Here is a 57,671-nt window from a genome sequence, read left to right as displayed (position 1 = left end):
AAAGATTTAAAGTATGTTGATATCAAATTACTGAATCAAAATAGTCAGCCAACAGGTCAGTATTTGCGCTATACACGTGGAAAGTCAGCTTATCAATATCAAGGTGTAGTGAATTAAAGAGGGCAAGCTAAAATGCTTACCCACGTGATGTCTAGTGTGTATAGGTGGTAATAATCACATCAACTGGATGTTCTGCACCATCAAGACTCTGGATATCATGTTTTCGAATTTTCACAATTGGCCAAGTCACCAATTTACAGTTTTCACGCTGTAAAGCATGGTAGTAGAAATCGGACTTAAAGAATTTGAGTTTATTGGCAGCAGTATTAGGCTTAAGTTGGTGTCTGAGCCACGGGTCAGCAACTTGGGTTTCTAAAAAACGTAAAGCCAATAGGCATTTAATACGGGTACTAAATAATCGGCGGTTTTTAATGACTAATGGATGCTGGATTAAGCGCTGAACCCCGCGTTCTGTTTTGGGTAAAATGAAGTGAGGTTTATTTTGAAAAACACGAACAGATTGTGCCACCTGACAGATTGACTCAAGTCCACTTACCGTGTGCTGATTGGTGCCAATAATCGCAACACGTTGTTGGTTAAAATCATGCTGTTTAATGTCTGATGATGCAATCAGTTGACCTCTGAAATGCTGAAAATATTCGGGATGGTTTTGAAATAAACCCGATAGGCTATCTGTTGGATGTAAATTAACCATGCTCGATCCTTAATTGTTTTTTTAGTTTTTCCTTAATCTTTTATTTTTAGTGTTTTTGCTCTAAAAAGGCAAAATGATTAACTGTCTGAGCAGTCACGTTAACTTTAGTCTAAGGAGATAACATATTTTGATTATGCTTTTAAGGATGGACAGAGATGGAAAGGGGTCGTATTCATTTTGCCCAATGAATGTCGATAGAACAGTCATTGGGCAAATAGGTTCACGTCCGCTTAGCTATTTTTGATCTGCATTAAACGTTCAAAGTTTTCTAAACGTTTCTCTGTATCATAGATGTCACAAGTGAAAATAAATTCATCGACATCATATTCTAAAAGAAGTTGTTTCAAGCCTTCTTTTACGGTGCCATTTGAACCAATTTGTGCCATAGCATAGAAACTGTCTACGGACATTTTTTCCGCAGCTGACCAAAGGCCGTCCATGCTTTCAATAGGTGCTTTTAACTTTAAGCTTTGACCGCGCATTAGACCTAAAACACGTTGATAGGCACTTGTTGCCAAGAACTCCGCTTCAGCATCAGTTTCAGCAACGACCGTAGGGACACCCATCGACACATAAGGTTTCGATAAGTATTCAGAAGGTTCAAAGTTTTCACGATAGAGCTGAATCGCTTGTTTCAGCATGCGCGGTGCAAAGTGTGATGCGAATGAGTAGGGAAGACCGAGTTTTGCTGCGAGTTGTGCGCTAAATAAACTTGAACCGAGTAACCATACGGGCACATGAGTCCCTTGTCCTGGCGTTGCAACAATACGTTGATTCGGTTCAGCATCTTTAAAGTAATGCAGAATTTCTAAGACATCTTGTGGGAATTGTTCTTCAGTTTCTTGACGACCACGACGTAATGCGCGCATGGTGACTTGGTCTGTACCGGGTGCGCGACCTAAACCTAACTCAACACGATGCGGGTAGAGTGTAGCAAGTGTACCGAATTGTTCTGCTACCACAAGTGGCGCATGGTTTGGGAGCATAATGCCACCTGAGCCGACTTTTAAAGTTGAGGTATTCGCGAGTAAATAGCCGAGTAGCACCGCAGTAGCAGAGCTGGCAATACCATCCATATTATGATGTTCTGCAAGCCAAAGTCGGCTATAGCCTAAACGTTCAGCTTGTTGGGCCAATTTTAAGCTATGCTGTAGGGTGAGTTGTACAGTTTGATCTTCGCGGACAGGAGCTAATTCTAAAATAGAAAATTGAGTTTCGGACAATGTGCGCATTCGGCTTCTCAAATTTGCGGTGTATATCGAAATAATACGATATAAGCAGGGTTTTGTATATCGTTTTTATTCGATGTGTTCTGTCTGCACGATAAATCAGCCGCTAATATGTTGAATTGCAACAGTGATAAATTTAATACAACCATTAAAAATGAATGAGAAGATCATATTCAAATTGTGCTGCTGATCGGTTGTACTTTAGCTTTTTGAGACAGCGATTATTTCTTAAATAAAAAAACACCCGAAGGTGCTTTTTTATTTGGAAATTTTTATAGATGACTTAACGTTTACCGTTTTTGTACCAGCCTAAGTGACGACCATTGTCACCACGGTAGTCGCGATCATTGTATTTATAGTTATTGTAGCGGTAACCACGGTTGTTATCACGACGGTCATAACGATCATTATATCGACGGTCATCTTCATCATCGTAACGGCGGTCTTCTGAGACTTTTTTACCGAGAACGGCACCACCTGCTGAACCTAAGCCCGCACCAATATAACCACCATTGGTGCCACCCATGTTTTTACCTACTGTATAACCACCTGCACCGCCAAGTGCTGCACCAATGATTGCGCCATTACGGTCACGTTTGTTGGCTGAAGCGGCTGCACCTGCACCACCGCCAATGGCAGAACCAATCATAGCACCAGTTTGTCCACCCATTTGGTTACCAATTGCGGCACCGACTACACCACCAAGCGCAGAAGTCAGTGCTGTATTCGTACTATTGCCTGCGTATGTAGTCGTCATTGTTAATGCAGAAGTTGCAATTACAGTACTCATTAAAATTGATTTGATTTTCATTTTTAGACTCCTAAGAGTATGTTCATTTCGTCTTGATTTCACTTTAGCGAAACATATAGGAAGAATAATGAAGAGAAACTTTATCAAAATTGTTGCTTTGGTAAATGCTATGTAACGACTCTTCGTATTTTCTACCAGTTTAGCTCTGTGGAATTACGTCTTGATCTGTGCCATAAAAAAGCACCCGAAGGTGCTTTCTATGACATCTTTACAATGCTGTAAATTAATGGTGTTTACGGTGTTTCTTTTTCCATTTTTTTCCATGGTAAGAGCTGGTTTGTTTGTCTTTTGAGATTTTATTCCCTAGTGCTGCACCACCTGCTGCACCTAATGCCGAACCGACATAACCACCGTTGGTACCACCCATGCTTTTACCTACGGTATAACCCGCACCACCACCGATGGCACCGCCAATAGCAGATTCTGTACGATTACGTTTGTCACTTGCAACAGCTGCACCACCTGCGCCACCCAGTGCTGCACCAATGGTTGCACCAGTGTTACCGCCCATGTTTTTCCCAATTGCAGTCCCTGCAACACTACCTAAAGCACTTGCAGCAGCAACGCGGGTTGTATTATCTGCATACGCAGTTGCAGTAAACATGGATGCTGTCGCTAATGTTGCTGACATTAAGAGTGTATTTAGTTTCATGTGTTTCTCCATGTCCAACATTGGTTGAACTGTCGTATTTATTTCGATGGCGCTAATGTAACAAAAAGATTCTAGTTAATTGTGAAGAGTTGAAACCAAATTGAAACCCGTTGGTTTCTTGTTTGTATCAGTTTTATTACAAATGTGAATAATGCGAATGAAATTTATCCAGACTCGTGCAAATGTGGATAAACCTAGGAGTGATGTAATTCACACTCTGCGTCATAGACGAATGAAGTGCTATTAAAAGTAGTTGGAGTGGGTGTAGATCATTATTTTAATTTTTAACGTCAATGGCTGAACCTATTTTCAAAAATATACAAATTCGATTTAGCTTATATGGAGTAAAAATCAGTCCATATTGAATAAAGATGTTCTTTGGGCGATAGAGTCGTTAAACTAAGCGCAAATTTTTTGGTGCTGTGAAACTGTATTGCAGCCTTTATATTGAGATATTTTCCTAATGAAAGAATCGTTACGTTTACGATTAGATCAACTTTCTGACCGTCACGAAGAATTAACAGCATTACTTGCAGATGTAGAAGTGATTTCAGATAACAAGCGTTTCCGCCAACTGTCACGTGAACATAGTGATTTGACTGAAATTACAGAAGTTTGGACCAAGTACAAACAAGCAGAAGCAGACATTGAAACGGCTGAAGCGATGTTGTCAGATCCTGACTTTAAGGAAATGGCTGTTGAAGAAATTAAAGAAAATAAAGCCATTATTGAGTCTCTAGAAGCTGATTTAAATATTTTAATGATTCCGAAAGATCCAAATGATGCCAATTCTGCCTATTTGGAAATTCGAGCGGGTACAGGCGGTGATGAAGCCGCTATCTTCTCGGGTGACTTATACCGCATGTACACCAAGTACGCTGAATCACAAGGCTGGCGTATTGAGGTGTTGTCTGAAAATGAAGGCGAACACGGTGGTTATAAAGAAATCATTTGCTTGGTGAATGGTGAGGGCGTTTACGGCCGCTTGAAGTTTGAAAGTGGCGCGCACCGTGTACAACGCGTACCTGCAACGGAGTCTCAAGGACGCGTGCATACTTCGGCGTGTACCGTTGCGATTTTGCCTGAAATTGATGTCGATACAACGGTCGAGATTAATGCATCAGACTTACGTATTGATACCTACCGTGCCTCAGGTGCGGGTGGTCAGCACATCAACAAAACCGATTCGGCTGTGCGTATTACCCATATTCCAACAGGAACGGTGGTGGAATGTCAGGAAGAGCGTTCACAGCATAAAAACAAAGCTAAAGCCATGGCTTTACTTGCTTCACGTTTGGAAAATGCAAAACGTGCAGCAGCTGATGCAGCAACGTCTGAAATGCGCCGTGACTTGGTCGGCTCGGGTGATCGTTCAGAGCGTATCCGTACCTATAACTATCCGCAAGGTCGTATGACCGATCACCGTATTAACTTAACTTTATACAAGTTAGATGCGGTTATGGAAGGTGATTTAACTGAACTATTAGATAGCTTACACCGCGAATACCAAGCAGATCAGCTTGCGATGCTTGCACAGCAGAATGGTGGATAATGAATATTGCCCAAGCTTTGGCTTTACGTGGTGAAGCTGAGAGTTACGAACGTCAAGAAAATGCATGGTTACTGGAACACATTACCAAAATTGATTCTTTTGATTTGGTTATGAAAAAAGACCAAGTGCTGACCGATGAGCAAGAGCAAGCCTATGTTGCTGCCTTGGCACGAATCGAAGCAGGAGAGCCTTTGGCTTATGTGACAGGTTCACAGCCATTTTGGACGCTGGATCTGATTGTCACTCCTGATACCTTAGTGCCACGTCCAGATACCGAGGTACTGGTTGAAACTGTACTACGTTTAGACTTACCTGAAGATGCGCGCATCGTCGACTTAGGTACAGGGACGGGTGCGGTTGCGCTTTCATTGGCCAGTGAACGGGACACGTGGGACATCACGGCGACCGATATTTATAAGCCGACTTTAGCGGTTGCCCAGCAAAATGCAGAAAAGCATGACTTAAATGATGTGACTTTTGTGTGTGGTAGTTGGTTTGCACCGCTGAATCGAAAGTTTTTTGATGTGATTGTATCGAATCCGCCATATATTGATGCTGATGATACACACATGCAAGACTTAGCAACTGAACCTGAACGTGCCTTGGTTGCTGCGGATCATGGTTTGGCTGATTTAAAAGTCATTATCCAGCAAGGCAAAAAGCATTTAACCCTCGATGGCTGGGTGGTGCTTGAACATGGTTATGATCAAGCTGACGCTGTACAGAAAATCTTTAAAGAAGCGGGCTATAAGCAAGTCCGTACGGTAAAAGATTATGGTGGGAATGACCGCGTCACTTTAGGGCAGTGGACACAATAATTTCATTGTTCCCTTCAAAATAAAAGCGCAATTGATGCGCTTTTATTTTTTCTACCTTATGTTCCAAATACGTCACGCCAACGCAGTAGCCAAGTCTCGATGGCTTTCATGATGCCATCGCTGAATTTTCCAAGTACGGCTAAAAGAATAATTGCTAAGATCACAATATCGGGACGCGAAGTTTCTCGTCCATCACTCAGTAAGTAACCAATGCCTTGTGTCGCTGCAATCAGTTCTGCGGCAATCATAAACATCCATGCCAAACTTAAACTGTTGCGTAGTCCCGTTAAAATTCCCGGAGATGCCGCAGGTAAAATAATCTGTTGCACTTGCTGCCAGTATTTCAGTCGATAGACTTGCGCGACTTCGATGAGTTTTCGGTCAACACCTTTAATCGCTGCGACCGTGTTGGTATAGGTCGGAAAAAATGCGCCAATCGCAATCAGGGTGATTTTTGATGCTTCATCTATTCCCAACCACAGTAAAAGTAGAGGAATCCACGCTAAGCTTGGGATGGATTTAATCGCTGAAAAACTGGGTTCTAAAAATGCTTCAACCTGTTTGTTGAGTCCGACCAAAATCGCACAAATTAATGCCAGAACACTGCCAATAAAAAAGCCTAAGAATACCCGCCATGTACTGGTCCAGACATGCATCCATAAATCTGCCTGCCATAAATCTAGAAAGGTTTGCCATAAACTACTGGGTGCAGGCAATAAATAAGGTTCAATAAAACCTGCACGGACCAGATATTCACAAGCAATCAGTAAGAGCACTGGAAGGGTGATCGCTTTGAGAGCACGCTTCAATTTCAACTGAAATGAGGAACCCTTTTTCACTTCAATAGGGGTGAAAGAGCTCGCGACTGACTTGGTCATTATTTGCTTACAACCTTTTGTGCATATTGTGGCTTAAACAACTGAGTCACGACTTGATTGACATTGGTGCCTTTACGGACTAAGTCTTCTTCATTCAAAATACTGCCAGACTTTTGTAATGCGGCAATCTGTTTGGCTGACGGAATGTTTTGATCAAAGTTGGTACGGCTTAATTGTAATTTTGCGACATTCAACGGAAGTTTGGACTCGCGTGCCAATAACTCCGCCAGTTTCTCTGGATTAGCTTTGGCCCACTTACGTGCTTGTTCATAGGCTTTAATCACCGCTTCAATGGCTTCGGGGCTTTGCTGAGTAAAAGACTCTTTGACACTGAGCACGCTATAACTATTAAACCCAATATTTCGATACAGTAGTTTTGCGCCAGATTGCACTTGTGCCGAAGCCATCAGTGGATCTAGGCCTGCCCAAGCATCGACTTGACCACGTTCTAAAGCTGTTTTGCCATCTGGATGTTGTAAATGGACCAGTTGCACGTCGCGTTTATTTAGACCCACTGTATCCAATGCTTGTAGGGTAAACAGAAATGGATCTGTACCTTTAGTTGCTGCAATTTTCTTTCCTTTTAAGTCTTTTAAACTTTTAATCTGGGAGTTTTTAGCAACCACCAAAGCGGTCCATTCAGGTTGGCTCTGGATATAAACGGTATTAATTGGACTGCCGTTGGCACGACTGAGCACGGCTGCAAGCCCTGCGGTTGAAGCAAAATCGACACTGCCGCTATTTAAATATTCCAGAGAACGGTTACTGCCTTGGCTAAACACCCATTTAATTTCAGTCTTAGGTAAGGCTTTTTCTAACAATTTCTGCTCTTTCACCACAAGACTGGTTGGCGCGTAATAGGCATAATCGAGTTTGAGTGTGTTTGGAATAGCGGCATGGGCATAAGAGCCGATCAGACCTAAAATCAGTGAAGTGCTCAGTAGTTTAAAGTTTTTCATGTTGCATCATTTAAATAAGTTCATTTGTGGGTTCTTTTAACCTGATGGATGCGAAAAATAAAAAAAGAAAAATGGATAACAAAATATTAAATTGAAATAAACGGGTAGTCTTAGTTTAACTATCTGAATTTTAATAACTTGATTGAGCTATGTGCAGTTTTTGGAGTATAGAATAACTTCCAAAAAGCATAGAATAATTTCTTCTTATATGAAGATTGCATAACTAAATCATTCATTTTGAATGTAAAAAAGCGACTGTAAAAGTCGCTTTTTTTTGAGGGATTGCAAGCTTACATAGGATAGTCTTGTAAGCTGTCAGACACTTCAACTTGCTCTAAAGCATCAGTTTCAAGTGCAAGGCAAAGCGTCACAATTTTCTTTAGATCGGCTAGATATTGTTCATCTTTAAACGATGCACCTAACTGCAGGGCTTGAATACGGTCAGCGCTAATATCCAACGCTTGAGCAGCTTCAATCGCATCAACTTCATTAAAAAATGCAGTAACAGCATGATTTAATTCGAGGTCTGATGCATTGAGAATGCCTTGATCCAGTTGCTCTTCAAATTGTGGGGTAGGAGACTGCAAAGCTTGAGTAAAGTTTTGCACCAGACGTTGATCGAGAACATCAATCATTTTAAGCATGTCATAACCTTTAAAAGAAATAAGGTGATTAAACAGGGGGGAGTACAGCCAGAAATAAGCATTAAAGAATGCTTTAAAATTGGTTGAAAAATAATCCATTTTGGAATTTTTTGCAAATAGATTCCGATAAATGAAAGATGGATTTGTTAAGTGAATGAAAAGCTTAAATTTATTAAATTGAGTGCCTGTGTGCATTTCATACGACTGTTGCAAGGGGCTCGGATAGATCAAAAAGAAGCGTTCAGTGCGGAATATCGTGGAGTTTCAATTAAAAATTTATTTGAATTGTTTTTAAGTTATTGAAATAAATTAATTATATTTTGGATTCTCTGGAATGTTCTTTATTTTAAGATTACTGATTCAAACGTAGACATATTGTGGAATTACAATTTATAAATACAAGCTAAAGCAAGTTGAGGTACATCACCTTGCTTTAGTTGTCTGTGTTTGGGGTAGAGAATGATGAACGTTTACGCCACTAGTTAAAGTGCTTTTGCCTCAGTTGTTCTAGGCGGAGTTGATACTGCTGTTGCCATGCACTTTCAGCTAAATTTTGTTTTTGCTGGTTCATTTCTTGGTTTAGAGCAGTAAGCTCAGATTGGTAACTGGCGATCTGTTGTTGCTGACGAGCGACTTGTTGTTCGCGTTCAGCCATTTGCGCCGCTTCTTTGCCTGAAAAGTAGCTGTTACGAATGTGTTGGGTAATTTCTTGTTGCTGTATTGGGTCGGTGACGCCAATTAAAGCCAATTTAAGGGCTTTATCATAACCACCACTTTGACCATCAATGTTTTTGCTCGAGTTTTTATATTGTTGCTGTAATTGCGCAAGTTCACTCAGACGTTGTTGTAGTGTCATTTGCGGTGCTCGTCCCAAGAGTTCACCATAAGCAAACTGATAGCTGGCAAATTCTTTTTCTTCAGCAAAGCCGAGTTGTGTTTCTTGCTTACCTAAAGTCTGCTCACGTAAGTTCCAAATTTCCTGATAACGCTGTTGTGGTGTCATTTGTGTGGACATGGTTTTAGCTTGCATTTCTTTTTCGTACAGTGGTAGGCGTTCTATCAATCGTTTTAAGGTCTGGGCAAACTGCTGATCTGGATATTCGGCCAATACCTGTTTTAATAATGCCTGACAGTTGGTATCGGGGCAGTTTTGTTGTAACTGGTTTAATAATTGTGTGATATTGCCCGGATTTTTTTGAAAGTGTTGAATAATTTGTTGGATGGATTCTTGTTGCTGTTGTTGCTGCATTTTTGACTCGTCGTTGTTTGCAGCAGCAAGCTTCTCTTGCAAACTGCTGGGTTGAGCAGTCTCTGTAAGGGACGGTGAGGATGCCTGAGTTTGACCCGATGTGGCATAGGATGGGCCAAGGCCCAACCATATCACCACACCGATCACCAATACACTCAGCACCAAAGCGATAAGCCGTAAGCGCTTCATTATTCTTCCTTATGGGTTGTATTGGAATTGGCCCATGACAGGGAAGTGGTCAGATAAGTCCCAAGTCATAAACAAGGTATCGGTAGCCGAGCGAAGAATACGGACATTATTACGTGCTTGTATAGGCTGACGGTGGTTATTGGATGACACCACATAGTCTAAATACTCTACGGTAGAGCCGCCCGTGAGTCCTGCACCCGCGAGTTTATTCACCCGTGGATCGAAGGTTGATTCGGTATATCCTGTGCTGACTGGTACCGTACCATTCAAGTTAATTTGCATTTGTGCATAATCTTGCGGCCACAGTAGCTTGTTGACATTAAAGTCACCGCCCATAAGAACTGCATCAAATGACGGGATATTTTGCTTATCGACCAAAGCGCGGATTTGCTTAAATTGTTGCTGGCGCATATCACGTGCCGCGTCGGTATCAAACGATGCGGTATGCGTGGAGGTCACATGGTAGGCTTTGCCATTCTTGAGAATTTCAGCATAAATCACGCCTTTATCGGCAAAACAGTCAATCCCTGTACAGCTCGGGTAAATAAAATGATCCGTTTTTACGATAGGATGACGACTGGCAACCAATATACCGCTGTCATAAATGTTGTAGCCTGAACCGATTGGAATATAGGTTTGGTACGGATATTCCTGAGCTAATTTGGCCAACATGGCGGTACGACCAGAAGCAAAGGTCTCTTGGAATAAAATCGCGTCGTAGCCTTTTAGGTTTTGTGGTAGTTGTTCTAAGCGTTCATCAATTTTACTTGCCACCAAAGGAAGGGCATAAATATTGTAGGTTAAAACTTTAAACTCATCGGCACTGCTGGCAACAGGTTCTGGCACGGTATTTTGATGGATGGTGTAGTGGAAGTCGTCATAACCACCAGTGTATTCAGCTTTAAAAGCAGTCTGCGCCGTTTTTCCTGCATAATTGGTGTTGAAACGCTGAATGTTACGGTCGTTGAACCATGGTGCAGAGAAATCACTGCCAGATGCAGAATGTTTAATATCGCTGCCAGACCAAGTGCCAGTCATAGATTGTTTCAGGGTGACGCTTGAACCACCGCCTGTAATCACGGTATCAAAATTATAGGTTTGGCCTGACTTTAGCCCAGTATAACGGTTATAACGCAGTACACGTTTGGTTTCATAAGGGGCAATTTGAGTGGCTTCTTGAGCCCATTGACTCCCTTGCGTTAAGGTGCGTGTACCATGATGATTAATATTGACGGAGACTGTTTCAGGGGTGGTATTGGTCACATAAACGTATGAGTCGGCTATCACTGGCTGACTGCACACTAATAATGATAACCATCCGATATTTTTCATTAAGTTTTTATTTAATTGGCTACTCATGTTTTCCCTCCATGATGTTTTTATTCAACATTGTGTCAAGAACAATATGACGAGATCACTATGGCAGTTAATTTTTTGAAGTCAGTGACAAAGTGCGACAGCACCCTGATTTTCCGATGAATGAGCATCAAAAATTCAATTTAATGTATAAGCTCTGTTGACATTTCATTTGGCAAATTAAAACCCAAGTCAGAACAATAGAATGTTAAGGTTTTACTTGAACGAGAGAATTTTATTGGCTAGTGATTTGTGATGTAGAAAGAGCAAGAGCATCTCGTAGTTGCTTATACCAATCGACCTGAGTTAAGCGTCCTTATTTTGACGATAAGCACCGGGACTGACCCCAGTCCACTTTTTAAAAGCACGGTGGAACGCACTCGGATCATGAAAATTGAGTTCAGTGCTAATGTCTTGTAATGATACTTGGCTGTTACTGAGCAGCTCAATCGCCATATCACGGCGTATATCATTTTTCAGTTGCTGATAACTGAAACCTTCGCTTTTCAGTCGCCGCTGAATAGTCGCCTCAGACATATTGAAATGATGGGCAATTTCAGACAGTTCAAGCCATTGTATAGGCGGCTCTTGCATTAAGTAGCGACGAATTTGGGCACTGGTTGAATGTGGATTTTTATAACGGGTCAGTAAAATATGTGGAGTTTGCTGAATAAATTGATACCACGATTTACTGTCCTGTTTTATTGGCATTTTTAAATAATTGGCATCGAACTGAATATAGTTTTCAGCCATTTGATACTGGATATTTTCACAAAAACGAACTTTGTAGTCGATGTCATCTGTAGGTGCATCACATTTGAGTTGAATTTGATTCAAAATCACCCGTTGACCCACTAGCCAACACATAAGCGCATGAATCAGCATGATATAAGTCGCGTAACTAAACATGCGTTTGGGCTGTTGTCGTTCATAAATCACAATATAGGCATAATGCTCTTGCACCATGAGTTGACTGCTAAAGTCATCTAGCACCAGATTCATAAACTGCAAAATATGTTGAATGGCTTGGTCCAGCTGGGTGGTGTGTAATAGTGATTTAGACAAAAACTGAAAACTGCCACGGCGCATAGCATGACGATCCATCCCAAAAAACTCATCATTCATGACATTGGACAGTTCAGTCCAGAGCTGTGCATATTGATTGACTGAGACTCGTGCCTTTGTCGCACTTAACAGTTCGTTATTGATGCCTGCATTTTTCAAAATATCAGCAACTGCATATCCCTGCTTTTCAGCTTCAAACAATGCTTCGTGTACCAAAGCAATTGAAATGGAATCTTTCTGGGTGTTTGCATGTTCCGATGCAGTCATAGTGGCTTCCATATTTTTATTGTGCATTTTGAGCATTGTCCAAAACCATCATGGAAGATGCAATATTTGGAAATTGTACTTAAAGGGTTCTGTGTTTACATTTCTTCTTAAGTCGTAGCATTCAATCATACAAGGAAAAATAAATGAAGATTCAAGGGAAGGTTTTTGTCGTTACAGGTGGTGCATCGGGTTTAGGTGCGGCAACAGCACGTCATTTGATTGAACAAGGTGCGAAAGTCATTTTGGTAGATATGAACCAAGCTTTAGGTGAAGAGCTACAGCGTGAGTTGGGTGAAAATGCTCAGTTTAAAAGCCTTGATGTTACTGATGAGCACGCCGTGCAAAGTTTCTTCCAAGAAGTCGAGGCGGAATATGCACAATTGAATGGTTTGGTGAACTGTGCGGGTGTAGCGCCTTCAGCCAAAGTGTTGGGTCGTGAGGGTATTCATGAGCTGGCTTTATTCCAAAAAGTATTAAACATCAATGTCTCAGGTACTTTTAATATGCTGCGTTTTGCTGCGCAGTTAATCGCGCAATATGAACCTCAAGCTGGTGAAGAAGAACGTGGCGTGATTGTGAATACAGCTTCAGTTGCAGCCTATGACGGCCAAATTGGCCAGACCGCTTATGCAGCATCGAAAGGCGCGGTTGTCTCAATGACTTTGCCGCTGGCACGCGAGCTAGCACGTGAAAAAATTCGAGTGATGACCATTGCTCCAGGCATTATGGAAACGCCAATGTTGAAGGCGATGCCGCAAAATATACAAGATGCGCTAGGTGAAATGGTGCCATTTCCGAAGCGTTTGGCAAAACCGCAGGAGTTTGCTCAGCTGGTAGGCCATATTTTTGAAAATAGTTATTTGAATGGTGAAGTGATTCGTTTAGATGGCGCGATTCGTATGCAACCTAAATAATTCATTTTGATTTGTGATCTTTGAGTTGATAAGTAAAGGCTTCTTATAACCTTCGGTTCGACCTACTTTTCTTTTGGGAAAAGTAGGCAAAACCATCTCCATTCGCAAAACCTGTTTTATTAAATTTACAGACTACTTTCTCGCAGAAACATTATCTTTTGAAAGGCTTTCAGGTTACGAATGGGTCGCCGTGTATCAAATATTTATTAAATTTAATAACCTGAACAGAGAAGGGACGACACTCCATGCTTTTAAATGAAGAACAAAAAATGGTTCAGGATATGCTTCGTAGTTATTCGCAAGAAAAACTGAAGCCAACCGCAGCTGCACGTGACAAAACTGCACAGTTTCCTGCGCAAGAACTCAAAGAGCTGGGTGAGTTAGGTGCTTTGGGTATGACTGTTTCACCTGAGTGGGGTGGTGCAGGCTTGGATTATATTTCACTGGTGGTGGCACTTGAGGAAATTGCAGCAGGTGATGGTGCGATTTCGACCATTGTCAGTGTACAAAATTCACTGCCGTGTGGGATTACCCAGCGTTATGGCACTGATGCGCAAAAGCAGAAATATTTAAGCAAGCTTGCCACAGGTGAGTGGCTGGGATGTTTTTGTCTCACTGAACCACAAGCAGGCTCAGATGCAGGAGCATTGGAGTGTAAAGCCGTTCGTGAGGGCGATGAATGGGTGCTGAATGGAACCAAGCAATTCATTACCACAGGTAAGCATGCCCAAGTCGCTTTAGTTTTTGCAGTCACAGACAAGGCTGCGGGTAAGAAAGGAATTTCTTGCTTTTTAGTCCCAACCGATAGCGAAGGCTATATTGTCTCTCGTATAGAGGAAAAGATGGGGCAGCACTGTTCGGATACGGCAACCATCGTTTTGGAGAACTGCCGCATTCCGGCTGATCATTTGCTAGGTGCGGAAGGTGAGGGCTATAAAATTGCGCTTTCAAATTTGGAGTCTGGGCGTATTGGTATTGCCGCGCAATCAGTCGGTATGGCGCGCGCAGCTTTGGATGCTGCGGTTGAATATGCCAATGACCGCAAAGCCTTCGGTGTTGAAATTGTACAACATCAGGCAGTTGCTTTTCGTTTAGCCGATATGGCGACGCAAATTGAAGCGGCACGCCAGTTAATTTTTCATGCAGCTGCTTTGAAGGACGCAGGATTGCCGTGTTTAAAAGAAGCGTCTATGGCCAAACTGTTTGCCTCAACCATGGCGGAGCGTGTTTGTTCTGATGCGATTCAAATTCATGGTGGTTATGGCTATGTCTCAGATTTTCCAGTTGAGCGAATTTATCGGGATGTTCGTGTGAGCCAGATTTATGAAGGAGCATCTGATATTCAACGTCTGGTCATTGCACGTGAAGTCACCAAGGTTTAAGACGACTCAGTTTTAGACCTTGGTCGATGTTCAAAGCTTGCACTTTCATTGAGGGATTTGGAAATTGTAGGTGCATTTAAAACATGGTTATCTAGGTGTAGCCGTTAGTTACAGGTATTAAGTCGAGTAGCTGAGCTGCTCTGGGTATTCAAACAATATAGGACTGACAATGAGGTCAGTTCAACGCTTAAAATGATAAAGAACATGGACGGCCAAAGTGGATTTGGCCTTAAAAAATGGATAATACGAGGTTGTCGTGATGAAGACATTAGAACAAGCCCACCAAGAATTTAACTATGAGCAACTGATTCAAGAACAATTGGTCGGTCAACCCAATGCAATGAATGCTTATATTGAGTGTTGTCAGCGTTATGTCGGGCAGCAAAAAATAGCACTCATTTGGGAAGGAAAAAATGGAGAGTCTGAGCAATGGAGTTTTGAACAGCTCGATGTGGCCTCAGCACAGTTGGCAAATTATTTTAAAAATATTGGCATTCAAGTAGGTGACTGTATCGCAGGGCTGTTACCCCGTACCCCTGAACTATTGATTACGATTTTAGCAACATGGCGGATCGGTGCGATTTACCAGCCTCTGTTTACCGCTTTTGAGTCGAAGGCGATTGAGCATCGAGTTTTAACTGCGAATACTAAATTGATTGTGACCAATGCAGAACAACGCCCAAAATTAAATCACGTTGAAGTCAAACATATCCTGACTGTAAATGCGGGAACAAACTTAGCTAGTAACGAAGCTGATTTTTGGCAAGAGGTCAAACAACAGTCCGATCAATGTGAAGCTGTTTTGTGTAGCTTTAATGATGATTTCCTGATGATGTTTACCTCTGGCACCACAGGTTTGGCGAAATCGGTACCTGTCCCTTTAAAAGCAGTTTTGGCTTTTAAGGGTTATATGCAACATGCGGTCGATTTAAGAGAAGACGATTCATTCTGGAATTTAGCCGATCCGGGCTGGGCTTATGGGTTGTACTATGGAATCACAGGCCCGCTCAGCTTGGGGCATAGCATCATTATGGATGAGCGTGCATTTAGCGTGGATCATGCGGTTGAGGTTATTAAAAAGTATCGTGTCAGTAACTTAACGGGGTCGCCTACAGCTTTTCGAATGTTCTTCGGTTTCAAAGAAAAGTTTGATCCTTCCATTAAAACTCACTTACGTGCCGTCAGTAGTGCAGGTGAGCCTTTGACCCCAGAAGTGATTCATTGGTTCAATAATGATCTGAACGTCAACATTTATGACCAGTATGGACAAACTGAGTTGGGCATGGTGATTGCCAACCATCATGCACTGGAGCATGAGAAAAAAGTCGGGTCGGCAGGCTTTGCCAATCCTGGACACCGCTTTGCTGTACTGGATGCGAACCACCAAGAAGTGAAGCGCGGAGAGATTGGAACGTTGGCGATAGACTTTAGCCAGTCACCACTGACATGGTTTAAGGGCTATGGTGGCAATAATCGAAAGTCCTTTGTGGGACAGTATTATTTAACGGGTGATACGGTCAAACTGAATGAAATTGGCGGTGTCGATTTTGTTGGACGTGCTGACGATGTCATTACAACGTCAGGCTATCGAGTTGGGCCTTTTGATGTCGAAAGTACTTTGCTTGAGTGTGTAGAGGTTTTAGAGTCGGCTGTGATTGGTAAGCCTGACCCAGAACGCACTGAAGTGGTGAAAGCTTTTGTGGTGCTGAAACCTCAGTACCAAGCCTCTAAAGAATTGGATAGCAAACTCCAAGCCTATGTGCGTTCACGTTTATCTAAACATGCGTATCCGAAAGAGATTGAGTTTGTTGAAAGCTTGCCGAAAACGTCGAGTGGCAAAATTCAACGTAATTTACTGAAACAGCAAGAAGTGGCAAAGATACAAACCATACAAGTTGCAATTTAATTTAAAAATAAAAGGGTCTTAGTGGTAAGTCGAATTCGCAGTAATTGTTGATCTAACCGATTGAAAAAAATTATCTTGGCGGAGTTTTATCGAATTTTCATCCAATTTTGTCATTAGCCTGCTGCTCGCCCTACTTTTGTTTCGGCAAAAGTAGGCAAAACCATTGTCACCTGCAAAACCTGTTCTTTTCTTGGATTTATTAAAAGATATCGAAGAAACATTATCTTGCTTAGACCATGCAGGTTGCAGATGACATTTTCGCGTATCATATTTTTTGTTGAACTCTAATTAGAATTAAAGCCAGTCAGTTCTAAATGGGCTGGCTTTTCTTTGATCCATTTATAGTGACCTGTGGGAACACTGCTCTAAACATAGTTAGATGTATAAATAGCCTAAGTAAATTTAACTAGGCAACTACTATGATTCAATATCCGTAACTTAAAAATGAAAAGATGAGCCATTTAAAGCACATCGCATTTATTGAATTTGTGCATAGCCAATCTTAGTTTCATGGTTATAATTCGACATCAATATTTTCTTTAGCAAAAGGCTGAATCATGGACGAGTTAGATGAAAGTCTAGAACTCAGTAATGCTGAAATGCATCTCTATAGCCGCCAAATTTTATTGGACGGATGGGATATAGAGGCACAAGAAAAACTCAAGTTGGCCAACGTCCTTATCGTGGGTTGTGGAGGCATCGGTTGTTTGACTGCGGAGTTACTGGCACGTGCTGGCGTAGGGCAAATCACTCTGATTGATGCAGATACGATCGAAGTAAGCAATCTGCAAAGACAGATTGCCTATGTAGAAAACAATGTCGGTTTCTATAAAGCAGAGGTTTTGGCCCAGCGTTTAAAGCAGATCAATCCCTATATCCAAGTCCATGCGCATACTGTAAAGCTTGATACATCTAATGCAGCTCGCTTAATTGTTGGTCAAGACCTAGTTCTTGATGGTTGTGATAATTTTACGACGCGGTATTTGGTCAATCAGCAGTGTAAAGCGGCCAATATTCCACTCATCAGTGCATCGGCCATTGGTTTTCAAGGGCAACTGTTTATGGTGGAAGGCGAGTCTGCTTGTTATGAATGTCTGTTCCCGAAAGAAGAACATGCGAATGAAAGCCTACGCTGTGCAGATTCGGGCGTTTTAGCTACCACCCCTAACGTGATGGCTAGTCTTCAAGCGCATCATGCACTTTTATACTTGGGTTTAAATGTCTCCGCACTCAAACAACGCCTGTTGCTTTGGGATGGCTTAAGTATGAAACAACGTTTGCTTGCTTTCGAAAAAGATACAGATTGTCCAGTTTGTCAGGCAAGATAAGCCTGCAATTTTTTCATTCTTTGATACACTCAATACAATTTATTTTTGACCGATATTATGAAAAACAATATCTTTTTAGATGGACTGCGCTCTGTTGCCCGTGTTGGGGAAACAGCAGTCATTGCAGCGCGTGCAGGTATTAAGTACGCAACTGAAAAACCAAGTAATGCCAAACTGATGCGTGAAACCTTTGAGTCTTTGGGTTCAACCTATATCAAGCTGGGTCAGTTTATTGCCAGTACACCTTCACTTTTTCCACGTGAATACGTTGAAGAATTCCAAGGCTGTTTAGACCAAACCCCATCTTTACCGTTTAGTTATGTACAAGGGGTTTTGGCGTCTGAGTTTGAAGGTCGAAATCTGTCTGAGATTTTTGCATCAATTGATGAAACACCGTTAGCTTCGGCATCTATTGCCCAAGTCCATGCCGCAAAACTGGTAACGGGCGAAGATGTAGTGATTAAAGTGCAAAAGCCAGGTGTAGAAACAATTCTCTATACTGACTTAAATGTGCTGCACTGGGCAACCAAGGTCTTGGAAAAAGCGGTGCCTAAAGTCAAATTTGCATCTCTTGCAGACATTGTGGAAGAAATTAAAACCCGCATGGTTCGTGAAGTCGATTTTATTGAAGAAGCCAGTAATCTGGATGACTTTGTGAATTATCTCAATATCACACAAAACCATAAAGCCATGGCACCGAAGGTCTATCACCAATATTCGACTCGCCGTGTGCTGACCATGCAACGGTTATATGGTGTACCATTAACCGATTTTAATGTGGTGAAACAGCGTTGCAAAGATCCATCACAAGTCCTGATTACTGCCATGAATACATGGTTTGGTAGTCTGATGATGTGTAATAGCTTCCATGCTGACTTACACGCTGGAAACTTGATGTTGCTTGATGATGGTCGTGTCGGTTTTATTGACTTTGGAATTGTGGGCCAGTTGAAACCTGAAGTCTGGACAGCTTGTATCGCCTTTATGGATGCCTTACAAAAAACCGATTATGCACTCATGGCGGAAAACATGCTGAAAATGGGCATGACCGCAGTGCAGATTGATACGCAAGTGTTGGCCGCAGATCTTGAGCGTTTATTTAGTGGTGTGCTGTTGGCAGATCCGCAAGAATTGCTGAGTTCAAACCCAGCAGATTTGAATGACATTATGATGGATATGGTCGCAGTGGGCGAGCGTCACGGCATTCGCTTCCCACGTGATTTTGCCTTGTTATTTAAACAGATGCTGTATTTCGATCGTTTCATGCGCATCCTTGCACCGTATACCGACATCTATGCTGACCAGCGTTTGCAAATGGTGCAAACTATCGACCCAAATGTGTTGTTAAAAAACTAAATTCTTTTGAAGCACATTCTCCAAAAAATCCCTTTCAGTCCTTCTTTTGAAAAGAGGGACTGAAAAACGCTTTCCTGTTAAACGGATGAGAAACATGGTTTCGTAATGCAGGAATTAAAAGTCAAAATCGGTTAAAGGTAATAATGTGGACGCAATTATCATTGAAGGCTTAAAAGTTGAAACAGTGATTGGCTGTTTTAACTGGGAACGTCAGATTATTCAGCCTTTAATGTTGGATATGATTATTCAAACAGATTTGGAGCAAGCATCAAACTCAGATGACTTAGACCATACCTTAAATTATGCTGAAATTTGTGAAATCGCGGCAAAGGTTATTCAAGAAGCCAAGCCTGAACTGATTGAACATGCGGCAAAGTTGGTCATCAACGCACTTTTTTCTACCTTTCATGCGATTGAATCAATTAATATTACCATCCGTAAGCCTGCCATTATCGCGCAAGCAAATTCTGTAGGAATTCGTCTTGAACGCCACCGAAACGATTTTCGCCTTAGCTCTGGCGAGTAATAATAACCCTCAGCAACATTTTTTATATGCCTCTGATGAGTTATCTAAAATTGGGCAGCTGCAATTTTCGAACATTTATTTAATTCCATGTCGTGATGGTGTCGGAGCAGATTATTGGAATGCAGCGTGTTTGCTGAAATCAACTTTGTCTGCTTCTGAGATTTCAGTCCTGCTGAAAAAAATGGAAAATGCCTCTGGACGAATTCGTCCATCGCATCAAATTGCTTTGGATGTTGATTTGATTGCATGGGGTGACAACCTAGAGCATATGCAATTTAATCCTAAGAAACTGCCTTTGGCTTTAGATGTTAAAATTCCAATGTTTGATGTGTGGAAGGATGCTGCCTTTCAACATGCAGAGCATACATTTCCAACGGTCAGTTGTTTAGAAACCAATTAACATATTGAAGTGTGATTGCATTTATAACTGCTTTAAGATGTATATAAAAATACAATTCAAAGCGAGTTATTTCATGAAAATACAAATTTTGAGTGCGCTTTTTTTAGCAATGCTTGTAGCGGGTTGTCAATCAAATCCATCAAACATGGTTGAAGCGGAATCAGATCTGACTTCAGTAGTGACAAGTACAGTTGGGAATGAAGTCTCAGCATCGAAATCTGCTGAAAATAAAGCGCTAGAGCAGGCGGTGCATGCCTATACGCAAGATCAGTCAAATTATCAAACTAATACTTTTGATTTGAATCAGGATGGTCTGGCTGATGCAGTGGTACTGCTGGATGGTTCAGAATGGTGTGGTTCTGGTGGATGTACTTTATTGGTCTTTAAAGGACTTGCTAATGGACGCTTCCAACCACATAGCAAAATGACCGTATCATCTACCCCAATTTATGCTTTAAGTACACAGACGCAAGGTTGGCATGATTTGTCGGTTTACACACGTGGTTTAGGACAGGTCATACTCAAGTTCAACGGAAAAAGTTATCCATCCAACCCTTCATTGGCAACTAAATATACAGCGAATTTGAAACAAGTAAGCAATACCTTATTGTTGCCGATCGTTGTGGAATAACTCAGCACTAAGTCAATAAAAAAGCAGTGGTGATTCCACTGCTTTTTTATTTAAACCCTTGTTGTTTAAATAAAATAACTGGTCTTGGTCATGAGTTTTGATATAGCCGTCATGGTGATTTTGACAGGAATAGGTAAATCGACACCGCCAGCATTTAGTGCTGTATCACGGTGATGTAATTCATCTTCATTCATTTGTACAAGGATATTGCGTGAACGATCATCTTGAGCAGGGAGTTGGCTGATGTGGTGTTGTAAATGCAGACTGACTTGGCGCTCCGTTTCTGCAACAAAACCTAAGCTATATTTATCGCCTGCAATGCCTGCGATTGCGCCCATACCAAAAGACAAACCATACCAAATTGGATTGAGCAGACTGGTATGGCTATCCAGTTCTTTTAAGCGGTCTTCACACCATGCGAGATGGTCTTGTTCTTCAATCGCGGCTTGTTCCATTTCACGGCGTACATTTGGCAGTTTTGCAGTTAAGGCCTGACCATGATAGAGCGCTTGAGCACAGACTTCGCCACTATGGTTGACTCGCATTAAACCAGCAACATGACGCGCTTCACTGACGGCCAGTTGGGTTTCTACCGCCTTACCTGGGTTCTCGCGTTGAGCAGACGTTGTGCCAGGAACTAAGCTGCGCAGGGCTTGATCAAAAGAATTGATAAATTTATCTATGCCAGTGTAATGACGCATAACTTTAGTCCTCTAACTCAGGTTGTACAGTTTTTAGCATAGGTTTAAGTCGATATAACAACCATACTGTAAAAACTGCACTCAATATAGCGGTAATGCTGAAAAGTATTTTAATATCAATCTTTAAAACACTTAAAATGATAATCGAAAATACAGCAGATGACACCATAAACACCGCATTTAAAATGTTGTTTGCGGCAACAACACGTGCACGGTGTGACCGCGGAGAATACGCTTGCATCATGGCATACAAGGGTACGATATAAAAACCACCACTGATGCCAAGCAAAGTCACTGCGAGCATGACATGATAGTAAACCATACCGTGGTTGAACATATCGCTAACATTGAGCATTGCCCCTGTGCGTTCTGGGACATAAGCGAGACTCAAGGCCAAATAAAAGGCAAATAGAGTCAGTCCAATAGCACCCACAGGCACCATTTTTATATTTACTTCTGAACCACCAATCTTACGGCATAACAGCGAACCGACCCCAATGCCGACAGAGAAAAAGGTCAAGAGTAGACTTACGACATTTTCTGAAGCGTGTAAATTTTGCAAGGTCAACTGCGGAATTTGAGTGAGGTAGGTCGCCCCATAAAACCAATACCATGAATTCCCCAGTAAAACCATAAAAATGAGGGGCAGGCTTTTGGCATATTGAAGTGTTTGAAAACTCGTTCTAAAGAAATTCCAGTCAATCTTTAAATCGGGTGCGCTGACTTTTTGTTTTAAAATATAGCGGCTAGAGAAATAACCCAAAATAGCAATCGTAACCACAGTCAGGCTAATCCAAAACAAATTGCCATTTGACGCTGAAATGACCGCACCACCTAAAATCATGCCCACCAATATGGCAATAGATGTACCTGATTGGAACAATGCGTTGCCAGACATGAGTTCATTTGGCTTGAGAATCTCAGGTAAAATGGCGTATTTGATTGGGCCAAAGAAGGTGGAGTGTGTGCCCATCATAAATAAAGCCAACAACAGCAACCATAGATTTCCCAATAAGAATCCTGCTGAGCCAATCAGCATAATCACAATTTCTAAAATTTTAATGCTGCGAATCAACTGTGAGCGTTCAAATTTGTCAGCAATTTGTCCTGCTGTTGCGGAGAAAATAAAGTAAGGTAGGATAAATAAAAGTGCAGCTAGATTATTGAGTGTACTTACACTGGCTGCTTGTTGATTAATCCATCCATAAGTAATGACTAAAAGCAAAGCTTGTTTATAAACATTGTCGTTTAATGCACCAAAGAATTGGGTAATAAACATGGGAAGAAAGCGACGGGTACTTAATAGATGTTCATTGTTTTTCATGCTTTTTGCACTGCATTAAGTTTTATTAAGAAATGTGACTAATTGCTCAATCGTTCAATAAAATCATGTAAGATATTTAAAACCTGAAATTGGGTAAAATAATCAATAGATTTCAGTTCTTTTGGGTCATTTCATTAGAGCAAATCCATAAAGATTAAATAAATTTAGAGTTTTCTATGCTTGCCAAAACAAATTTTAAAAAGTCGACTCTTTCATTGAGTATGAATTCTTTCATACCGTGGCATCATAACAATAAATATTTATGCCTGAGTATCTTTTTAACGCTTTTGTCACAAGCAAGTTTTGCAGAAACGCCCGTTGCCATTGAGCCAAGCAGTGTGCAAGTGGATACGCAAACGAATGCGCAAATGACTGAGGAAATTAAAAAAGAAGCGATTCTTCAGGGTATGAGCAGTACCGAGGAATTACAGAAAGTTAAAAATATGGCGGTTGAACCTACTGTTCTAGACAGTATGCAAATGTTGCAACAGCAACAAACCGCTTTAAAAAACTTAGCTGAATTTGCACCGATTCAATTTGAAGACCTTGAGGATTTGCCTGATGTTCAAGTAGATCAGAATATGGCAAATGATATTTATCAGGTAGCAGAGCAAGCCAAAGCAGAAGCACAGGCCTACCGCAGTGGTCAAAAGAAAGAGCTTGTCGTGGCAGATGCGACACAGCAGGAAATGGCTGAGATTAATCAAGCACCTGTTAATGTCGACGATTTGATGCGAAATATTCAAGCAGATAGTCAAATTTCGGTAGAGGCAAATACAGCGGGAAATACCTTAGATTTTGACATGAGCACCGAAGAGAAAATCGCCAAAGAACCGAACTTCTTTAAACGCATGCTCTATAAGATTCGACCACCAAAAGAAATGGATAGCGCCAAAGTTCCACGGATCAGTGCTGATGTTGAAATTATCAATGCAAAATATGAGGGCGAGATATCGAATAAAGCTTATCAGGCAGCATTGGTTAATTTAAAAGACAATATTAAGGGTAAGCTCTCGAGTTTTACCCAAGAATCTTTTGATGATTTTCCATCGGCACTACCGCAACTCCGTACACTGTCCAACCAAGCGGCGCAAGCGGTTGGTTTTTATAATGCTGAGTTTAAGTTTGAAAAAACCAGTAGTAGTCGTGTCCGTGTTCAAGTCACACCGAATACACCCGTTCGTATCGAAGAGCAAAACATTGAATTTAGTGGTGCAGGTGCAAATTTACCGCAGTTTCAAGTGATACGGGTTTTGCCTGAACAAGATGTAGGCGATGTATTAAATCATGGCTTATATGAGTCAACTAAAGGACGAGTCAATGAGGCTGCAAGTAATAACGGTTTCTTTGATAGTTATTGGCGCTTACACGATGTGAAAGTGGAACAGCCACAAAATACAGCAGATATTAACCTGCGTTTTGAGACAGGTAGTCGTTATAAGCTAGGTGACGTAGAGTTTGTAATGAGTGATCCGGATAAGCCGCTACCAATTGATCTAGATGTTTTACAAAGTCTAGTGACATGGGAGCCCGGAGCGGATTATACCTTTTGGCGTGTAAATGGTTTGGCTAATAATTTGACCAACTCACGCTACTTTAACTATAGTTTGGTAGATGCTGTTCGACCAGATCCAGTTGAAATGCCAAGCGAATTACCTCCTGATTTGCAGAAATTGGTCGATGAACAGCAACTTTCACGTCAAGATGTTTTGGCTCAGGAAAAACAACAGATTGTGTCAAACCGTGAAGTGACCCAGTCTGTCGTAAGCGAAACTCAGTTTGCAGGTGTGAATGATGTAGAACAAAATCAAGCACAAGCGGCACTAAAAACTGCACAAGAATTAAAACAAAGCGAAGAAGAACGCCTAAAACTTGAAGCGCGAGAAACAAAGGTCATCCCCGTTAAAGTCACATTAAATGCCGATCAATTGAATAGCGCTGAATTAGGTGCTGGTTATGGTAGTGATACAGGTGCTCGTTTACGTGCGCAATATCGTCGTGCCATTGTTAACAATCGTGGACACTCTTTTGATGCGAACTTAGAACTTTCACAAATCCGTCAGTCTATTGATGGTCGATATAACATCCCCTACAAGCATCCATTGAATGACTATGTGAGCCTTGTGGGAGGGTATGAGCGTGAAGAACAAGATGATGTTGGACAGGGCGTAAGTTTACAAACTGAATCAGCAGTTATTGGTGCAGACCGTGTTATTAAAAATCCGATGGGAAATTGGCAACATACCTATGGTGTGCGTTATCGTTTAGATCGTTTAACCCAAAAAGGGGTTGCAGATGAAGACGATATTCCAGATGCCTTTATTGCAAATGATGACCCTGAGCAAGAGTCACTGCTATTTGGTTATGAAATTTCCAGAATTGATAGCGATAAACGTGTCAATCCAAGTAAGGGCATTAAACAAACTTATAAGCTTGAACTAGGCAGTGAAAGCCTACTCTCAGATGCAGACATGGCAATTGCGAATGCAGGATGGCGTTTTATTTATTCATTGGGTGAAAATGATAATCACCAATTCGTAGGACGTGGAGATCTCGGTTATATCTTTACTCAAGACTTTAGTAAAGTACCATATAACTTACGTTACTTTACGGGCGGCGACCAAGGTATTCGTGGTTTTGATTATAAGAGTTTATCTCCAACTGTGGACGGATTCAAAGTAGGTGGTCAAGCCTTAGCTGTGGGGTCAATGGAATACAACTATCAATTTAAGGAAGGCTGGCGTGCAGCTATTTTTAGTGACTTTGGTAATGCGTATGATAAAGATTTTAGCAATGACACCGAGTACAGTGTTGGTTTAGGCATTCGTTGGGCATCACCGATTGGTCCAATTCGTATTGATGTAGCATCAGGGATTTCAGATGACAGTCATCCTATCCGTCTACATTTCTTTATCGGTTCATTATTATAAAATTTAGCATTTTTTGGGAAGATTATGGCTGAAGTAGAGCAGCAGCAAGAACCAACACCTACGCCGTTAAAACAACAGCGGCGCATTTTTAGAAGTGTCATTTTGACGCTGATGTTGACACTCATCTTGTTGGTGATATCACTTGCAGTCATGTTTTCTACAGATAGAGGCAGTAAGTTTTTACTCGACCAAGTATTAGAACGTCAAAAGATTATTAACTATGAATATGAAAGCGGTAATCTATGGAAAGGTATTATTCTTAAAAATGTAGTGGTCACATTAAAGCCTGTTGATGTCAAAATTGATCGTGCCGATGTCAGTTTAGGGTGGCGTGCTATATTAGATAAAGAAATTCATTTACGCAAAGCTGATGTTCGTAACCTTAGAATTATCACCAAAGGTGAGCCAAGCGATGAACCATTTAAGTTTAATGAAATTAAACTTCCTTTTGTACTGCGCTTAGATACAGCTGATGTTGATCATTTAAATATTAAAACTGCGACAGGTGCGCACGTTGATTTTTATGATGTGCATTTAAATGATGCCTTATGGTCGGGTACAGAGCTTGAGTTTGAAAAGTCAAGTATGAATATGGGTTATTTGGCTGTACGTAATGCAACTGGAAAAATGAAATTTTCAGGAAAATATCCGCTTGAAGCGACAGCAATTGCAAACATCCCTTCCTTAAATAACAGTTTAAACGTACATGATATTGCCGTTCATGCCAAAGGTAGTTTAGATACCATTCAAGCGGGTGTTGCGACCCGAACGCCTGACTTACTAACAGGTTGGGCGATTATACATCCCGTACGTAAACATGTGCCGATGCAAGGACAGCTCAAATTTAATCATTACCATGTGCCACTGCTCAGCGATTACAAATTGTATGCTGAAAAAGGTGTTGCTAAATTTGCAGGTGATATTCAGCGGTTGGATATCGACTTAAACACAGATTTGAGTGGTAAAGACATTCCTAAAGGCCAATACACTGCTTTGATGCATACCGATTTGGTTCATCAACTTGACATTGATAACCTAAATGCGCAGTTGATGAAAGGTTCTGTTAATGTCGGTGGTGTGGTGAGTTGGAAAGACCATATTACTTGGAATTTACAAGGTCGTTTGGATAAACTAAATCCTAAAGATGATGTATTGCCTCAAGTTATTTCTGATTTTTTACCGCCCAGCTTAGATGCCAAAATTTCCTCGAAGGGGACACTTGAAAAAGGCCTGCATTTAACTGCAAATCTTGACTTTGATCGTTATGAATCATGGCATCTTGCGCTAGACAAAAATCCAGAGAAAAATAATAAAGTCCAGCCAATGTTGATGGATGTCTTTTGGAAAAATATTGATCGCGCCGTACCTTATGTTGGCTGGTTAAGTAGTGCTTCAGGTGATGTAAAACTGGCTTTAGTTGAAGGTCAGCAAGATATTCATGTTGCGACTGTTGTGAGTAAACATGAAAAAGCGACCTTACCTGCGGGTCATTACCTTGCACAGTTAAATCTTAAAAATAATAACTTAAATGTTCCAAGTTTTAGCTATGTTGCAGGCCAAGGAAGTTTAACGGGTAATGCATTTGTTGAGCTTCCAAGTGATAAACGTCAATTAAAATGGAAAGCCGTTTTAAACGCAAAAGACTTTAATCCGCAAACTGTTACAGAAGCAGCACCGATTAATCTATTGAATGGCAAACTTCAGGCTAGTGGGTATGCCAAACCAAATCAACAGATTATTCAATTACAAGGTATTGATCTGACTGGAAAAATGGTTAGCAACAATGAAACGGTTCACTTAACTGGTCAGTCAACCGCCGCATTATTATTTAATGATGAAAAAGCAGGTGGTGGCTTTAAAGGTTATGCTGTGAACTATGACGGGGCTTTAAAAGCCAGTCAACTTGAGGCCAGTCAAGGTACATTAAACCTAAGATTATCAGGAACACCTGAGTTTATTAAAATAACTGAACTGAAGCATAAAGGAGTTGCAGGTCAAATTAATGCCAGTGGTTTGGTGCACTTTATTCACGGCATCACTTGGGATGTAAATGCAGCATTCATTCGTTTCAAACCACAGTATTTTGCATCGAGTGTCCAAGGTGAACTGTCAGGTGTCGTGAAGACGAAAGGTACATGGTCGGATGCTTTAAAACGAATTAACATCGAAAGTTTAAATCTAGCGGGTATGCTGAATAACAAACCTGTACGTGGTACAGGTAACTTGGCTTTGGTATTAAATTCTAATCAAAAAGGCTTTTTACCTCAGCAGTTTGAAGCGAATAACTTGCTGTTGTCTTATGCTAAAAACCAACTTCAAGCGACTGGTAATGCGCAAAATTTAAGACTGAATATTAATGCACCTGCGCTGTATGAAATTTATGCAGGCTTGCGTGGTCGCGCATACGGATATTTAAATGTTCAGTCCCAACCCCGATTAAGAGCAACAGCAAACTTAGCGGTGGATAATTTTGGCTTTAAAGATCTAATTGATATGCGTAAATTGCGTATTATTGGACAGTTGCCGACATCAGAAACGACACCGTCACTTATGACGGCAAAAATGGAAAGTTTGCGTAGTGGTAATCGTGAAATTCAACAAGGTGAAATTTCACTTGCAGGAACACGTAAAGCACATTTATTAAAAGTTACTGCGAAAAATGAAAAGTCTAAATTTTATGTGCAACTTGCTGGTGGCTTTAATAGTCAAAATGATTGGTTAGGGCAAATTCAAAAGGGTGATTTTGACTCTGTGCGCGCGCGTTTGGTTCAGCGTCAAAATGCCTCAGTCGTTTATAGTCGCTCTAATACAGATTTGTTGATTGGTGCGCATTGTTGGATGAGTCAGCAAAGCCAACTTTGTTTTGATCAGCCAATTCGAGTGAGCAAAACGCGTGGTAATGTTTCATTTTTAACACAAAACTTAGACTTAAATGATTTTGCTGCATTTATGCCTGAAGGTCTAGCGATTACAGGTAAGTTAAATGGGCATGCAAAAGCGGTTTGGGCACAAGGAGCTAAACCGAAAATTGATGCTCGTTTAGTCACTCGTGATGGGGTGATTGGCTTAGCTGCAGATGATCCACAAGACTTAGGTTCAACGCTAAAATATGAACAAGTGGCTTTGGTTGCAAAAAGTGTGGCAGAAGGTCTACAAATCCGATTGGATGTCAAAACACCTGAAATTGGCGTGGGATATGCCAATGTGGTTATTGATCCATACCGTGACAACATGCCTATGCGTGGTGAAATCGCATTTGATCAAGTACAGCTCAAAGTTTTTAAGCCATTCATAGCCGATGTGCGTTCTATGGGGGGGACACTTTCTTATGCAGGTAAAATCAATGGTACTTTGAAAGCTCCATTACTGACGGGGGATGTCCGTTTAAAAGATGGGTCAATTAGCATGATTTCACTACCAGTGAACTTGACCAATATCCAGCTTTATTCAGCAATTCGTCAAGACCAAGCAACAATCAACGGTGCGTTTAATAGTGGGCGTGGGGTTGGCAAATTAACAGGAACTGTGGACTGGAAGAATGATCCGCGTATTCAGTTACAGCTGAATGGTGAGAATTTACTTATTCGTCAAGCGCCTTTAATTACGGCATTGGTAACACCTAAAATTACACTTGATGTTTTACCATTAAGTAAGAAACTCACTTTAAATGGTGAAATTCAAGTTCCCCGCGCTTTAATTTCAATGCCAGAGGCATCTGTACCTGTGGTGAATGTATCTTCTGATGTTCGTATAGTTAAAGAGGGGCAAAATCAGTTAGCAATCTTAAACAGCTCGAAGCCTTGGGACATCCGTGCTGATGTCATGGTTGGCTTAGGTAATCAGGTCATTTTCCAAGGCTTTAACAGTCGCATTCCATTATTAGGACGTTTGTATTTGTCACAGCGTGGTGCAGAAACTGCTATGCGTGCCAATGGCGCAATTGGGGTTAGTCAACGGGTTAAAATTGAAGCCTATGGTCAAAGTTTAGATTTAAACCGTGCAATTGCGCGTTTCAATGGCGCTCTAAGTAACCCAACTTTAGATATTGATGCAAACAAAGCCGTACAGGGCAGTACGGTTGGAGTGCGCGTAACAGGTACGGCAACTTCCCCGAATATTCAAGTGTATAACGATGCTGGTTTGTCTGAGCAAGAAGCTTTAAATGCATTACTTACTGGACGAATTAATGAAGGTTCTAGTAGCTTAAGCCAAACTGAAGGCTTCAAATCGGATGTTAATAATACTATTGCTGCAGCAGGAATTAGTTTAGGTTTGGGAGGAACACGCGCATTTACCAATCAGCTTGGGCGTACTTTTGGATTAAGTGGTTTGGCTTTAGATGCGCAAGGGACTGGCGATGATACTCAAGTGAGTCTGACGGGTTATATCACTCCTGATTTGTATATTCGTTATGGTGTGGGGGTGTTTACTCCTGTGAATAAATTGACTTTACGCTATCAAATGAATAAGCGAATGTACTTAGAGGCGAGTCAATCAGTAGAGCGTGCAATAGACTTGTTCTATAACTGGAAGTTTTAATAAGTGAAATCTTAATATTTATATAAGATATTGTTTATTATTATTTATTTCTGTTTTTAATCTGCATTGGGTTGTCTTGTGTAGATTATATGTAGACTGTTGAGTAATTTCGGACTTAAAATGCAAGTGTCGAATTTGTATTTAAGTCTGAAATGAAACTCAACAAATCTAATGTTGATGCTATTGCATTGACTGAAAAAGGGCAAGTGATCTACCGCGACTCTGATCTGATTGGTTTTGCTGTTCGGGCAACAGTCAAAAGTAAGTCTTATATCGTCGAGCGCCGTCACGAAGGAAAATTGTTCCGTGTGACTATTGGCAAGACAAATGAAATAACACCAGTTGAAGCTCGAAAGAAAGCTCAAAGTATTTTGTCTGATATATCCAATGGTGTTTATGAGAAAAAGAAAGATGCACTTTCAGGTGAGATGACAGTAGAGCAAGCTTTCAGCCTATACCTAAAACAAAGAAAATTAAAACAGCTATCCATCAATACATACAACCATTGCCTAGATACATTCTTATCAGATTGGAAGCCCAAACCAATATTTGAAATCACCAAAAAGGAAGTGTTTGATCGGTTTATCAAGCTTACTGAATACAGTCCAACGCAAGCCAACCTTACACTAAAGATGTTTGGTTCAATTTGGCGCTTTGCTCAAGTTCATTGTTCGAGTGATGAGAATCCGATTCTTAAACATAACCCAGTCGATGTAATCCCTGCTAAGCGAGGATGGAATAAGGCTAAGGTTAGAACTCGACATTTAGACGAGAGTAATATTCACACTTACTACAACGCTGTCCTTAACTATTTCACAGAGCGTTCTTTATATGATGATGCCTCAAAGAATGCAGTACGCGACCTTGTGTTATTTATAATGTATACCGGTTGTCGACGGAATGAAGCCCAAACATTGAAATGGGAGAATGTGGATATGGAGAAAGGCTTGTTTGTGTTTAAAGATCCAAAAAATGGAGATGATCACCTACTACCGATGGGGGATCATTTGTTTGAGATCATTAAACAGCGCTATGAATTAAAGTGTAATGAGTATGTCTTTCCCGGTTCCAAGATGACATCTGGTGCAAAACACATATCGGGCGCGCAAGGTATGTTAAGGACAATAGGTGATCAGACTGGAATTGAAATTTCACTGCATGATCTAAGACGAACATTTGCAACTATTTGCAATAACTTGGATTATGGGCCCTATACAATCAAGAGACTTCTCAATCATAGATCAGGGGCAAGGAATGATGTAACAGGGGGCTATGTTCAGGTTTCTATAAAAAAATTACGGCTTGCAATGAATGATATTGAAGCCGTCTATCAAGGGAAGCTCAACTGCTTCGATTAGGAGGCGAGTTGAGCCGTATTCATAATGGTCTGATTTTCCTGATACTTCAAAACATCTGACTTCTTATAAACCACGCTTCGACCAATTTTGCTATATGGGATACCTCCACCAGTACAGCGTAAACGCTGAAGTGTGTGTGTAGAGCATGTTAGATAGATTGCAATATCCTCCTGAGGAAAGAGTTGCTGTTCACTTGCAGATAGAAAGCGCTGTAAACGGTCGTCTTTATCTTTTTGGGTCATTTGATCAAGCTTAATTTTCATAGTGCCTCCTTCTTAATATCAATTAACTCAAACGGCAATTTGGTGTCCAAGCCTGTGCATTCATCCTTATATCCAAAACCCACAAGGATGTGATAAAGGGCAGAGGCTTGCTCCGCCGTGAATGTTTTGGTTGTGCCCGACTGGCCTATGACGAGTGGTGCAAACTCTTCGGCAAGCTCTTGGGCGATGTGTTGGAGATTAGTCAAGCTGCACCTCCAAATAGGTCATGATGTTGAGCAGCTGGATTAATCCAAAGACATTCAGTACGAACATCGGTACCGCGACCAGCAGAAATTCTTGCTTTAGTATCGACACGCTTCCAGCTTTTTAAGGTGTCATCGTAAAGTTCACTCGGATAGCCTGATAGCATCACCATACCTTCTAGATCGAGCAATGTTTTTAATAAAGCTAGATGATCCTTATCGTCCATCTCATGACGGTATATTCTTCCAGTCTTAGCCCCTGAATACCGAGTGTCATGTACATAAGGTGGATCCACATAATGTAGTGTCGTAGAAGCATCATGGTCTTTCAAAACCTGAACAGCAGGGCGGTTTTCAATGAGTACTGAGCTTAAACGCTGACCTATTAGCTGCAGATGCTCAGGATACGTTGCCCATAATGATTGGGCTGTACCATATTGGCGTTTAGTATCAATACGAAAACCTGTAATTCCTTTTGTTGCTCCTGCGGAACCAAAACCCATTTGCGCACGAATAATTACCCGTCTTGCACGTTCAACTTCAGTTGTGGCCACACTCCAAGCATCTTCAAATTCTTCTCGACTGTATGGAGTTAGTACTAGTTGCTCAATTAGTTGATCACGTAATTCAGCATCTCGGAGAACTCTAAATAAATTAACGATGTCGCCGTCAAGGTCGTTATAGACTTCGGCATAAGCTCTTGGCTTTTGAAGTAAAACACCTGCAGCACCACCGAAAACTTCTGTATAGCAAGTATGGTTGGGCATTTGTGCAATTACCCAATGAGCTAAACGAAATTTACCGCCGTGATATCGGATTAAAGGGTGGTTAAGCTCAGTCATGACTTTGCTCCTGTGCATCTTTTATTTCTTCAATGCGATAGTACGTAGTGCAAGCACATCGAGGACAAACCAAATCATTTACCGAGCTTAAAGAAGCTTGAAACCATCATGATGTATACGCAGAACCCTGAAATCTTAAAGGTGTGGGCGCATCAGATGGGATATGCATTAGTACCAGTGGATTGCGACTCAAGCAAACATCATGAGCTTTCAATCTTTGAAGCAATGATGCAGCACAACATTAAGAGCGGAAAAGCAAACCGCGTTGTGTATGAGGCTTACGAGGATGGGGTAATTACACCAGCGGAATATGAAGAGATCCACCAAATTACCCAGGGCTTGATCGAGTTGATTACCGCAGTGGATCAGGCAGCGCTTAAGCAAATGCAGAAGTACACAGCAAATGCTCAAAAAGAAAAAGCCTGATGTACAAGATCAGGCTTTTCATATTCATCAACTTTAGAGGTGTCAAATGAACAATTCAAATTTAACACAACACAAGTGCAAGGGCAAATGCCCAGAGTTTAAAGAGGAACAGTGCAATCACTGTTTAGTGGCTCAAGTAGAAAAACGAGAGTTTGAGTTAGGTGTAGCGCCTGATGATGCATACGTAAAAACCACACCACTGCAAAATATCTCGGATTTCTTACAAGGGGATGCGGTGGTGCTAATCGCTCCAGTGACTCTTGTAAATCGTACTTTTGATACGGCTGATTTACTTTCCGTTGAGTACACAACCTCACTGGGTGGTATTGGCGTTACAACGAATGGCGTGATCGTTGTTGTTGTGGATCCAGTTGAGATCCGTCATGCCTCAACTCTGGAACTAAAGCTAAAACGCCGTTTAACAGAGGCAGAACAAACCTTAGCGGAGGTTCCATGATCACAAATAAGGCCATTCAAAAGAAGCCTGAGCATAAACAAGTTCAGTGGACACAATCATGGTATGAGCCCGCATTGCGCTCGTTGGGTCGATTGCTAGATGTACGCAAGGCAAACCTGCGCAAGATCAATCGCGACGAAAAAAATGCTGCAGTTCTTCGAGATGAGCTCATTGAAACTCTGGTGAATGAGCACCGAATTTCGGTGTATCAAGCTGGTGAAATTGTAGCGAGTTTACGCAGAGCTAATAAAATTTTAATGCATGGCGGTTTTATCTATGAAATGCCAGAGGCGGGTGAAGAGTGAGTAATAAATTTATACCAAACTCATTCATGGTCGCTAATGCGTTTGTGGATGAAGCAATGAATAAGATCAGTGATGCATCTGTGAAGATCTATCTCCTGATCATTCGTAAAACACGTGGCTGGACTAAGGAGAGCGATGCGCTTTCATTACGCCAGCTGGAAATCCGTGCATATTTCAAATACGAAAAACAAGCTGCTGCAAAAACCATGGTGGATGGATCTATAGCAAGTGGTTCTACGAATACCAAACGTGAACCGAAGCAACTCACTGAAAAACAAATCTCAGCATTTGCACAGAAACTTGCTCATCTTCCTGAGTTCGCAAGTAAGCACAGCGCTCCGGGTGATTCATACGAGCAACTGGCATCAAGAATCAAAATCAAGTTGATGAACCCGGCTCAAGCGAAGAAATGGGAACCATACCTCAAGCAAGTTGGGTTTACTGGAACACTTATGGGAGCTACAGCATGAAACAGCAAAATTTCAGTGCAAGACAAGCTGTAAGGCAGGGTGAGCGAATGATATTGGTTTTGCAGGAGATGCTAGCTAAACGGGGTAAAACCAGTGTTGTTGATGTACAAGGCATGATGGGTATGACTACACGCACGGTCCAACGCTATTTAGATCAATTGGTTCAAGCTGGATACGTGTTACGGGATGACGCTACACCAGCAGGATTTATCCCATCAGAGAAGGCTAAAAAGTTGTTTGAGGTAAAGGGATGAAATTAAAAGTTGGTGATTTGGTTGTTCCATATGACGAGGCTGAAGCAAAGAAACTAGCTAACTGGAATCCTCAAGGTGATTTGAAAGTCATTTCAATACGTATTGGTAAAAGGTCTAGAGAAACGATTGTAACGGCAGTGGATGAGCGAGGTGTTCGTTATTACTCATTGGATATTGCGTTTAAAAAAGTAAGTATTGCGGGTGGGTGAACATGGGTAATAAAGATCAAGTTACTGAGCGTGATATTCGTTTACCTCAATTTAAGGATTCCAAGCTAGAAGATTTGGAGTTTGATGGAACTGGTGAAGTTGTTAGGAAAGATCGATTTGAAACATCAATGCGAAAAATCTCAGCAATGCTTCACGGTGTAAATGGCCTTTCTTCACGCAGTAGTTGGACATGCGAGCAGGTGGTAGAGGCTGTGAAGATCGTTTTGGAGCGAGGTGCCAGTGAGTAGCAGCTATTGCAAAGTATATGAGTGATGAGAGCTTTCGTGAGCAGCGCTTAATAAAAGGTGTAGCATGTCAAATTAATGACAACGAAGCACGTGCATTTCAGAGAATAATCCTGGATATCCGTCAAATTGATAGTGAGCCATTACAAGAATGGGTGGATGCTGTTTGGCAGATTTGTGTCGAGAATAAAAAACTGCGCGAAGTGGCTGAGATGTACGAAACATCGACTATACAAATACGTCAAAATATGAAGTGTGCTTTAGCATTTATAGCGGGAAGATACCCAAATTTAAAATCAGATCTACTTCAAAAATAAACATACTAGATCTAAAATATTATAAGCTCATTGAACATCAATGAGCTTATGAAAATTCTAATGAAAACTACTCCAGATCAAGCCATATATGATTTTTGTAATGCGATTTACAAGCTTAGCTTGAATGATTTCGAAAAAGCTAATGAGCCACCCCACAAAGCTTCCTTCTTATTTCAATGTTTGATTCAAATGAATGAATTAAAAATGGAAGCAGGTAAGATTGTTTCTAAAGACCATACGATTAGTTATATATTAGATGATGAAAAATATACGTTCTGGATAGTTGAAGTGCCAGAACCTATAGATAAATTTGCTTTTTTGGATTACTTAACCAAGGAATTAACCGCTATTTTTTACAATTTAAATGATAGTGATTGTAAAAGCTAAATTTATACAGTTGCTTGTGTACACAAGATATGGCATATTTCAGTTATAGTGGACGTACATATGGAAATTCACTTAATTACCGTAAAAAGCTCATCATTTGATGGGCTTTTTTTGTTGCTAGATAATTTGGTATAAAATGTGAATGAGATATCAATATAAACCAAGTATATTAATTGGTATTAAGTTCTCCATGATAGTTAATATCAGTTTCCACCTGCACCTTCCCCAAGTTGCAGGTTTTTTTTGCTTCATTTTTTGTGAGATTAATGATTTAATTATTTTGTTGTAAATAAAAACAACGATTCCTTGTATCAGCGCAAATGACCAAGGGGAAAAGCCTTACAGAGATGTAGGGCTTTTTTTATTGCTGTATACAAATTGCATGGGCTTTTTAAACAACTAAGATGGTATAGTGACACTCTCTTTTAAGTGCTCCTCTATATGCCTGAAATCTATAAATACATTTACACTCAGATTAGTGTATTCGGTTCATTACCAACACATAAAGTTCTTATAAATAGTACACATAACAAGACCAAATTAATTTTCGCAGATAATACTTTTGTTTATGGGGCTGTTTCTGATTGGGCACTAGGTCTATCCGGGCTTGATTCGAGAAAATCAATATGGTCGGAAGAACCCAAGTTGTTTTTAGAGGGTGAAAAGAGAAGATTGAGCCTCTATCGAGCATCTCATCCAGCATTTATAACTGAAGCAATTTTAGGGTAGGCTTAAGATATTTTGAATTTCGTTAATACTATAAGTGCTTATATTTCAAATAAAGTTTGCTTTGTGGTTGCTTAGGGCGTATAAAGCTAACTCGTTGATGCGGGATGGAGCAGTCTGGTAGCTCGTCGGGCTCATAACCCGAAGGTCGTTGGTTCAAATCCAGCTCCCGCTACCAACGAAAAAAGATTCAAAGTTTATAGCCTAGTCCCCGTGGATTAGGCTTTTTTTATGGCGGCTTAACTTTATTCGTAGTGGTTTAAATTTTAATGCCGCCACCCAGATTTCAATTAAAGTTAATTCATAAAATATTGATTTATTCTTAATTCATTTTTCACAAAAAATTCACGAATAAGTATGCATGATTGCTGCTAGAAACAGCTGTAGTTTCTGAATGGCCTTCCAAGGTCCTTAGTTTAAGCCCACATCAATCTACTGCTGAGGTGGGCTTTTTTTTGCATGGAGAAAAGTAATGCTCCGATTGTTAATGTGTTTATTTGGCCTTCACGGCGCAACTGAGATTGATCACACGATTGATGGTGATGAGATCAAGGTGTGTCGTGATTGCTTGAAAGAAATTAAGTGATATTTAAGAAATTGAGTGATTTATTCATCATAGTGAAACAATGGGATTATATTCTGTGAAAAATAAAGATGAATTAAAGAATTAGTAATAAAGCGCAAATTTAACCCGCTTACTTTGGGAGAGGTAAGCGGGTTTTTTATTGAGTAATTTACATTTCCTTTTTGCCGAACGGATTACGGCACATAGAACCTCGCTCAATATGCATTATTGGCGGGGTTTTTTTCTTATTACTAAAATATACATAACCTATAGCTTCATTATATGGGATGTAGGTAATTAGATATAAACTCAAGCTTAGAAAATATTTGTTAAAATATTGTGCTTGTTTAAATATTTTAATATGTTATCAATCTACCTTTACATTATATATCGAGATTTTTATGAAAATCGCGGTCATTGGTGGGGTAGCTGCAGGTAAGGTTAGGGAAATTTTAGCTGTAGGGGGAGTTGCTGACGAAATAGAGTGGCAATGTGAATACGAAAAACCAGTTGCACCAATAATATTTAGCGCTGGGTTTCAGAAAGTTATTGCCAAGCCTGGAGTGGCTGAAATAGAAAAATATAAACTTAAGATTCTAGAAAGAAATGAAGAGTTAAGGCTTTTTTATGTTCTCGAATCTATGGAAGAAGATTTAATTAACACTCAGTTGGATGAATACTGGTGCAAATCAGATATCTTGGGGCACAAGAGGAAATTTGAATCTTCAGATGTTCTAGCTTGACTCGTAATGAGTTGCTGGTGATTGATAGCATTATGATTAAGTTGAAAGATCGGGTTAAGAATCTAAGAATGGCCCTACACAATTAATTAACTAATACTTCATCTTTGTATAATTTCTTACATATCTATCACTGTAAATTGTGAGAAATGTATTCTTTTAGTGTTGATAATTATTTTAATTGTGAGAGTATAAAAAAAGAACAACAAAGGGGAGATAAGTATGACTTCACAAGATGTGCTTGTAATCTCGGTTTCAGCTTTAGTCCTTACATTAATTATTTATGAGTTTGGACAATTGTCGATGTTGTTTTAAACGAACCACCTTCGGGTGGTTTTTTAATGGGCGTAATTTATGAAAAGACCGCAACCACCAGAACGACTTCTAAATATAGACCCTTTAGATAATGTTGATTTTGAGCCAGCAAAAGAGCTTGAAGAGTGGATTATCGACACTTTCATTTCCAGTGATGGAAAGCTCTACAACTCTGATCACGCTCATATATCGCCGTGGTCTAGCACATTATTTAAAGTTCTATGGGCATCTTCTGCATTCATCAAAGCTGACCGAGTTGTATTGGGACAAACAGAGAAGTTCGCACCAATGGCAGGGGGCTGGCGTAAGTTGCGACAAGAAAAACAAATGATTGATTGGTTCGGCTGTGTGCCTGACTTCATTATCACCATTGATGCAAAGTTTGCATCGCAGGCAAGTGACACAGAATTTTGCGCATTGATTGAGCATGAGCTTTACCACTTGGGTGCTAAGCGGGACGAAGATGGGAATTACTTAATTAGTCCTTCAACGGGTGAATATAAATACTATTTAAGACCACATGATGTTGAAGAGTTTCATGGTGTGGTTCAACGCTATGGTGCATCAGAAGATGTGCAGAAGATGGTAGACCTTGCTAATGATGGGCCAACAATTGGAAAAGCTAAAATTGCACACGCTTGTGGTACCTGTCTTTTAAAATTGGCTTAAATTTTTTTGCCATTTTACTTGGACGTACTTGGACGGATTTAGATAAATGGCAAGACTTAATAAACGGGTGAAACTCTATATAGTTCGGTCATTAGCAACCTATGAGACACCCACTGAAACAGCTAAGGGCGTCCAAGAAGAATTTGGTATTACGGTAACGAAGCAACAGTGTGAAGCATACGACCCAACCAAAAAGACGGGGCAGGATTTAAGCGAAGAATTCAAAAAGGAATTTTATCGAATTCGAGAGGATATGAATAAGAACGTTAATTCAATTCCTATTGCAAATATTGCTTATCGCTTAAGGCGGCTTCAAAACTTTATCGACCATGATCGCTACAAAGATAATGCCGTGATTGTTCCTGATCTATTAGAGCAAGCTGCAAAAGAAGTGGGTGGGCTCTATACCAATCGTAAAGAAATTACTGGCGCTGATGGTGGACCATTACAGAGTGAGAGTGTTACTTATGTGACCGCTACCGATGAGCAGGTAAGGCAGGCAATAGATGAACTCGAGAGCGAATATTGATCCTGTAAAACTTCGTGCAAAGCGCATTAAATGTCAGGATGAGCACCTGTTTTTTACACGTGCATTCTTTAAGCCCCGTATGGGTTTTAAGTTCTCGGTCAATTGGCACCATGAGTATATGGCTTGGGCGATTGATGAGGTTATTGCTGGGCGGATTGAAAACCTTGTAATTAATGTTCCTCCTGGTTCAGGTAAGACTGAACTGCTGACCAACTTGATCCCGCGCGGTATAGCACGGAACCAGCGTTCAAGATTCTTATATTTGTCATTCTCTCAGTCACTTGTTGAGGATGTCTCATCAACAGCGCGAAACATCGTTAAATCGGCAGATTTTCAAAGCTTATGGCCAGTGAAGATCTCAACCAATACCGATGCTAAAGCGAGCTGGAAAACGACTGTAGATGGCTATGAAGCAGGGCATGTTTATTCTGCTTCGATGGGTGGTCAGGTTACGGGCCGCCGTGCAGGTACATTGGCTGATAATGGGTTCACAGGTGCAATTATCCTAGACGATCCGCTTAAGCCTGAGGATGCATTTAGTAAGACGGCACGTAACAAGGCTAATCGTAAAATACTAAACACGGTCAACTCACGTAAAGCCAAGTCATCTACACCTATTATTTTGATCATGCAGCGCTTACACGTTGAGGATCCGACTAACTTTGTGATGACGGGCAACGTGCCAGGTAAATGGCATCAGATCTCTATACCGGCATTGATTGATGACGATTACATTGAACGTCTACCTGAGCACATTCGCAAAAAAGTGCCATTAGATGTTGAGCGTGATGAAAAGGGCCGTCAAAGCTATTGGCCACTGAAAGAATCATTACAGTCATTGCTGCAGTTAGAGAAAGGTGGACAGGACAAAGACGGTGCTACGGTATCTCGTTACACATTCAGCAGCCAGTATCAGCAAGAGCCTAAAAAGCTCGGTGGTGATCTGATCAAGTCTGAATGGTTTGGGCGTTATGCTGAGTTGCCACCATTGCGCTGGCGTGCGATTTGGGCTGATACCGCGCAAAAGGTTAAAGAGCATAATGACTTTTCAGTGTTTTTATGTGGTGGTCTTGGTTATGACGAGAAGTTCTACATCATCGATGTACGCCGTGGTAAATGGCTAGCCCCTGAGTTGATTGAGGAAGCTGAGCGATTTATCAAGAAACATCACGTAGATACGCCAGCACTCGGTGCATTGCGTTATATGGCTATTGAGGATAAAGCCTCAGGCACAACGCTAATTCAAACGGTATCACGTAAGACCACATTACCAATTCGTGCCATTCAGCGTAATACAGACAAGCTCACTCGAACTATGGATGTTCAATTTTATGTTGAAGATCAGCGTGTAGTGCTGCCTGTTGATGCGCCGTGGTTGTTGACCTACCTTGAAGAAGTTGAGGGATTAACAGCGGATATGACACATGACCACGATGACCAGTGGGATCCAACCATTGATGGTATCAATGACACATTGGTGAATGGTTACTCGCTTTTCCGCGCGTTAGCAGCAACTACAGGAACGATGAATCCCGCAAATCAATTGTTCCAGCCAACATCAACACCAACACAAGTTGGTGATGAAAACAAAAACACTCAGCCAAAATTAGAAAAATGGCAACAACCACTTTCACCTTAAAAGAGGGAGCCTGATATGGTTCAAAAAATTACCTCACGCCCAGGTCAAGAGGCGTATTTAACAGGGCCAAATGAAACCCTTTCCATCCCAATGATTGGCGCCAGTGTTATCTCTGATGGTGATGTGGTTGTTCGTACCACTGATGGTAAATCAGTTGCACTAGTCTCAGGTGCTACAACAAGGCAATTTCTTACTTTAAGGACTTGTCTGCAGGCCGAGCTAAACTTGTATTCCCAATCCCACCTGCAGGTGATGAAGGTAAACCTTCATTCATCTCAGGCATTTTTGTGGTGTAACTATGAGTGAAAGTTACTTTGCGCTTGAACCAGTAATTGTGAAAGCGCTCCAGGACAACATCCCTGAAATCAAAACAATCCATACACCATTCAATATTGAAGAAATGCTCGGAATAACCAACGAAGAAGTTGCTCTGAGTGTTATTTATTTTGATGACCGGGTTGCTGGGAATGCAGGTCAAGGGCAAGTAAGTGCGATTTATCAGCAATGGTTAGTCGTATTGAGTGTTCGAGAAGCTTCATCGCAATTGCAGCAAACAAATGCAATTCGTGAATTAGCAGCTCCGCATATCCAAAAGGTTTTAAAGGTTATGAGTGGCCTTGATCCTGAAATTGCTGGATTTGACGTTTTTAAGCGTAGTAATAGTCCTGTGCGTAGCGGCGGCCAAACTGGTCACTTTTATTTCCCTATGATGTTTGAATGCTTAATGTTTAACAATTAGGAACCTTATGAAAACGCAATACAAAGCCCTAAAGCCGATTGGCCCATGGTTGAAAGATCAAATTGTGGGTGATCTACCACAAGAAAAAATTAAACAGCTTTTAGATGATGGTGCGATTGAAGCAATTAAGCCTGATGTGAAAGTAGAAGCTAAACCAAAAACAAAAGAGGTGCCTGCGAATGGCTAAGAAGTACATTTCATTGCGTGGTAAGTTCTCCCTTGCCCCAATTGTTGAAGGTATTGTGGGTGCAATGCGAGAGCTGGGCAACATCCCTGACTTTACGTTGGAAATCACGGCTGACAAGATTGAGCATACTGAATCAATGTCTGGTGATGATACGACCGATTTAGTGATATACAACACCACTGCAGTTTCATTCAGTGGCACACTTGAGCAGGTTGATGCTGATAACCTTGCATATATCCTGTCGGGTAAAAATGTCGCAGTGGCAACGAAAACCGTAGCTGACCATGATTTAGGTGCTGTCACCAAAGGTCAGAAGATTAAACTGGATGGTTTTAATTTGACTGTGCCAACCGTAACTGACGGTGCATCAACACCCGTTGCGATTGAATCAACGAAATATAAGCTAGATGCGGTTTATGGCACGATTGAGTTTCTTGATGATTTGCCGAAAGTTGTTATTGGGTACACGACTGGCGCCGTGACACACACTACGATCGCATCTGATTTCGGTGCTGAATATGCATTGTTCTTTGAGGGCATTGATAAGATCAGCAAAGACAAAGTGTTCTTAGCTCTGCATCGAACAGTGAAGACACCTGATTCAAGCTTTGGCCTAATTCATGAAGAATTTGGTTCTTACGAAATTAGCGGTGATGCCCTTGGTGATCTAACCAAAGACAAAGATGGTGCACTTGGCTTATATGGCTATTACACCCAAATCCCTAAAGCAGCATAAACACATATGGGCACTTAAATAGGATGCGTTAGGCATCTTTTTTTGTGCCTGTATTTTTAGAGATTTCATCATGAATGATTTTTTTATAGCTTCAAACCGACCCGTCAAAGTTGGTGAACTATCGGTGCACCAACTGCAGATGCATAACTTTGATGAATGGTCGGGTGCAGCACAGGTCATTAAAGACTTTTTGAGTAATCATCCAGATGAAACCGCACAAATGATCTTTGATGCTCATCCATTTGAATCGACGCAATTGATAGCCCATTGCTTGAAATACAGCATTGAACAAGTCATTGATCTATTCAAAAAAGAGGGCGAGATCAATGTCTTGTTATTGGATGCTGTGATTAAAGTGAATGATGCATTCTTTACTGAGCCAAAACCTAAACACCGGGACGATGTAGATCCGCGTAAAAAGAGCAGTTGGTTTGATGTATTTCAGCTTCTTGCATCGAATGGCCATCAAAATGAAAGCATTATGCAAATGAGCTACGGTTCATTCCGACACTATCTTAAAGCCGCTCAAAAAGCTGAGCGTATAAAGATGCGTAATTTGGCGATCGCAACCAGAGCACAGAATGCTATCAATAAGAAGTTCAATGAATTCATTAAGAGTCTTGAGAAAGAACAGTAATTTTCACATTGTGATGTGAATTTGAGCACGTTATGATTTACCCACTAATAACGAGGGTAAATTCATGAAAAAATTATTAATTACTGCCGCTTTGATGTCTGTTTTTACATTAGCAAATGCAAATTTAGCAGGGGCAAGCATTAACGGTAAGCAAGTTCGCAAAGGTCAAAGCTATGGTGAAGTCGTTGCGGCCGCAGGCCAGCCAACATCTCATTATGACTACGTTAAAAACGTGGGTGGTAAAGACGTTTCAGTGCGTGAGCTAAGCTATGTCGACGGTAGCAAAACTTTCACTGTCGTAATTGAAGATGGCAAAGTTACTACGATTCGTAGCGGGCGTTGAGGCAGCTGTAATGTTTAAATGGTTTGTTTCAATATTTTTTTTGACAGTGTTTATACAAACATCACAAGCAAAAGAGATATACCGTTGTGAAGTTAATGGAACAGCAACCTATCAAGCTACCCCATGTAAAGACAAGGCCACGCAAAAAATAGCATGTGTTAATTATGCTGTGGAAACAGACTTTAAGAACTCATTAGGTGATAAGGAGTGCTTGGATAATGGGGCGAATAGTGGAGGTTACGGAGGGTATTCCTCTAGCTATAATGGATCTTACTCCAGTGGTTATTCTGGATCATCTAGTGGTTCATCATATTCACCATCATCTAATAGAGCTAAAAATCAGTATGTTTCTGGCTATACAAGAAAAGATGGTACTTATGTGAAGCCATACATGAGATCTAAAAAATAATTAGATTTTTCCTTTTTTTGGGGTTTGATATGTCAAATTGTCCAAGTTGTAATTCATCCAATACCAAAACATTAAGTATGGTTTGGTCTGGCGGGACTCGAAATGGAAAGAGTGGTTTTGGTGGTGTTGGGTTGTCCAGTAGTGGGCGTATAACGGTAGGTGGTGGTAAAGGGTCGTCAACATCCCAATCTAATCTAGCCGCTTCGTGTGCGCCTCCCAAAAAAAGCACTTCTGCAATTCTTATTGTGGGTGTGCTTTTTGTGATGTTCTGGCTTCCATTGCTGGGGGCTTTACTGAGTGTTGGAGATGCGCCAAACTTTTTCCATGGGCTCTTCACTGTGGTTTTACTTATACCCTTACTACTATTAATGGGTTATGGATTGATAAGGTTATATAAGCACTTGGATAAGTCTAATAAGGAGCGAATGCAGAATTACTCCAGAAGTTGGATTTGTCTAAAGTGTGGTGCAAGATTTATTCCGTACAGACAGAGCGAGGGAGATGCCAAGGCTATAGCTGATAAGATGGCTAAAGAGTTGAAGGACTTATTGGACGAAAGAAAAGCACCCTAGGGTGCTTTTTCTTCAAGTATCGTTTTTATAATTTTTCCATATTTGGATCTTAGATTGGTTGGTAGGTTCTCAAAGTTATCATTCATTGCCTCGACATAAAGCATTCGCATTTCACGCGACTCACGGCTTAACTCCAATACCTCTTCGGTCAAGTCGTGAATTCTAGAGAGCATCTCATCATTGGGTTGATTACCTAAGCCTTTATCCATTAACTCAATCATAGCTGTATTTAGAGATAGATTGTTTTGCTCAGCATACTCTACAAGATCGCCATAAAGGCCAATAGGGATGCGAATTTGTGTGCGCTTCCAATCATCTTGATTTTGCACACGAGTTTTCTCGTTCATTGTAACCACCAAACTAGTTATTGACACTAGATTAGTATTATATTAAATTTATGTCAATGTTACTAATTTAGTAACAGTGAAGCCCTGACACTTTCGACGGGATCAGGGCTTCTATCAACTTCTATAAGGAAAATTGACATGGCTAATATAGCACAAATCAATAATACTCAAGTATCAATCATTAACTTCAAATCCATTCCAGTTGTTACTACAGCAATGCTTGCACAGCTTTATGCTACTGACACTGATAACATTAAGCAGAATTACACTCGTAATAAGGAGCGTTTTGTTGAGGGCAAGCATTTCTTTAAGATTATGGGTGAAGAATTGAAGAATTTTGTGGGTGACTTAAAGTCACTCGCAAATTCAACTATTCAAGTTTCCTCAAAAACACGCAATCTAATCCTCTGGACAGAACGTGGTGCAGCACGTCACGCCAAGATGCTCGATACGGATCAAGCGTGGGATATCTTTGAGCAACTGGAAGACTGCTACTTCCATCGCCAAGAGGTTTTAGCCAAAACCCACAAATCAGAACGCACAGCACTACACGAGGCACATGCTTTGTTGGTGACTAAGACTAAGCACTTAAATGTGAATGAAGCATGGAAGTTGATACATCAACGTTTTAACGTGGATCACATTGAAGACATCCCATACGAAGCAATCCCTGTCGCCGTGGAGTATGTGCATCATTTGATTGCTTTATATAGTAGCGCTGAGAAAAAACAATTTAGTGAGGGTGATTTGCATAACTTACATGCCTTAGCAACCCACATGATATGGGCACGATCTTGGTGGCAAGAGTTTGGCGATATGGTTAAGAAATTAAATCCAGTCATTTACAGCAGAGCCACCACTCACTTTGTGGATGGGTCAAGTTTAGCTTGGCAGTTTGTAAAAGCAGATAGAAAGAAAGAATTGAAAGAATGTGTAAATAATTTCGATTGGTTGACTGGGACATATCAGCAAAAGCTACCAATATGAATTTCATTTAAACAAGAACCTCCTTCGGGAGGTTTTTTAATTAGAGTTACACTTATAAGAGAGAACCAAACCAACCATTCTTCGGAGTGGTTTTTTATTGCCTAACACATTCAGAAACACGCAAAAATGAATATTCCTAGATTGCTTGCTAGGAATATTCATTTTTGCCCATTTTTATAAGTTTCATAATTGGTCTTGCGAGGGCGAGGCTTTAAAACTGGAAAAGCAAAAAGCCCATGACGGCAATCATGGGCTTTTTAGATCAACTCAACCGAGGAAGTTAAGGAGAAATATCTATATGCAAAATCATACACCAAAATCTGAATTAAAGGTAGATGGAAAAATGAGCGAAAAAGGTGCAGATCGTGCTGGTTTGTTACAAGCAATTACGAGCCTAGTCTTAGCAGTGGGTTTTATTATTACGACAATTATTTTAGCTCTCAAATAGTATTTGATCGTTTATTAGCACCGCCTTCGGGCGGTTTTTTAATGCCCGAAATTTGAGGTGTCAATGTCAAAAAATCTAACTTTTAAACTCATCATGGACGGTGACAGCAAAGGCCTTGTGGCTGCTGCCAAGCAATCTGAAAGCGTAACCAAGAAGGTTTTTGAAACCATTAAGGCTGAAGCTGAGCAATTAAAGACTACCTCAGCAAAAGCTACGAAAGGGGTAGCTGATCTAGGTGATCAATCTCAAAATACAGCTAGTCAAATAAAAAGACTCGAGGGGGGGCTAGAGCAAACAAATGAAGATTTAGCTCAAATCTCTAGTGAATCTGAAAAAGCGAAGTTGGGATTTACCAATCTTAAGTCAGCTGCTGGGATGTTAACAGCTGGTGTAGCAGCATTAGGTTTGGGATTAACAGTTAAAGAATTAATAGCAACATCTGATGCTACACAGCAAATGGCGGCACGTATTCGAAATGCTACAAGTAGTGTTGAGGAATACAATCTAGTGCAAGATAGACTTCTTGCCTTAGCTAATTCTACATACCGACCACTTCAGGAAGCACAAGAGGTTTATTTAGCCACAGCAGGGACAATGAAGTCTTTAGGCTATACAACAGAAGAAATTCTAGCAACAACAGAAAGTCTTTCACTATCCTTTACACATAATGCCACTCGTGCGGATCAAGCACTATCTGCACAGGATGCTTTGGCAAAATCTATGGCTAAAGGCTCCGTAGATGCAGATGCATGGATTAGTATTATAACTGGTGCCGATAATGTTGTGAAAGACATGGCTATTAGCACTGGTAAGACGGAAGCGGAAATTAGAAAGCTCGGTGCTGAGGGCAAGGCTTCATTGAGTGATCTTGTTGACGCTCTAATTCAATCTCGCGATCGAAATTTAGAATTAGCCAATTCAATGGAGAATTCTACAGCTGACGCTATGCAAAAGGTGCGAAATAATTTAACCGCACTCGTAGCTAAAATGAATGAGCAATACGATGTATCGAGCCGTTTAGCTGGAATGATTGATACGTTGGGCGGAGACTTGGGGTGGTTAGAGGTCTTGTTCCATGATGTTATGTCGGCTGTGGAAGAATTATCCTCGTCTTTCAGTGAAATAGATACAAGCGCACTTGATACTTTTAAAGAGGCTATAACTGCTGCCTATAATGCTGTTAAAGATTTAGTATCTACTGTGTATGAATTTGGAGTAGATGTTCTTGATATGCTCGATACATCAATAACAAGTACATTATCTATTTTTTCCTCATTCACAGGAGGTGTTTCATCCGCAGGTGAGCAAGTTAGCTTCCTAGAGAGAATTTTTCAGGGATTAGGAATTACATTTGGATTTATAAGTGACGGTCTTACAGCGATTGGAATTGTTCTCAAAGTATTAACAGGGAATTTTTTCATACTTACATCTGCTGTGAATAGTGTTATGGCGGCACTTACTTGGGGGGATGTAAGTAAGCAATTTGCAGCAAATGCCGACTTGATGAAAGATAAGGCTAAGCAATATTATGCTGAGGCTGATCAGGAGGCACAAAAGTTCCAATCTAAGGGTGTGCAACGCCTTAACGAGGCAGCTCAAACCCAAACTGAAAAGGATGCTGAATCAGTAGAGTCCTCCAAGAAGAAACTTGAACAACTTTTAGCTCACCAGCAAACAGAAGCCAATGGTAAAAAGGCTTCTGAAGCAGAAAAAATGAGCGCTGTTCAAGCCTATGCAGAAGCCGCTATTAAAGCAAATGGCGGTGTAATGGATGGCGTGATGCAGGCTGACCTTATCACTAAGGGTTACATCGTCACCATTGATGAAGCTGGAAAGGTGAGTGTTCAGGCTGGCGTAAGTGCGGCACAGGCAGCAGAAAATGCAAAGGTTAAGGAGGAAGCACTCAAGGTTGCTAAGGAGAATGTTAAAAAGGCAGACGAAGAATATCTGGCTTATCAGAAACAGGCAGCAATTGAGCGTGCAGCACTTGAACAGCAGATTGAGCAGGCCAAAAGAACTGGTGATTTAAATGCACTCGCATCTGCACAAACCTCGCTTGCTGGGATTGATACAAAAGAGGCTGAGCTAGCCAATAACAGAACTATTCGTATTAATGAGTTGAATCAGCTTAATTCCGGAGCTGGACAGGTTGTTGAGGGTTCGGCAGCGCGTGCCCGTAAAGCCGCTGAAGCTCTCGGTATTGATCTAGATATTGCTTTAGGTCGGGTTTCTGAAAAGTTTGCAGCAGATCAAGTGCATTTGGATAATTACGCAAATGGATTTGATGAGTTGGGTTTAAAGGGTGAGCAGGCAACCAATGCACTTTACACTGGTTGGGAAAAGTGGGTAGCGGGTGCTAAATCACAAGTCGAGCTTGATGCAGCTAAAGCCAAGCTTCAATCGTTTGGTGAACAAGGCAAATTATCAACATCACAAGTTGAGATGGGCTTGCAAGCCATTAAGCGTGCAAGTCAGGAATTGCCTGCTGCTCTAAGCCCTGCAGAAGCCGCAATGGAGCGACTTGGAATTAAATCCAAAGAGCAACTTAAATTAGCTGCGGAAAATGCCTTAACTGACCTCGATACCGTCATAAAAAGCGGTGAGGCCACTCAAGAGGGGTTGCAAAAAGCTTATGAAGAAACTGTGCGATTAGCTCAAGCATCTGGTAATGCTCAAGTCATGGCAGCTGCTAATGCTAAGGCGGCTTATTTAGGGCTTGAGGTTCAACTAGACGCCACAGGCAAAGCCACAGTCACTAAACTTGGCGAGATCCAGCAAGCAGCAATCGAGACTCAGCGTACTGTGAGCCAAGTCAGCCAAGCGACTTCACGAGAACAACCCGAGATCAGTGCTGAGCAGCAAGCCACCAATGATCATTGGGATGACTTCAAGGCCAAAATGAAAGCGCGTACTGATGAGCTGAATGCTAAATCACAATCACGCGGATCAGGTGGTGGTAATGCTTCATTACTGTCGAATGGCGGTGATTCAGCTCAGCAAATTTCCGCCGTGCCTGATGCACCACTTATTGCGACTAGTCTTGATATTCAACCAATGGAAGGTATGGAGACAAAGCAAAGCGTGGAGATCAAAATTGATATGGGAACAGGGCAGACAGCAACAGTATCAGCGGCACCCGATCAAGCCACAGCTCTTGAGGAAATGATGCGAGAACTTGAAGCAATTAAAGGAAGATCGTAATGCGATTAACACGAAAGTCGACCGGAGAAACCATCCAACTTGAGGATGGTTTTTTTTGGTCCGATGAAAACTGGTCTGCAATTGAACAGAACCAAGAATATGCCATCAGTGGAGCTTTGATTATTCAAGAGGGTCGCAAGCAAGCAGGTCGACCAATCACATTGCAGCCAGCCAATAAAACGAAAGGTTGGATCAAGCTGAGCGACCTGAACACGCTTCGCTTGTGGCAGAACCTGCAGGAGCAATTCACGCTTCAGTATGAATGGCCACATGACCATCGTGTGTTCAATGTGATCTGGAATCATAAAGACGGTGCACTGGAAAGCTCTACAGTCAAAGGCACCCCAGCAACATCACTTGATACTTATTTTAACGTCACCATGCGATTCATTGAGGTAAGCGATGACAATTGAAACCAATAATTTAAAGCTCCTTGAGTCAGAGCGTATCCGTACAGATGCTGATGATGGTGGGGGGAAATACTCAGGCCGTGAAATTGTCGACGGTGAAAGTAATAACCTGTTCAATGATATTTCAGAACTTGATCGCACCACGGGTCGTACTTCTATCCAAAAGATCTATGCTGCAGTCGATACAGCGGATACCGATGCATTAATGGGGGCGACGGTATTTATCTCGCAGAATGCGCAAGATCCCAATGTGTCCGCCGTGTTAACGATTAATAAAGTCTATGTCGAGATCCCTGTAAACGATTCGATTGTGGCTGGTACCTTAATAGTTAACTGGTTATTAAACGGTGTTGCCAAGTCTGCAACCGATAACGGCCAAGGGCAATTCACTGGAGATGCCACAGGCACCATTGATTATGCGGATGGTGTAGCGAAGCTGATGCCAACCTTGTTACCGAATGGTGGTACCACATTTAATGTATCAGGCCAGAAAGGTACCAAGTCCGCTGTTAGTCTTACAGCAATACCTTCTGGTGGATCAATTACAGTTGAACTGGACAATGGCTCAGCAGCCCTGATCCCCAAGTCTGTAAAAGTGCGAGTTCCTGTGAAGTACATGAGCTACACAGGGGAGGTTGAACTGCATGATATGCCAGTTGATGCTACTACTGGACGCCTATTTAATGGTGACGGTCAGCAACAAGGCACCATTAACTATGCATCACGTACGATGAATATTACCCCCAGCACTACACTTGAGACGATCGAGCGTGAGAAGATCGTGCAGGCTTATTATGGTCAGTACAACACCAGTGCAGAGGCGATTGCAGCCGGCATGCTTGGGGCAACAATCAAGTATAAAAATACAACGGAGAGCTACACCCTGAGTCTGAATGAAGTTGCAACTGCAGTAACGGTGAGCGTGTCTTATCGAGACAGTTCCAGCGCTGCGACTTGGTCGGATACCATCATCGGTTCTATCTTAAAAACGGATTTAACCGAAGGCTTTGCCGAGCAGATTCTTGCGGGTTCGATACGTTTTACCTTAGCCAGTTCAACCTATGTTGATAAACTCGGTTCGCTGTATCGTAATCCATCGGTGACTACGGGTGCAGGAACAGTGGCAGGTCAGATCCATTATGGGAATGGAGCCGTTGAGTTATCCGCTTGGGATGTGGGTGGTACAAATAACCCAACCTTAGAGACTTTGGTGACTCAACTGGAGAATGTTCAAACTAACCAAGTCTCATACCGTGCACCGATGATCCCGATCCGGGCACAGTCCTTAACTTTGTCGGCAACAAAGGTAGAGGGAGGTGTCTTAAATATCACCCCTGATGGCTCAGGTACCATTGATACAGCAGACTGTGATGGTTTCTTTAACTTTGACCAAGGTTATGGCCAATTTGTTTTTCGGCAAAAGATTGAAGTGACTTCTGCCAACCGTGCTGAAGTTATGGCGCAGGATTGGTATGTAGCTGAACTTGAGTATGCAAAAGACGGTAAGCAGTGGATTCATAAGCCCATCATGGTGCTGCCTGAAACCATAAAATACAGCGCAGTCGGTTATAGCTATATCCCGATTGATGCTGAATTACTGGGTTTGTCTGCAGTGCGTTTGCCGATTGATGGTCGAGTCCCGATTTTCCGATCGGGTGAAATTGGGATAGTGAGTGCGAGTAAGTCGCAGGAATTACCCGATTATATTGCAGGCCAAACCTACCCATTGAATGATGCACGGATCTCTTGGTGTGAACTTGAAGATGCGGATGGTATTAAGGTTCCATTTGATCTGTACGTGGTTGATTATGACTACGGCAAAGTGACTTTAAACGGTGATTTTGCCTTAGGTAATCTGACTGGACCTATCTCAGCCAAGTATCGCTATCAGGATATGGGTTTAGTCCGTGATGTCAAAATCAATGGCCAAGTGACTTTTACCAAGCCACTGACCCACAATTATGATCCAGCTCATACGATTGTTGGCTCAGCACTGGTGATTGGTGATATGCAAGCACGTTACACCCGTAAGTTTGTGCAGTCGACTTGGGATAGTCTTTGGAATGATGAGGCTACTGGAGCCGCTATCTCAGCCAACTATAACGATACGCTATATCCAATTGAAGTCACCAACAAAGGCAATATTCAGGAGCGTTGGGCGATTGTTTTTACAAGTACCACAGCGTTTCGGATCATTGGTGAATATTCTGGCCAGATTGATACGGGTGTTATTACAACGGATTGCACCCCTATGAATCCAGTGACTAATGCACCTTATTTCACCATCAAAAAGGAAGGTTGGGGTAATGGTTGGGCATCTGGCAATGTGCTACGTTTTAACACCATTGCAGCCAATCATCCGATTTGGGTGATTCGCACTGTGAAGCAGTCGGAGCCGACAGTGTTGTCTGATTCATTCCAAATCATGCTGCGCGGTGATATTGACCGGGTGGCTTAATCTTTAATTCAAATATGACCGCCTCGGCGGTCTTTTTTATGGATAATCAAAATGGTTGCAAGCACAGACATTAAGTTTTTTGTACATAGTAATAACAATGCACCACAGCTTCAAAATGCTTTTGGTTCAATGATTGGTGTTTTGGATGCGTGTTTGGTGAATGGAATCAGTCTTAGGATCGTATCAACACTGACAGCAGTGGGAACAACAGTAACAGCTGTGTTTAGTGCTTCACATAACTTGATGCAATACCAGGTAATCAAGATCGTTGGTGCGAATCAAGCTGAATACAACGGTGAACATCGTATTTTAACAGTACCGAATGCGACGAGTGTGACTTTTCAAGTAGCAAGCGCTCCAAGCGTGACAACAGCTACAGGCTCAATCACCGCATCTTTGCCACCACTGGGGTGGGAAAAGCCATTTAGTAGTACGAATGAGGCAGGAGGCGGGAAAGCAGCATATCGCTCTAAGAATACATTATTACCAAGTCGACCTTATTTACGTGTAGTCGACGAGCTTGATCCTGCTTATACAGCAACATATGCCAAATTTGCCAAAGTGGGCATTGTTGAAAATATGACAGGGATTGATACGCTGTCGGGCGTGCAAGCACCCTACGACTCAGCGAACGTTGATAAAAATTGGGTCGGGAGTGGTAGTGGTTCAGCGGTGGTTAATGGGTGGGCGCGCTGGTATTACGCAAATGCAGCTGAGTATGGTGTAGCAACAAGTACTGATGCCACCGCTCCAGCAAGTGGAAATAGATCTTATTTGGTTGTTGGATCATCCGACTACTTTTACATACTACCCGTTGCTACACCCAGTGGTCAGTATGCTCTAACTTATGGATTTGGTGCATTTGAGTCGTTTCTAGCAGCAGATAATGCGTGCACATTCTTATCAGCAACTCTAAATAATAATACGGCTAGTAGTACATCAAATAAACAAGGGTATACGGGCATTGCAGGGAATAATTCTAATCAATTGGTTCTTTTGCAACGAGCATACAATCAGGCAGCAAGTTATGCTACATCACAATCAATATCGTTAGGGGTGTCTAATACAATCTATAGCGGTACTTCAGATTACATTGGGTCAGCATCATTAATGGGTTTGGTGCCCATTTCACCAGTTTTTATTAATGAAACAGTTTTGCGGGGCGAATTACCAGGTTGTTGTTGGGTGTTTCAAAATAAACCTTATAGCAATTATGCTATTTTTGAGAAATCAGGTGATTTGTTTATAGCTCCGTTAATTGCAGCATCAGCCTCAGGCTCAGGGGGGTATGGTCAAATAGCTTTAAGGATTGGGCGTTTATTATGATATTAAAATTAAGGCCAAAACTTGCATATTGCGTTACATCTGATCAAATCAGAACGCAGAATGTAGGTCTAAAAATAATAGGTTCTGTAAGCCAAAAAAATACTCCGATTCCATGCCGAGTTAGACTCTTTGAAAAATTATCAGGACGACTAATCGCTGATGCGCAAACAGATAGCGGTGGGAATTATGAGTTTAATCATCTATCAGAAACCAAGTTTTTTATCGTAGCTCATCATCCGCAAAATCAATATAACGCAGTCATTCAAGATAACGTGGTGCCGAAATGACAGAACCGTCACACTTTGTAAAAATGGTTATGCTGCAGGCAATGGCGGCAAACTTAGATCAAGGTGAGGGGCAAGCAACTATGGTGTATTACGATGGGGTACGACCAGCATCCGAAGAGGTAGCTGCAGACCCATCAGCACGCTTGGTTACGCTGACTCTACCCAAACCCTGTGTCAAGCAAGTAAATGAAAACTCAATCGAGTTATATTCAAGCAATACAGCAATGGCAATTAAATCTGCTACGGTGACTTGGGCACGCTTATACAATGCAGCAGGTCAAGCAGTGATTGACTTGGATATGGGGGTTGAAATCCAGCTGGATAGTTACGAGGTTGTGTTGGGGTCAACCCAACAACTTGATGCGATATTTATTGAACCTGAATAGGGGTGGTCAATGTCAAACTACACACCACCCGATGCGCTCAATGTTGAGTTAAATTTTAAAAATGAGTTGGGATTAGTTGATAGTCATAATGTGACTTTGAATTTTGGCGGCGAGACTACATTTTCGATTGCTCAGATAAAAGTTAAAACTGCTTTTAAGTTTAGAGCCACTGGTACTAATGCGCTCCCAGTGAATCATGGACAAGTAAGAATTCCAATCAACTGTCATCTAGGCCTACAAATCTCAGGTTCATTTGATATCAATCATCAGCTGGGCGTTGAGCTGAAGTTCAGTGCTGTATTTGAAAGTGCAATCACCCGGCTTGGATCAACCGAAATTCCATGGGCAAAACCAGTCTTAAGGGTGTCAAATGACACCTTTTTTTACGACTGTGGATTGGTGGTCAACCATGGTAGTGACATTGGCTTTCAGCGTGGACGAACGTTATCTGAATCCATTCATGCAGTATTTGACCAGGGCGCGAAGCTCAGTCGCAACCAAAGTGTACGTTGGCAAGAAAATCTGAAGATTCGGATTACGCGTGATTTGTATTTCGATGAGCCGATCAAACTTCGATTTAATCGTGAGTTCGTCCATCAGGAGATGATCCGAAAGCGGCGCAATATCTCGTTTTCACATCAAGTCGCGCATGTCTTTGAAAAGCGTTTTAGCTTTGATTGGGATAAAGGACTGGAGCTGGTCACGCAGGACGAAATTCCTTGGGATAAAGCCAAATCTATCCATTATCGCAAGCATCCGATTGAACCATGGCCAGAGCCTGAAATTCCTGAATATCAGGGTACAGGTGATCTGAATTTTGTATGCCTCTGCAATGAGGTAGATTCGCACAATGTTGCACTCAACTTCGGTGCAGATGATTGCATACCTGGCATACCAAATCGTGAGTGGTGGTACATATTGAACAATTTATCTGTGACGCGCCTAGATAATGGCGTAGAGATTGAAGTCTATGACGGGAATTACAGCACTGATCGCAGCTGCTGGTGTTGGTCCTACACTTTGACTGTACCGGCATCCCAGATTAGCAAACTTGAACCGATTAATGGTCAACCTGTAGTTTTAAGAATTGTAGTGAATGGTACCGAGCATCAAATGTTGCTTGAGAACCGTCGACGTTCTCGTAAATTCGTCCAAGACACCTATACCTTAATTGGTCGCAGTCAAACCGCACTGCTTGCGGCACCGACTGCGCCTTTACGCTCATTCTTACAAGAGAATGATCGAACCTCCGTTCAGTTGTGTCAGGCGGAGCTGGATCGTGTATTTAGCGATACGGTACTGAATTGGCAGTTGATTGATGCGTTGGGCTGGATCGTTGAGCGTGAATGCTTAAATTATTCCAACTTAGCACCAATCGACGCCATCAAGATGGTGGTTGAAAGCGGTGGCGGGTTTATCTATAGCGAAAAGGGTAGTAATACCCTAACCATTAAACCGCTGTATAAAAAGACCTTTTGGGATGTATTGTCGATTGCTGAGTATGATCGCTTGTTGCCTGAGTCTGCGGTGGTGAGTCAGTCGACTGATTACCAGATCTATCCAGATTACAACGGCATCACGCTGACCAATGATCGTAAAGCTTTGGTCTCTCAAGTAAAGCGTACTGGTACAAGTGCGGACACCTTACTTCAGCCTGAAAATAATCCATTGTTTAACCATGTCAGCATGGCGGCGTATGGTAAAGCTAAACTTGCAAAAGCGGGAATGATTGAAACCCATACCTATAGCATGCCGATTTCACCTGAGGTCGGTGAATGTGTGCCAGGTGAAGTACTGGCTTTTAATACAGAGTGGTGGGGCATTGTAGATAGTGTCAGCGTCTCGTTCAGTCATGCAGTGGTCAATCAAACCGTGAAAGTGGAGCGCGTCAATCGTGAGTAATGCATTACAGCGTTTAATTGATTTACTGCCTACAGCTGCAGAATTTGTAGGAACCATTACCAGTGTGGATCACCCTAATTACAAAGTGTTGGTGGTGGGCGGATCAGGTTTAAACCTAGTCACCAGTTCAACCCGCTATAACTTAGGAGCAACCGTGTTTGTATCTGATGGTGAGATCAAGCGACTCGCACCATTGGGTGAAGTGATTCAAATTGAAGTTTAAGTTTAGAAAGTATATGGCACCCAAGAGGGTGCTTTTTTATTGCCAAAAATTAGGGGGAAATAAATGGAACCAGTGTCCACAAGTGGTTTTGCTGCGTTTTTAAAGTTCTACGGTGCAGCAATTATGGTTACTTTAGCAATAGCACTTGTTGCAACGGTTGTCATCATGATGCGTTTGCCTCGCTCGCCACAAGAGTGGGCAGTGGGTTTGATTTGTACGGTTGTATCTAGTCTGACTGGAGGCGCTTTTATTATCGTGAAATGGGGGCTGCATGAGTGGGTAACAGATATTTGGGGAATGATTGCTTTGGGTGGTTTCTTCTTTGTATGTGGTTTGCCGGGTTGGGCTGTGGTTCGGTGGACTTTTAACTTCATCAATAAACAAGAGGGGAAGACCATTATTGAGGTGGTTAAGGAGCTTAAGGAAGCCAGAGAAGATTTGAATAAATAACGTACCAACTATATGCCGCCTTAGGGCGGTTTTTTAATACCTGAAGGAAATTGAAATGAAACTTATTGAAAATTGGCAACAGGCTTGGAAACTCAAGTCAGTACAAGTGGGCGCAGCAAGTGCCTTTTTTTATGCCTTGATTTTATTATTAGAGCAGTTTTTAGGTGTGTGGAATGTAATCCCACAAGAGCTGAAAAATAAGATCCCAGAAAACATTGCTGAGTGGGTGGGGATGTTTGTTGGTGTGGCCATGGTACTTGCACGTTTGAAGAAACAGCCTGAAATTCATCCTGTACCAAAACTATTAGGCTTTGCCACGTTACCCACAAATTCCATTACATTTGATCAGGCCTTTCAGCGGTTGATTGGTCATGAAGGTGGTT

60 protein-coding genes, 1 tRNA gene and 3 pseudogenes (1 of these 64 running past the window's edge) are annotated in these 57,671 nt (G+C 41.5%); 48 read left to right on the top strand and 16 right to left on the bottom strand.

What is annotated here, in order from left to right; translation table 11 throughout:
* Window positions 1-117 carry the final stretch of a hypothetical protein gene (locus GBI16_RS05605; RefSeq protein WP_228199370.1) on the top strand. Its footprint begins 561 nt before the window's first position, so 117 of the gene's 678 nt are visible here — the last part of the coding sequence; its start codon lies off the left edge, out of view; the stop codon is at window positions 115-117.
* A 34-nt stretch (window positions 118-151) separates the two neighbouring features.
* Here the strand turns inward: GBI16_RS05605 and GBI16_RS05600 are convergent, their stop codons facing one another.
* The 4 genes from GBI16_RS05600 to GBI16_RS05585 form a co-directional block, all read right to left on the bottom strand.
* Window positions 152-715 (bottom strand): flavoprotein, encoded by a 564-nt coding sequence (locus tag GBI16_RS05600; protein ID WP_151706698.1) that lies wholly within the window; start codon window positions 713-715, stop codon window positions 152-154.
* A 230-nt stretch (window positions 716-945) separates the two neighbouring features.
* On the bottom strand, window positions 946-1,947 hold the full coding sequence (locus GBI16_RS05595; RefSeq protein WP_086207724.1) for an LLM class flavin-dependent oxidoreductase: 1,002 nt from the start codon (window positions 1,945-1,947) through the stop codon (window positions 946-948).
* 280 nt (window positions 1,948-2,227) lie between these two features.
* The gene (locus GBI16_RS05590) at window positions 2,228-2,755 is read right to left on the bottom strand and encodes a hypothetical protein (RefSeq protein WP_086207723.1); all 528 of its coding nucleotides are present in this window, start codon (window positions 2,753-2,755) and stop codon (window positions 2,228-2,230) included.
* Window positions 2,756-2,978: 223 nt separating this feature from the next.
* On the bottom strand, window positions 2,979-3,407 hold the full coding sequence (locus tag GBI16_RS05585) for a glycine zipper domain-containing protein (RefSeq protein WP_086207722.1): 429 nt from the start codon (window positions 3,405-3,407) through the stop codon (window positions 2,979-2,981).
* A gap of 463 nt (window positions 3,408-3,870) precedes the next feature.
* On the opposite strand from GBI16_RS05585, the gene prfA reads away from it, so the two are divergent.
* Both prfA and prmC read left to right on the top strand, forming a co-directional pair.
* Window positions 3,871-4,959: a peptide chain release factor 1 gene (gene prfA, locus GBI16_RS05580; RefSeq protein ID WP_110974166.1), complete on the top strand. Its 1,089-nt coding sequence runs from the start codon at window positions 3,871-3,873 to the stop codon at window positions 4,957-4,959.
* On the top strand, window positions 4,959-5,777 hold the full coding sequence (prmC, locus tag GBI16_RS05575) for a peptide chain release factor N(5)-glutamine methyltransferase (RefSeq protein WP_151706697.1): 819 nt from the start codon (window positions 4,959-4,961) through the stop codon (window positions 5,775-5,777). The genes prfA and prmC overlap by 1 nt, the downstream gene beginning before the upstream one ends.
* Before the next feature lie 56 nt (window positions 5,778-5,833).
* Here the strand turns inward: prmC and GBI16_RS05570 are convergent, their stop codons facing one another.
* The 6 genes from GBI16_RS05570 to GBI16_RS05545 form a co-directional block, all read right to left on the bottom strand.
* A complete protein-coding gene (locus GBI16_RS05570) occupies window positions 5,834-6,655 on the bottom strand; it encodes an ABC transporter permease (protein WP_151706696.1) in 822 nt (273 codons plus the stop codon).
* The gene (locus tag GBI16_RS05565; RefSeq protein WP_119062899.1) at window positions 6,655-7,614 is read right to left on the bottom strand and encodes an aliphatic sulfonate ABC transporter substrate-binding protein; all 960 of its coding nucleotides are present in this window, start codon (window positions 7,612-7,614) and stop codon (window positions 6,655-6,657) included. Before GBI16_RS05565 ends, GBI16_RS05570 begins: the two co-directional genes overlap by 1 nt.
* A gap of 290 nt (window positions 7,615-7,904) precedes the next feature.
* On the bottom strand, window positions 7,905-8,258 hold the full coding sequence (locus GBI16_RS05560; RefSeq protein ID WP_110974163.1) for a hypothetical protein: 354 nt from the start codon (window positions 8,256-8,258) through the stop codon (window positions 7,905-7,907).
* Between the two features lie 478 nt (window positions 8,259-8,736).
* Window positions 8,737-9,696, bottom strand: a complete 960-nt coding sequence (locus GBI16_RS05555; RefSeq protein ID WP_151706695.1) for a hypothetical protein — start codon at window positions 9,694-9,696, stop codon at window positions 8,737-8,739.
* Between the two features lie 9 nt (window positions 9,697-9,705).
* Window positions 9,706-11,028: a sphingomyelin phosphodiesterase gene (locus GBI16_RS05550; RefSeq protein WP_228267816.1), complete on the bottom strand. Its 1,323-nt coding sequence runs from the start codon at window positions 11,026-11,028 to the stop codon at window positions 9,706-9,708.
* 330 nt (window positions 11,029-11,358) lie between these two features.
* Window positions 11,359-12,384, bottom strand: coding sequence for an AraC family transcriptional regulator (locus GBI16_RS05545; protein WP_110974168.1), 1,026 nt, complete (start codon window positions 12,382-12,384; stop codon window positions 11,359-11,361).
* Between the two features lie 143 nt (window positions 12,385-12,527).
* On the opposite strand from GBI16_RS05545, the gene GBI16_RS05540 reads away from it, so the two are divergent.
* From GBI16_RS05540 to GBI16_RS05505, 8 genes are all read left to right on the top strand, one after another.
* Window positions 12,528-13,298 (top strand): 3-hydroxyacyl-CoA dehydrogenase, encoded by a 771-nt coding sequence (locus GBI16_RS05540; protein WP_151706693.1) that lies wholly within the window; start codon window positions 12,528-12,530, stop codon window positions 13,296-13,298.
* A gap of 245 nt (window positions 13,299-13,543) precedes the next feature.
* Window positions 13,544-14,680: an acyl-CoA dehydrogenase family protein gene (locus tag GBI16_RS05535; RefSeq protein ID WP_151706692.1), complete on the top strand. Its 1,137-nt coding sequence runs from the start codon at window positions 13,544-13,546 to the stop codon at window positions 14,678-14,680.
* Between the two features lie 259 nt (window positions 14,681-14,939).
* Window positions 14,940-16,586: an AMP-binding protein gene (locus tag GBI16_RS05530; protein ID WP_151706702.1), complete on the top strand. Its 1,647-nt coding sequence runs from the start codon at window positions 14,940-14,942 to the stop codon at window positions 16,584-16,586.
* 557 nt (window positions 16,587-17,143) lie between these two features.
* Window positions 17,144-17,914, top strand: coding sequence for a HesA/MoeB/ThiF family protein (locus GBI16_RS05525; protein WP_151706691.1), 771 nt, complete (start codon window positions 17,144-17,146; stop codon window positions 17,912-17,914).
* A 57-nt stretch (window positions 17,915-17,971) separates the two neighbouring features.
* Window positions 17,972-19,270 (top strand): AarF/ABC1/UbiB kinase family protein, encoded by a 1,299-nt coding sequence (locus GBI16_RS05520; protein ID WP_110974157.1) that lies wholly within the window; start codon window positions 17,972-17,974, stop codon window positions 19,268-19,270.
* A gap of 145 nt (window positions 19,271-19,415) precedes the next feature.
* A complete protein-coding gene (gene folB / locus GBI16_RS05515) occupies window positions 19,416-19,796 on the top strand; it encodes a dihydroneopterin aldolase (protein ID WP_151706690.1) in 381 nt (126 codons plus the stop codon).
* Complete coding sequence (locus tag GBI16_RS05510; RefSeq protein WP_151706689.1) at window positions 19,753-20,196, top strand: 2-amino-4-hydroxy-6-hydroxymethyldihydropteridine diphosphokinase; 444 nt, start codon at window positions 19,753-19,755, stop codon at window positions 20,194-20,196. Before folB ends, GBI16_RS05510 begins: the two co-directional genes overlap by 44 nt.
* Window positions 20,197-20,269: 73 nt before the next feature.
* On the top strand, window positions 20,270-20,827 hold the full coding sequence (locus tag GBI16_RS05505) for a hypothetical protein (protein ID WP_228199368.1): 558 nt from the start codon (window positions 20,270-20,272) through the stop codon (window positions 20,825-20,827).
* Window positions 20,828-20,892: 65 nt separating this feature from the next.
* On the opposite strand, the gene coq7 is transcribed toward GBI16_RS05505, so the two are convergent.
* Together coq7 and GBI16_RS05495 are read right to left on the bottom strand one after the other, a co-directional pair.
* Window positions 20,893-21,528: a 2-polyprenyl-3-methyl-6-methoxy-1,4-benzoquinone monooxygenase gene (gene coq7 / locus GBI16_RS05500; RefSeq protein ID WP_004696505.1), complete on the bottom strand. Its 636-nt coding sequence runs from the start codon at window positions 21,526-21,528 to the stop codon at window positions 20,893-20,895.
* Between the two features lie 4 nt (window positions 21,529-21,532).
* Entirely contained in the window at window positions 21,533-22,852 is a 1,320-nt protein-coding gene (locus GBI16_RS05495; RefSeq protein WP_151706688.1) for an MFS transporter, read from the bottom strand.
* 176 nt (window positions 22,853-23,028) lie between these two features.
* Here GBI16_RS05495 and GBI16_RS05490 point away from each other — a divergent pair, with 176 nt between their 5' ends.
* From GBI16_RS05490 to GBI16_RS05480, 3 genes are all read left to right on the top strand, one after another.
* Window positions 23,029-25,782 (top strand): autotransporter assembly complex family protein, encoded by a 2,754-nt coding sequence (locus tag GBI16_RS05490; protein WP_151706687.1) that lies wholly within the window; start codon window positions 23,029-23,031, stop codon window positions 25,780-25,782.
* A 24-nt stretch (window positions 25,783-25,806) separates the two neighbouring features.
* The gene (locus tag GBI16_RS05485; protein WP_151706686.1) at window positions 25,807-30,321 is read left to right on the top strand and encodes a translocation/assembly module TamB domain-containing protein; all 4,515 of its coding nucleotides are present in this window, start codon (window positions 25,807-25,809) and stop codon (window positions 30,319-30,321) included.
* Window positions 30,322-30,473: 152 nt separating this feature from the next.
* Window positions 30,474-31,679, top strand: a complete 1,206-nt coding sequence (locus GBI16_RS05480) for an integrase family protein (RefSeq protein WP_151706685.1) — start codon at window positions 30,474-30,476, stop codon at window positions 31,677-31,679.
* Here the strand turns inward: GBI16_RS05480 and GBI16_RS05475 are convergent.
* Genes GBI16_RS05475 through GBI16_RS05465 form a run of 3 tightly spaced genes read right to left on the bottom strand, consistent with a single transcriptional unit; the run spans window position 31,676 to window position 32,987 of the window.
* Window positions 31,676-31,942 carry a helix-turn-helix domain-containing protein gene (locus tag GBI16_RS05475; RefSeq protein WP_119062888.1) on the bottom strand — a complete coding sequence of 89 codons (267 nt, stop codon included), beginning with the start codon at window positions 31,940-31,942 and terminating at the stop codon, window positions 31,676-31,678. The two genes, GBI16_RS05480 and GBI16_RS05475, sit on opposite strands and share 4 nt — an antisense overlap.
* The gene (locus GBI16_RS05470; RefSeq protein ID WP_151706684.1) at window positions 31,939-32,148 is read right to left on the bottom strand and encodes a hypothetical protein; all 210 of its coding nucleotides are present in this window, start codon (window positions 32,146-32,148) and stop codon (window positions 31,939-31,941) included. Before GBI16_RS05470 ends, GBI16_RS05475 begins: the two co-directional genes overlap by 4 nt.
* Window positions 32,145-32,987, bottom strand: a complete 843-nt coding sequence (locus GBI16_RS05465; protein ID WP_151706683.1) for a DNA adenine methylase — start codon at window positions 32,985-32,987, stop codon at window positions 32,145-32,147. Before GBI16_RS05465 ends, GBI16_RS05470 begins: the two co-directional genes overlap by 4 nt.
* A gap of 69 nt (window positions 32,988-33,056) precedes the next feature.
* On the opposite strand from GBI16_RS05465, the pseudogene GBI16_RS05460 reads away from it, so the two are divergent.
* The 22 genes and pseudogenes from GBI16_RS05460 to GBI16_RS05350 form a co-directional block, all read left to right on the top strand.
* Window positions 33,057-33,413, top strand: a pseudogene (locus tag GBI16_RS05460) (phage regulatory CII family protein); the annotation flags it as partial.
* 46 nt (window positions 33,414-33,459) lie between these two features.
* Window positions 33,460-33,870 (top strand): hypothetical protein, encoded by a 411-nt coding sequence (locus GBI16_RS18905; RefSeq protein WP_228267814.1) that lies wholly within the window; start codon window positions 33,460-33,462, stop codon window positions 33,868-33,870.
* Complete coding sequence (locus tag GBI16_RS05450; protein WP_151706682.1) at window positions 33,867-34,175, top strand: hypothetical protein; 309 nt, start codon at window positions 33,867-33,869, stop codon at window positions 34,173-34,175. The genes GBI16_RS18905 and GBI16_RS05450 overlap by 4 nt, the downstream gene beginning before the upstream one ends.
* A 26-nt stretch (window positions 34,176-34,201) precedes the next feature.
* Window positions 34,202-34,645 (top strand): hypothetical protein, encoded by a 444-nt coding sequence (locus GBI16_RS19010; protein ID WP_151706681.1) that lies wholly within the window; start codon window positions 34,202-34,204, stop codon window positions 34,643-34,645.
* Entirely contained in the window at window positions 34,642-34,899 is a 258-nt protein-coding gene (locus GBI16_RS05440; RefSeq protein WP_151706680.1) for a hypothetical protein, read from the top strand. Before GBI16_RS19010 ends, GBI16_RS05440 begins: the two co-directional genes overlap by 4 nt.
* A complete protein-coding gene (locus GBI16_RS05435) occupies window positions 34,896-35,108 on the top strand; it encodes a hypothetical protein (RefSeq protein ID WP_151706679.1) in 213 nt (70 codons plus the stop codon). The genes GBI16_RS05440 and GBI16_RS05435 overlap by 4 nt, the downstream gene beginning before the upstream one ends.
* 2 nt (window positions 35,109-35,110) lie before the next feature.
* Window positions 35,111-35,356, top strand: a complete 246-nt coding sequence (locus tag GBI16_RS05430) for a hypothetical protein (protein ID WP_151706678.1) — start codon at window positions 35,111-35,113, stop codon at window positions 35,354-35,356.
* Window positions 35,357-35,373: 17 nt separating this feature from the next.
* Window positions 35,374-35,670: a hypothetical protein gene (locus GBI16_RS05425; RefSeq protein WP_228267812.1), complete on the top strand. Its 297-nt coding sequence runs from the start codon at window positions 35,374-35,376 to the stop codon at window positions 35,668-35,670.
* A gap of 60 nt (window positions 35,671-35,730) precedes the next feature.
* Window positions 35,731-36,057 (top strand): hypothetical protein, encoded by a 327-nt coding sequence (locus tag GBI16_RS05420; protein WP_087526872.1) that lies wholly within the window; start codon window positions 35,731-35,733, stop codon window positions 36,055-36,057.
* 827 nt (window positions 36,058-36,884) lie between these two features.
* Window positions 36,885-36,961: transfer RNA gene (locus tag GBI16_RS05410), tRNA-Met, on the top strand.
* A 788-nt stretch (window positions 36,962-37,749) separates the two neighbouring features.
* Entirely contained in the window at window positions 37,750-38,091 is a 342-nt protein-coding gene (locus GBI16_RS05405; protein WP_151706677.1) for a hypothetical protein, read from the top strand.
* A gap of 351 nt (window positions 38,092-38,442) precedes the next feature.
* Window positions 38,443-39,072, top strand: coding sequence for a putative metallopeptidase (locus GBI16_RS05400; protein WP_062034629.1), 630 nt, complete (start codon window positions 38,443-38,445; stop codon window positions 39,070-39,072).
* 46 nt (window positions 39,073-39,118) lie between these two features.
* Window positions 39,119-39,601 (top strand): DUF2280 domain-containing protein, encoded by a 483-nt coding sequence (locus GBI16_RS05395; protein ID WP_151706676.1) that lies wholly within the window; start codon window positions 39,119-39,121, stop codon window positions 39,599-39,601.
* Window positions 39,579-41,099, top strand: a pseudogene (gene terL, locus GBI16_RS05390) (phage terminase large subunit); the annotation flags it as partial. The gene GBI16_RS05395 and the pseudogene terL, both read left to right, overlap by 23 nt.
* 156 nt (window positions 41,100-41,255) lie before the next feature.
* The gene (locus GBI16_RS05385) at window positions 41,256-41,546 is read left to right on the top strand and encodes a hypothetical protein (protein WP_151706674.1); all 291 of its coding nucleotides are present in this window, start codon (window positions 41,256-41,258) and stop codon (window positions 41,544-41,546) included.
* On the top strand, window positions 41,539-41,979 hold the full coding sequence (locus GBI16_RS05380; RefSeq protein ID WP_151706673.1) for a hypothetical protein: 441 nt from the start codon (window positions 41,539-41,541) through the stop codon (window positions 41,977-41,979). Before GBI16_RS05385 ends, GBI16_RS05380 begins: the two co-directional genes overlap by 8 nt.
* Before the next feature lie 7 nt (window positions 41,980-41,986).
* A complete protein-coding gene (locus GBI16_RS05375; protein WP_151706672.1) occupies window positions 41,987-42,166 on the top strand; it encodes a hypothetical protein in 180 nt (59 codons plus the stop codon).
* Window positions 42,159-42,902: a hypothetical protein gene (locus GBI16_RS05370; protein WP_151706671.1), complete on the top strand. Its 744-nt coding sequence runs from the start codon at window positions 42,159-42,161 to the stop codon at window positions 42,900-42,902. Before GBI16_RS05375 ends, GBI16_RS05370 begins: the two co-directional genes overlap by 8 nt.
* 70 nt (window positions 42,903-42,972) lie before the next feature.
* A complete protein-coding gene (locus GBI16_RS05365; protein ID WP_151706670.1) occupies window positions 42,973-43,539 on the top strand; it encodes a hypothetical protein in 567 nt (188 codons plus the stop codon).
* Window positions 43,540-43,603: 64 nt separating this feature from the next.
* Window positions 43,604-43,882, top strand: coding sequence for a DUF2845 domain-containing protein (locus tag GBI16_RS05360; protein WP_058869398.1), 279 nt, complete (start codon window positions 43,604-43,606; stop codon window positions 43,880-43,882).
* Between the two features lie 10 nt (window positions 43,883-43,892).
* Entirely contained in the window at window positions 43,893-44,291 is a 399-nt protein-coding gene (locus GBI16_RS05355) for a DUF4124 domain-containing protein (protein ID WP_151706669.1), read from the top strand.
* Window positions 44,292-44,320: 29 nt separating this feature from the next.
* Window positions 44,321-44,863 (top strand): hypothetical protein, encoded by a 543-nt coding sequence (locus tag GBI16_RS05350; protein ID WP_228267811.1) that lies wholly within the window; start codon window positions 44,321-44,323, stop codon window positions 44,861-44,863.
* Here the strand turns inward: GBI16_RS05350 and GBI16_RS05345 are convergent.
* Window positions 44,860-45,210, bottom strand: a complete 351-nt coding sequence (locus GBI16_RS05345) for a hypothetical protein (RefSeq protein ID WP_151706668.1) — start codon at window positions 45,208-45,210, stop codon at window positions 44,860-44,862. The two genes, GBI16_RS05350 and GBI16_RS05345, sit on opposite strands and share 4 nt — an antisense overlap.
* A 138-nt stretch (window positions 45,211-45,348) precedes the next feature.
* Here GBI16_RS05345 and GBI16_RS05340 point away from each other — a divergent pair, with 138 nt between their 5' ends.
* The 12 genes and pseudogenes from GBI16_RS05340 to GBI16_RS05290 form a co-directional block, all read left to right on the top strand.
* The gene (locus GBI16_RS05340) at window positions 45,349-46,197 is read left to right on the top strand and encodes an ORF6N domain-containing protein (RefSeq protein ID WP_151706667.1); all 849 of its coding nucleotides are present in this window, start codon (window positions 45,349-45,351) and stop codon (window positions 46,195-46,197) included.
* 298 nt (window positions 46,198-46,495) lie between these two features.
* Window positions 46,496-46,645, top strand: coding sequence for a hypothetical protein (locus GBI16_RS18640; RefSeq protein ID WP_171494532.1), 150 nt, complete (start codon window positions 46,496-46,498; stop codon window positions 46,643-46,645).
* Window positions 46,646-46,708: 63 nt separating this feature from the next.
* Window positions 46,709-49,846: a tape measure protein gene (locus GBI16_RS05335; RefSeq protein ID WP_151706666.1), complete on the top strand. Its 3,138-nt coding sequence runs from the start codon at window positions 46,709-46,711 to the stop codon at window positions 49,844-49,846.
* Entirely contained in the window at window positions 49,846-50,259 is a 414-nt protein-coding gene (locus GBI16_RS05330) for a hypothetical protein (protein ID WP_151706665.1), read from the top strand. The genes GBI16_RS05335 and GBI16_RS05330 overlap by 1 nt, the downstream gene beginning before the upstream one ends.
* Window positions 50,249-52,714, top strand: a complete 2,466-nt coding sequence (locus GBI16_RS05325; protein WP_151706664.1) for a hypothetical protein — start codon at window positions 50,249-50,251, stop codon at window positions 52,712-52,714. Before GBI16_RS05330 ends, GBI16_RS05325 begins: the two co-directional genes overlap by 11 nt.
* A gap of 51 nt (window positions 52,715-52,765) precedes the next feature.
* Window positions 52,766-54,040 carry a hypothetical protein gene (locus GBI16_RS05320; RefSeq protein ID WP_151706663.1) on the top strand — a complete coding sequence of 425 codons (1,275 nt, stop codon included), beginning with the start codon at window positions 52,766-52,768 and terminating at the stop codon, window positions 54,038-54,040.
* On the top strand, window positions 54,037-54,327 hold the full coding sequence (locus GBI16_RS05315; protein ID WP_151706662.1) for a carboxypeptidase regulatory-like domain-containing protein: 291 nt from the start codon (window positions 54,037-54,039) through the stop codon (window positions 54,325-54,327). Before GBI16_RS05320 ends, GBI16_RS05315 begins: the two co-directional genes overlap by 4 nt.
* On the top strand, window positions 54,324-54,713 hold the full coding sequence (locus GBI16_RS05310) for a hypothetical protein (RefSeq protein ID WP_151706661.1): 390 nt from the start codon (window positions 54,324-54,326) through the stop codon (window positions 54,711-54,713). Before GBI16_RS05315 ends, GBI16_RS05310 begins: the two co-directional genes overlap by 4 nt.
* 9 nt (window positions 54,714-54,722) lie before the next feature.
* Entirely contained in the window at window positions 54,723-56,615 is a 1,893-nt protein-coding gene (locus GBI16_RS05305) for a hypothetical protein (RefSeq protein ID WP_151706660.1), read from the top strand.
* Window positions 56,608-56,838 carry a hypothetical protein gene (locus tag GBI16_RS05300; protein ID WP_004980417.1) on the top strand — a complete coding sequence of 77 codons (231 nt, stop codon included), beginning with the start codon at window positions 56,608-56,610 and terminating at the stop codon, window positions 56,836-56,838. The genes GBI16_RS05305 and GBI16_RS05300 overlap by 8 nt, the downstream gene beginning before the upstream one ends.
* Window positions 56,839-56,901: 63 nt before the next feature.
* Window positions 56,902-57,288, top strand: coding sequence for a hypothetical protein (locus GBI16_RS05295; RefSeq protein WP_119062841.1), 387 nt, complete (start codon window positions 56,902-56,904; stop codon window positions 57,286-57,288).
* A 55-nt stretch (window positions 57,289-57,343) separates the two neighbouring features.
* Window positions 57,344-57,671, top strand: a pseudogene (locus GBI16_RS05290) (TIGR02594 family protein); the annotation flags it as partial.

The organism is Acinetobacter sp. TUM15064 (genome assembly GCF_008980265.1).
In the GTDB taxonomy this organism is placed as follows: Bacteria; Pseudomonadota; Gammaproteobacteria; order Pseudomonadales; family Moraxellaceae; genus Acinetobacter.
This window is presented reverse-complemented; position numbering and strand designations above follow the sequence as displayed.

Coding starts and splice junctions, on each gene's coding strand:
- GBI16_RS05600 (WP_151706698.1), bottom strand. CDS start 715: ATGGTTAATTTACATCCAACAGATAGCCTATCGGGTTTATTTCAAAAC.
- GBI16_RS05595 (WP_086207724.1), bottom strand. CDS start 1,947: ATGCGCACATTGTCCGAAACTCAATTTTCTATTTTAGAATTAGCTCCT.
- GBI16_RS05590 (WP_086207723.1), bottom strand. CDS start 2,755: ATGAAAATCAAATCAATTTTAATGAGTACTGTAATTGCAACTTCTGCA.
- GBI16_RS05585 (WP_086207722.1), bottom strand. CDS start 3,407: ATGAAACTAAATACACTCTTAATGTCAGCAACATTAGCGACAGCATCC.
- prfA (WP_110974166.1), top strand. CDS start 3,871: ATGAAAGAATCGTTACGTTTACGATTAGATCAACTTTCTGACCGTCAC.
- prmC (WP_151706697.1), top strand. CDS start 4,959: ATGAATATTGCCCAAGCTTTGGCTTTACGTGGTGAAGCTGAGAGTTAC.
- GBI16_RS05570 (WP_151706696.1), bottom strand. CDS start 6,655: ATGACCAAGTCAGTCGCGAGCTCTTTCACCCCTATTGAAGTGAAAAAG.
- GBI16_RS05565 (WP_119062899.1), bottom strand. CDS start 7,614: ATGAAAAACTTTAAACTACTGAGCACTTCACTGATTTTAGGTCTGATC.
- GBI16_RS05560 (WP_110974163.1), bottom strand. CDS start 8,258: ATGCTTAAAATGATTGATGTTCTCGATCAACGTCTGGTGCAAAACTTT.
- GBI16_RS05555 (WP_151706695.1), bottom strand. CDS start 9,696: ATGAAGCGCTTACGGCTTATCGCTTTGGTGCTGAGTGTATTGGTGATC.
- GBI16_RS05550 (WP_228267816.1), bottom strand. CDS start 11,028: ATGAAAAATATCGGATGGTTATCATTATTAGTGTGCAGTCAGCCAGTG.
- GBI16_RS05545 (WP_110974168.1), bottom strand. CDS start 12,384: ATGACTGCATCGGAACATGCAAACACCCAGAAAGATTCCATTTCAATT.
- GBI16_RS05540 (WP_151706693.1), top strand. CDS start 12,528: ATGAAGATTCAAGGGAAGGTTTTTGTCGTTACAGGTGGTGCATCGGGT.
- GBI16_RS05535 (WP_151706692.1), top strand. CDS start 13,544: ATGCTTTTAAATGAAGAACAAAAAATGGTTCAGGATATGCTTCGTAGT.
- GBI16_RS05530 (WP_151706702.1), top strand. CDS start 14,940: ATGAAGACATTAGAACAAGCCCACCAAGAATTTAACTATGAGCAACTG.
- GBI16_RS05525 (WP_151706691.1), top strand. CDS start 17,144: ATGGACGAGTTAGATGAAAGTCTAGAACTCAGTAATGCTGAAATGCAT.
- GBI16_RS05520 (WP_110974157.1), top strand. CDS start 17,972: ATGAAAAACAATATCTTTTTAGATGGACTGCGCTCTGTTGCCCGTGTT.
- GBI16_RS05505 (WP_228199368.1), top strand. CDS start 20,270: ATGAAAATACAAATTTTGAGTGCGCTTTTTTTAGCAATGCTTGTAGCG.
- coq7 (WP_004696505.1), bottom strand. CDS start 21,528: ATGCGTCATTACACTGGCATAGATAAATTTATCAATTCTTTTGATCAA.
- GBI16_RS05495 (WP_151706688.1), bottom strand. CDS start 22,852: ATGAAAAACAATGAACATCTATTAAGTACCCGTCGCTTTCTTCCCATG.
- GBI16_RS05490 (WP_151706687.1), top strand. CDS start 23,029: ATGCTTGCCAAAACAAATTTTAAAAAGTCGACTCTTTCATTGAGTATG.
- GBI16_RS05485 (WP_151706686.1), top strand. CDS start 25,807: ATGGCTGAAGTAGAGCAGCAGCAAGAACCAACACCTACGCCGTTAAAA.
- GBI16_RS05480 (WP_151706685.1), top strand. CDS start 30,474: ATGAAACTCAACAAATCTAATGTTGATGCTATTGCATTGACTGAAAAA.
- GBI16_RS05475 (WP_119062888.1), bottom strand. CDS start 31,942: ATGAAAATTAAGCTTGATCAAATGACCCAAAAAGATAAAGACGACCGT.
- GBI16_RS05465 (WP_151706683.1), bottom strand. CDS start 32,987: ATGACTGAGCTTAACCACCCTTTAATCCGATATCACGGCGGTAAATTT.
- GBI16_RS18905 (WP_228267814.1), top strand. CDS start 33,460: ATGAACAATTCAAATTTAACACAACACAAGTGCAAGGGCAAATGCCCA.
- GBI16_RS05450 (WP_151706682.1), top strand. CDS start 33,867: ATGATCACAAATAAGGCCATTCAAAAGAAGCCTGAGCATAAACAAGTT.
- GBI16_RS19010 (WP_151706681.1), top strand. CDS start 34,202: ATGGTCGCTAATGCGTTTGTGGATGAAGCAATGAATAAGATCAGTGAT.
- GBI16_RS05440 (WP_151706680.1), top strand. CDS start 34,642: ATGAAACAGCAAAATTTCAGTGCAAGACAAGCTGTAAGGCAGGGTGAG.
- GBI16_RS05435 (WP_151706679.1), top strand. CDS start 34,896: ATGAAATTAAAAGTTGGTGATTTGGTTGTTCCATATGACGAGGCTGAA.
- GBI16_RS05430 (WP_151706678.1), top strand. CDS start 35,111: ATGGGTAATAAAGATCAAGTTACTGAGCGTGATATTCGTTTACCTCAA.
- GBI16_RS05425 (WP_228267812.1), top strand. CDS start 35,374: ATGAGTGATGAGAGCTTTCGTGAGCAGCGCTTAATAAAAGGTGTAGCA.
- GBI16_RS05420 (WP_087526872.1), top strand. CDS start 35,731: ATGAAAACTACTCCAGATCAAGCCATATATGATTTTTGTAATGCGATT.
- GBI16_RS05405 (WP_151706677.1), top strand. CDS start 37,750: ATGAAAATCGCGGTCATTGGTGGGGTAGCTGCAGGTAAGGTTAGGGAA.
- GBI16_RS05400 (WP_062034629.1), top strand. CDS start 38,443: ATGAAAAGACCGCAACCACCAGAACGACTTCTAAATATAGACCCTTTA.
- GBI16_RS05395 (WP_151706676.1), top strand. CDS start 39,119: ATGGCAAGACTTAATAAACGGGTGAAACTCTATATAGTTCGGTCATTA.
- GBI16_RS05385 (WP_151706674.1), top strand. CDS start 41,256: ATGGTTCAAAAAATTACCTCACGCCCAGGTCAAGAGGCGTATTTAACA.
- GBI16_RS05380 (WP_151706673.1), top strand. CDS start 41,539: ATGAGTGAAAGTTACTTTGCGCTTGAACCAGTAATTGTGAAAGCGCTC.
- GBI16_RS05375 (WP_151706672.1), top strand. CDS start 41,987: ATGAAAACGCAATACAAAGCCCTAAAGCCGATTGGCCCATGGTTGAAA.
- GBI16_RS05370 (WP_151706671.1), top strand. CDS start 42,159: ATGGCTAAGAAGTACATTTCATTGCGTGGTAAGTTCTCCCTTGCCCCA.
- GBI16_RS05365 (WP_151706670.1), top strand. CDS start 42,973: ATGAATGATTTTTTTATAGCTTCAAACCGACCCGTCAAAGTTGGTGAA.
- GBI16_RS05360 (WP_058869398.1), top strand. CDS start 43,604: ATGAAAAAATTATTAATTACTGCCGCTTTGATGTCTGTTTTTACATTA.
- GBI16_RS05355 (WP_151706669.1), top strand. CDS start 43,893: ATGTTTAAATGGTTTGTTTCAATATTTTTTTTGACAGTGTTTATACAA.
- GBI16_RS05350 (WP_228267811.1), top strand. CDS start 44,321: ATGTCAAATTGTCCAAGTTGTAATTCATCCAATACCAAAACATTAAGT.
- GBI16_RS05345 (WP_151706668.1), bottom strand. CDS start 45,210: ATGAACGAGAAAACTCGTGTGCAAAATCAAGATGATTGGAAGCGCACA.
- GBI16_RS05340 (WP_151706667.1), top strand. CDS start 45,349: ATGGCTAATATAGCACAAATCAATAATACTCAAGTATCAATCATTAAC.
- GBI16_RS18640 (WP_171494532.1), top strand. CDS start 46,496: ATGCAAAATCATACACCAAAATCTGAATTAAAGGTAGATGGAAAAATG.
- GBI16_RS05335 (WP_151706666.1), top strand. CDS start 46,709: ATGTCAAAAAATCTAACTTTTAAACTCATCATGGACGGTGACAGCAAA.
- GBI16_RS05330 (WP_151706665.1), top strand. CDS start 49,846: ATGCGATTAACACGAAAGTCGACCGGAGAAACCATCCAACTTGAGGAT.
- GBI16_RS05325 (WP_151706664.1), top strand. CDS start 50,249: ATGACAATTGAAACCAATAATTTAAAGCTCCTTGAGTCAGAGCGTATC.
- GBI16_RS05320 (WP_151706663.1), top strand. CDS start 52,766: ATGGTTGCAAGCACAGACATTAAGTTTTTTGTACATAGTAATAACAAT.
- GBI16_RS05315 (WP_151706662.1), top strand. CDS start 54,037: ATGATATTAAAATTAAGGCCAAAACTTGCATATTGCGTTACATCTGAT.
- GBI16_RS05310 (WP_151706661.1), top strand. CDS start 54,324: ATGACAGAACCGTCACACTTTGTAAAAATGGTTATGCTGCAGGCAATG.
- GBI16_RS05305 (WP_151706660.1), top strand. CDS start 54,723: ATGTCAAACTACACACCACCCGATGCGCTCAATGTTGAGTTAAATTTT.
- GBI16_RS05295 (WP_119062841.1), top strand. CDS start 56,902: ATGGAACCAGTGTCCACAAGTGGTTTTGCTGCGTTTTTAAAGTTCTAC.